The 57671-nt window shown below is 48.8% G+C and carries 52 protein-coding genes and 5 pseudogenes (1 of these 57 running past the window's edge); 20 read left to right on the top strand and 37 right to left on the bottom strand.

Features of this window, described 5'->3' with window-relative positions; all coding sequences use genetic code 11:
- Positions 1-727, bottom strand: the 5' portion of a protein-coding gene (cmoM, locus tag BZG75_RS11245) for a tRNA uridine 5-oxyacetic acid(34) methyltransferase CmoM (RefSeq protein ID WP_077577025.1). The gene continues 83 nt to the left of window position 1, outside the view; only the first 727 of its 810 coding nucleotides appear in the window; it begins with the start codon at positions 725-727; its stop codon lies beyond the left edge, outside the window.
- A 115-nt stretch (positions 728-842) separates the two neighbouring features.
- Between cmoM and elyC the strand changes: the two genes are divergently transcribed.
- A complete protein-coding gene (gene elyC, locus BZG75_RS11240; protein ID WP_021022808.1) occupies positions 843-1619 on the top strand; it encodes an envelope biogenesis factor ElyC in 777 nt (258 codons plus the stop codon).
- Between the two features lie 129 nt (positions 1620-1748).
- Here elyC and kdsB read toward each other — a convergent pair whose 3' ends face one another.
- From kdsB to BZG75_RS11215, 5 genes are read right to left on the bottom strand one after another with little or no spacing between them, the layout of a single operon-like run.
- A complete protein-coding gene (gene kdsB / locus BZG75_RS11235) occupies positions 1749-2519 on the bottom strand; it encodes a 3-deoxy-manno-octulosonate cytidylyltransferase (protein ID WP_077460624.1) in 771 nt (256 codons plus the stop codon).
- The gene (locus BZG75_RS11230) at positions 2516-2698 is read right to left on the bottom strand and encodes a Trm112 family protein (protein WP_077460625.1); all 183 of its coding nucleotides are present in this window, start codon (positions 2696-2698) and stop codon (positions 2516-2518) included. The genes kdsB and BZG75_RS11230 overlap by 4 nt, the downstream gene beginning before the upstream one ends.
- Before the next feature lie 12 nt (positions 2699-2710).
- Positions 2711-3703 carry a tetraacyldisaccharide 4'-kinase gene (gene lpxK, locus BZG75_RS11225; protein ID WP_077577017.1) on the bottom strand — a complete coding sequence of 331 codons (993 nt, stop codon included), beginning with the start codon at positions 3701-3703 and terminating at the stop codon, positions 2711-2713.
- 2 nt (positions 3704-3705) lie between these two features.
- Positions 3706-5460, bottom strand: a complete 1755-nt coding sequence (msbA, locus tag BZG75_RS11220) for a lipid A ABC transporter ATP-binding protein/permease MsbA (protein WP_077577016.1) — start codon at positions 5458-5460, stop codon at positions 3706-3708.
- A 43-nt stretch (positions 5461-5503) separates the two neighbouring features.
- The gene (locus BZG75_RS11215) at positions 5504-7801 is read right to left on the bottom strand and encodes a DNA internalization-related competence protein ComEC/Rec2 (RefSeq protein ID WP_077577014.1); all 2298 of its coding nucleotides are present in this window, start codon (positions 7799-7801) and stop codon (positions 5504-5506) included.
- Between the two features lie 29 nt (positions 7802-7830).
- Between BZG75_RS11215 and BZG75_RS11210 the strand changes: the two genes are divergently transcribed.
- Positions 7831-8391 carry a DUF2062 domain-containing protein gene (locus BZG75_RS11210; protein ID WP_021022813.1) on the top strand — a complete coding sequence of 187 codons (561 nt, stop codon included), beginning with the start codon at positions 7831-7833 and terminating at the stop codon, positions 8389-8391.
- A 250-nt stretch (positions 8392-8641) separates the two neighbouring features.
- Here the strand turns inward: BZG75_RS11210 and lolE are convergent, their stop codons facing one another.
- The 3 genes from lolE to BZG75_RS11195 are packed head-to-tail and all read right to left on the bottom strand — an operon-like array spanning position 8642 to position 11746.
- Positions 8642-9883 (bottom strand): lipoprotein-releasing ABC transporter permease subunit LolE, encoded by a 1242-nt coding sequence (gene lolE, locus BZG75_RS11205; protein ID WP_077577012.1) that lies wholly within the window; start codon positions 9881-9883, stop codon positions 8642-8644.
- On the bottom strand, positions 9877-10566 hold the full coding sequence (gene lolD, locus BZG75_RS11200) for a lipoprotein-releasing ABC transporter ATP-binding protein LolD (protein ID WP_021022815.1): 690 nt from the start codon (positions 10564-10566) through the stop codon (positions 9877-9879). Before lolD ends, lolE begins: the two co-directional genes overlap by 7 nt.
- Complete coding sequence (locus BZG75_RS11195) at positions 10559-11746, bottom strand: lipoprotein-releasing ABC transporter permease subunit (protein ID WP_077577010.1); 1188 nt, start codon at positions 11744-11746, stop codon at positions 10559-10561. Before BZG75_RS11195 ends, lolD begins: the two co-directional genes overlap by 8 nt.
- 194 nt (positions 11747-11940) lie before the next feature.
- Here BZG75_RS11195 and BZG75_RS11190 point away from each other — a divergent pair, with 194 nt between their 5' ends.
- The 3 genes from BZG75_RS11190 (at position 11941) to BZG75_RS11180 (ending at position 16940) form a co-directional block, all read left to right on the top strand.
- Complete coding sequence (locus tag BZG75_RS11190) at positions 11941-12534, top strand: hypothetical protein (protein ID WP_021022817.1); 594 nt, start codon at positions 11941-11943, stop codon at positions 12532-12534.
- A 4-nt stretch (positions 12535-12538) separates the two neighbouring features.
- Positions 12539-16003, top strand: a complete 3465-nt coding sequence (gene mfd / locus BZG75_RS11185) for a transcription-repair coupling factor (protein ID WP_077577008.1) — start codon at positions 12539-12541, stop codon at positions 16001-16003.
- Positions 16004-16067: 64 nt separating this feature from the next.
- On the top strand, positions 16068-16940 hold the full coding sequence (locus BZG75_RS11180; protein WP_077460632.1) for a peptidoglycan binding protein CsiV: 873 nt from the start codon (positions 16068-16070) through the stop codon (positions 16938-16940).
- Between the two features lie 128 nt (positions 16941-17068).
- Here BZG75_RS11180 and BZG75_RS11175 read toward each other — a convergent pair whose 3' ends face one another.
- The 7 genes from BZG75_RS11175 to hinT form a co-directional block, all read right to left on the bottom strand.
- Positions 17069-18373 carry a DEAD/DEAH box helicase gene (locus BZG75_RS11175; protein WP_021022820.1) on the bottom strand — a complete coding sequence of 435 codons (1305 nt, stop codon included), beginning with the start codon at positions 18371-18373 and terminating at the stop codon, positions 17069-17071.
- A gap of 256 nt (positions 18374-18629) precedes the next feature.
- Positions 18630-19919 (bottom strand): NAD(P)/FAD-dependent oxidoreductase, encoded by a 1290-nt coding sequence (locus tag BZG75_RS11170; RefSeq protein WP_077460634.1) that lies wholly within the window; start codon positions 19917-19919, stop codon positions 18630-18632.
- Positions 19920-20208: 289 nt separating this feature from the next.
- Entirely contained in the window at positions 20209-20751 is a 543-nt protein-coding gene (gene ycfP / locus BZG75_RS11165; protein ID WP_077577006.1) for an alpha/beta hydrolase YcfP, read from the bottom strand.
- A gap of 106 nt (positions 20752-20857) precedes the next feature.
- A complete protein-coding gene (locus BZG75_RS11160) occupies positions 20858-21712 on the bottom strand; it encodes a DUF6279 family lipoprotein (protein WP_077577004.1) in 855 nt (284 codons plus the stop codon).
- Positions 21713-21779: 67 nt separating this feature from the next.
- Positions 21780-22637 carry a phosphotransferase gene (locus BZG75_RS11155; protein WP_077577002.1) on the bottom strand — a complete coding sequence of 286 codons (858 nt, stop codon included), beginning with the start codon at positions 22635-22637 and terminating at the stop codon, positions 21780-21782.
- Complete coding sequence (locus BZG75_RS11150) at positions 22624-23214, bottom strand: hypothetical protein (protein WP_158009984.1); 591 nt, start codon at positions 23212-23214, stop codon at positions 22624-22626. Before BZG75_RS11150 ends, BZG75_RS11155 begins: the two co-directional genes overlap by 14 nt.
- A 22-nt stretch (positions 23215-23236) precedes the next feature.
- A complete protein-coding gene (hinT, locus tag BZG75_RS11145; protein WP_077460639.1) occupies positions 23237-23587 on the bottom strand; it encodes a purine nucleoside phosphoramidase in 351 nt (116 codons plus the stop codon).
- 201 nt (positions 23588-23788) lie between these two features.
- Here hinT and BZG75_RS11140 point away from each other — a divergent pair, with 201 nt between their 5' ends.
- Together BZG75_RS11140 and BZG75_RS11135 are read left to right on the top strand one after the other, a co-directional pair.
- Positions 23789-25144, top strand: a complete 1356-nt coding sequence (locus BZG75_RS11140) for a dihydroorotase (RefSeq protein WP_077577000.1) — start codon at positions 23789-23791, stop codon at positions 25142-25144.
- Positions 25145-25646: 502 nt separating this feature from the next.
- Positions 25647-27278, top strand: coding sequence for an ABC transporter ATP-binding protein (locus tag BZG75_RS11135; protein WP_077576998.1), 1632 nt, complete (start codon positions 25647-25649; stop codon positions 27276-27278).
- Between the two features lie 159 nt (positions 27279-27437).
- Here BZG75_RS11135 and BZG75_RS11130 read toward each other — a convergent pair whose 3' ends face one another.
- Positions 27438-28955 carry a fumarate hydratase gene (locus BZG75_RS11130; protein WP_025744813.1) on the bottom strand — a complete coding sequence of 506 codons (1518 nt, stop codon included), beginning with the start codon at positions 28953-28955 and terminating at the stop codon, positions 27438-27440.
- Positions 28956-29262: 307 nt separating this feature from the next.
- On the opposite strand from BZG75_RS11130, the gene pabB reads away from it, so the two are divergent.
- The 4 genes from pabB to BZG75_RS11110 all read left to right on the top strand — a co-directional run bounded on the left by pabB (position 29263) and on the right by BZG75_RS11110 (position 34520).
- Complete coding sequence (gene pabB / locus BZG75_RS11125) at positions 29263-30648, top strand: aminodeoxychorismate synthase component 1 (RefSeq protein ID WP_077577023.1); 1386 nt, start codon at positions 29263-29265, stop codon at positions 30646-30648.
- Between the two features lie 9 nt (positions 30649-30657).
- Positions 30658-31461, top strand: a complete 804-nt coding sequence (locus BZG75_RS11120) for an NUDIX hydrolase (protein ID WP_077460641.1) — start codon at positions 30658-30660, stop codon at positions 31459-31461.
- A 203-nt stretch (positions 31462-31664) separates the two neighbouring features.
- Positions 31665-32933 (top strand): serine/threonine transporter, encoded by a 1269-nt coding sequence (locus BZG75_RS11115; RefSeq protein ID WP_021022832.1) that lies wholly within the window; start codon positions 31665-31667, stop codon positions 32931-32933.
- Between the two features lie 225 nt (positions 32934-33158).
- Entirely contained in the window at positions 33159-34520 is a 1362-nt protein-coding gene (locus BZG75_RS11110; RefSeq protein WP_021022833.1) for an L-serine ammonia-lyase, read from the top strand.
- A 164-nt stretch (positions 34521-34684) separates the two neighbouring features.
- Here the strand turns inward: BZG75_RS11110 and BZG75_RS11105 are convergent, their stop codons facing one another.
- Together BZG75_RS11105 and nfsA are read right to left on the bottom strand one after the other, a co-directional pair.
- Positions 34685-35287: an acetate uptake transporter gene (locus BZG75_RS11105; protein WP_077460644.1), complete on the bottom strand. Its 603-nt coding sequence runs from the start codon at positions 35285-35287 to the stop codon at positions 34685-34687.
- Between the two features lie 255 nt (positions 35288-35542).
- Positions 35543-36265 (bottom strand): oxygen-insensitive NADPH nitroreductase, encoded by a 723-nt coding sequence (gene nfsA / locus BZG75_RS11100; protein ID WP_077576996.1) that lies wholly within the window; start codon positions 36263-36265, stop codon positions 35543-35545.
- A gap of 249 nt (positions 36266-36514) precedes the next feature.
- On the opposite strand from nfsA, the gene BZG75_RS11095 reads away from it, so the two are divergent.
- Positions 36515-36781, top strand: coding sequence for a GrxA family glutaredoxin (locus BZG75_RS11095; RefSeq protein WP_021022836.1), 267 nt, complete (start codon positions 36515-36517; stop codon positions 36779-36781).
- 107 nt (positions 36782-36888) lie between these two features.
- Here BZG75_RS11095 and BZG75_RS11090 read toward each other — a convergent pair whose 3' ends face one another.
- The 9 genes from BZG75_RS11090 to BZG75_RS11050 form a co-directional block, all read right to left on the bottom strand.
- Entirely contained in the window at positions 36889-40071 is a 3183-nt protein-coding gene (locus tag BZG75_RS11090) for a response regulator (RefSeq protein WP_077576994.1), read from the bottom strand.
- Positions 40068-42926, bottom strand: coding sequence for a PAS domain-containing protein (locus BZG75_RS11085; RefSeq protein WP_077576993.1), 2859 nt, complete (start codon positions 42924-42926; stop codon positions 40068-40070). Before BZG75_RS11085 ends, BZG75_RS11090 begins: the two co-directional genes overlap by 4 nt.
- 24 nt (positions 42927-42950) lie before the next feature.
- Positions 42951-44600 carry a diguanylate cyclase gene (locus BZG75_RS11080; protein ID WP_077460647.1) on the bottom strand — a complete coding sequence of 550 codons (1650 nt, stop codon included), beginning with the start codon at positions 44598-44600 and terminating at the stop codon, positions 42951-42953.
- Positions 44593-44982 (bottom strand): response regulator, encoded by a 390-nt coding sequence (locus BZG75_RS11075; RefSeq protein WP_077460670.1) that lies wholly within the window; start codon positions 44980-44982, stop codon positions 44593-44595. The genes BZG75_RS11080 and BZG75_RS11075 overlap by 8 nt, the downstream gene beginning before the upstream one ends.
- A 232-nt stretch (positions 44983-45214) precedes the next feature.
- Positions 45215-45478 (bottom strand): Txe/YoeB family addiction module toxin, encoded by a 264-nt coding sequence (locus tag BZG75_RS11070; protein ID WP_077460648.1) that lies wholly within the window; start codon positions 45476-45478, stop codon positions 45215-45217.
- Positions 45475-45717 carry a type II toxin-antitoxin system Phd/YefM family antitoxin gene (locus BZG75_RS11065; RefSeq protein ID WP_021022842.1) on the bottom strand — a complete coding sequence of 81 codons (243 nt, stop codon included), beginning with the start codon at positions 45715-45717 and terminating at the stop codon, positions 45475-45477. Before BZG75_RS11065 ends, BZG75_RS11070 begins: the two co-directional genes overlap by 4 nt.
- A 160-nt stretch (positions 45718-45877) precedes the next feature.
- Positions 45878-46120, bottom strand: coding sequence for a hypothetical protein (locus BZG75_RS11060; protein WP_198532306.1), 243 nt, complete (start codon positions 46118-46120; stop codon positions 45878-45880).
- 14 nt (positions 46121-46134) lie between these two features.
- Complete coding sequence (locus tag BZG75_RS11055) at positions 46135-46695, bottom strand: GNAT family N-acetyltransferase (protein ID WP_241824055.1); 561 nt, start codon at positions 46693-46695, stop codon at positions 46135-46137.
- A gap of 21 nt (positions 46696-46716) precedes the next feature.
- The gene (locus tag BZG75_RS11050) at positions 46717-47145 is read right to left on the bottom strand and encodes an N-acetyltransferase (RefSeq protein ID WP_077460651.1); all 429 of its coding nucleotides are present in this window, start codon (positions 47143-47145) and stop codon (positions 46717-46719) included.
- Between the two features lie 43 nt (positions 47146-47188).
- Between BZG75_RS11050 and BZG75_RS15585 the strand changes: the two are divergent.
- From BZG75_RS15585 to BZG75_RS15425, 8 genes and pseudogenes are all read left to right on the top strand, one after another.
- Positions 47189-47358: pseudogene (locus BZG75_RS15585) on the top strand (IS4 family transposase); the annotation flags it as partial.
- Positions 47359-47669: 311 nt separating this feature from the next.
- Positions 47670-47918: a type II toxin-antitoxin system Phd/YefM family antitoxin gene (locus tag BZG75_RS11040; protein ID WP_077460652.1), complete on the top strand. Its 249-nt coding sequence runs from the start codon at positions 47670-47672 to the stop codon at positions 47916-47918.
- Positions 47908-48198: pseudogene (locus BZG75_RS11035) on the top strand (type II toxin-antitoxin system RelE family toxin). The gene BZG75_RS11040 and the pseudogene BZG75_RS11035 overlap by 11 nt, the downstream one beginning before the upstream one ends.
- 140 nt (positions 48199-48338) lie before the next feature.
- Positions 48339-48533, top strand: a complete 195-nt coding sequence (locus BZG75_RS11030) for a type II toxin-antitoxin system VapB family antitoxin (RefSeq protein ID WP_077460653.1) — start codon at positions 48339-48341, stop codon at positions 48531-48533.
- Between the two features lie 5 nt (positions 48534-48538).
- Complete coding sequence (gene vapC, locus BZG75_RS11025; protein WP_242413600.1) at positions 48539-48931, top strand: type II toxin-antitoxin system VapC family toxin; 393 nt, start codon at positions 48539-48541, stop codon at positions 48929-48931.
- A 461-nt stretch (positions 48932-49392) separates the two neighbouring features.
- Positions 49393-49548, top strand: a pseudogene (locus BZG75_RS15700) (IS110 family transposase); the annotation flags it as partial.
- Between the two features lie 25 nt (positions 49549-49573).
- Positions 49574-50083 (top strand): annotated as a pseudogene (locus tag BZG75_RS11015) (transposase); the annotation flags it as partial.
- 10 nt (positions 50084-50093) lie between these two features.
- Positions 50094-50504 (top strand): annotated as a pseudogene (locus tag BZG75_RS15425) (transposase); the annotation flags it as partial.
- A gap of 21 nt (positions 50505-50525) precedes the next feature.
- On the opposite strand, the gene BZG75_RS11010 reads toward BZG75_RS15425, so the two are convergent.
- The 9 genes from BZG75_RS11010 to BZG75_RS15695 all read right to left on the bottom strand — a co-directional run bounded on the left by BZG75_RS11010 (position 50526) and on the right by BZG75_RS15695 (position 57641).
- Positions 50526-50966, bottom strand: coding sequence for a hypothetical protein (locus BZG75_RS11010; RefSeq protein ID WP_077460656.1), 441 nt, complete (start codon positions 50964-50966; stop codon positions 50526-50528).
- Positions 50967-51047: 81 nt separating this feature from the next.
- Positions 51048-51671 (bottom strand): Type 1 glutamine amidotransferase-like domain-containing protein, encoded by a 624-nt coding sequence (locus tag BZG75_RS11005; protein WP_077576989.1) that lies wholly within the window; start codon positions 51669-51671, stop codon positions 51048-51050.
- Positions 51672-51849: 178 nt separating this feature from the next.
- Positions 51850-52878, bottom strand: coding sequence for an AAA family ATPase (locus tag BZG75_RS11000; RefSeq protein ID WP_077460658.1), 1029 nt, complete (start codon positions 52876-52878; stop codon positions 51850-51852).
- Positions 52863-54431: an ATP-dependent nuclease gene (locus BZG75_RS10995; protein WP_077460659.1), complete on the bottom strand. Its 1569-nt coding sequence runs from the start codon at positions 54429-54431 to the stop codon at positions 52863-52865. The genes BZG75_RS11000 and BZG75_RS10995 overlap by 16 nt, the downstream gene beginning before the upstream one ends.
- A gap of 224 nt (positions 54432-54655) precedes the next feature.
- Positions 54656-55663: a hypothetical protein gene (locus BZG75_RS10990; protein ID WP_077460660.1), complete on the bottom strand. Its 1008-nt coding sequence runs from the start codon at positions 55661-55663 to the stop codon at positions 54656-54658.
- 87 nt (positions 55664-55750) lie between these two features.
- A complete protein-coding gene (locus BZG75_RS10985; RefSeq protein WP_077460234.1) occupies positions 55751-56314 on the bottom strand; it encodes a dihydrofolate reductase family protein in 564 nt (187 codons plus the stop codon).
- A gap of 153 nt (positions 56315-56467) precedes the next feature.
- Complete coding sequence (locus BZG75_RS10980; protein ID WP_077576987.1) at positions 56468-56782, bottom strand: Imm58 family immunity protein; 315 nt, start codon at positions 56780-56782, stop codon at positions 56468-56470.
- An 87-nt stretch (positions 56783-56869) separates the two neighbouring features.
- Complete coding sequence (locus BZG75_RS10975; protein WP_077461946.1) at positions 56870-57352, bottom strand: hypothetical protein; 483 nt, start codon at positions 57350-57352, stop codon at positions 56870-56872.
- Positions 57353-57506: 154 nt separating this feature from the next.
- Positions 57507-57641, bottom strand: coding sequence for an IS3 family transposase (locus BZG75_RS15695; RefSeq protein ID WP_077576985.1), 135 nt, complete (start codon positions 57639-57641; stop codon positions 57507-57509).
- Positions 57642-57671: the final 30 nt, after the last annotated feature.

The following is a 57671-nucleotide window of genomic DNA, read 5'->3' as shown; positions in this document are numbered from 1 at the left end:
ACGGCTCTTGGCGGCAAAGTTGTTGCTCCAACGCCAGCACCTGCTCAAAGGTAAAATCACCAATATTGGTATCGCGCATGTAGTCATGAAACGTGCGCACCCCGGTTTTACCTTTGAGGCTAATGCCACTGTCTTGCATCCATTGATAGACACTGTCTGGCTGCAACCCTTTGGGCGGTTGCAGTTTAAACCGTTTACGGTGCGGCATTCCCTGTTCAACATGGGTTAAGTTGCCACATACGAGGTTTTTAAACAGCAATCCGGTTTGGTTATAAAACATCACGGATGCGACGCCACCCGGCCGTAAATGGCTGAGCAAATCTTTTAGCACTTGCTCAGGAGCGGCGACCCACTCCAATACCGCGTGAAATAAAATCACATCCGGGGGTGACGCCAAATGCTCACCAATAGACTGCACCGAGGAGTGGACCAGCTGATACTGCGCAAGTAAGCCCTGTTGTTCAATCTCCTGACGCGCTAACTCGAGCATTTGTGAAGAAAGATCACACAAAGTGACCCTGTGACCTCGAGCGGCCAGCGGTTGTGAAATCGGTGCAACGCCGCCACCCGCATCCAAAATATGGAGTGGTTGATCCGGCGGAAAGCACTGCAACATCTGCTCGATGTCGTGCCAAATTACCGCTTGACGGATTTCGCCTTTGCCCGATCCATAAATGTTTTTAACAAATTTGTGGGCGATGTCGTCGAAATTTTTATCCTCAGTCACAATGGCATTCGTTATCATTGAGTGGTATGAAGGCTTATTCTGTCACAAGCCTTACGTTAATAAAGGTTTATGGCATTATTTGTGCCTCGTTTGACTATATTTCGGGCGACATTGCATGTTTGAATTAAAAAAACTTATCTCAACCTTGATAATGCCCTTGCCCGCGCTGTTGCTCTTGGGTCTTTTCGGGCTATGCCTGCTTTGGTTCTCTCAGCGTAAAAGGCTGGCATCTTTTGTTATTTTCATCGCGTTTGCTGGGATTTTTCTCACTGCGTTTCAACCGGTCGCCTCTGGGTTACTTCGCCCTCTTGAGCGTCAATACACCGCTTTTCTCCCGACAGAGAAACCGGTGGACTTTGTAATGGTACTTGGAAACAGTCATGTGGTAGATGACGCATTACCACCAACGTCTGAACTCTCGCGTGCAGCGCTCATGCGTCTGACCGAAGGGATCCGAATTCACCGGATGTATCCGACATCCAAACTAATATTATCGGGCTATGACCACGGCTATGAGGTGAGCCACGCCCGCATGTTGGCACGTGTCGCGATGGCGCTGGGTGTCAACAAAAACAGTATCTTGTTACTGGAAACAGCAAAAGATACCTGGGAGGAGGCGTATCAAGCAGCGTCTGTGGTGGGGAGTCGTAATCTGGTGTTAGTCACATCAGCCGCACATATGGAGCGTGCGGTGTATGAGTTTCAAAGCGCAGGCCTTAATCCCATCCCTGCACCGACCAACTTCATGGCGCAAAAAGAGATCAAACAGCCATGGATTAAATACAGCCCTCGCGCCCAATACTTGGAGCAATTTGAGCGCTATTGGCACGAGCGACTCGGTCAAGCCTGGCAACGCCTTCGTGATTTGATCGCACAGCCGGCATCCAAGTAACAGCGAGAGACAACGGATAACAAGAAAAGGTAACGGGTAAAAAAGAAAAAAGCCGCGATAACATTCGCGGCTTTTTTATCGTTTATTGCCATGACAAGCGAGGAGATTACGACCAGCTGGCCGTTAGCGTCATTCGCTTGCACCATTGGCGGCGATATGCGCACGTACCGCCTCGAGATCGGCTTGGGTATCGACCCCATGCGGTGGCGTTTCGGCGGCAACCGCAACATGAATTTTTTCACCATGCCAAAGCACTCTGAGCTGCTCAAGCGACTCAATCTTTTCCAACGGACTTGGCGTCCAATGAATGTAGCGACTAATGAACCCCGCACGGTAGCCATAAATGCCAACATGACGGAGTAAAGCGTCTGGAATATCGGGAGATTCAGCCTCGAAATGAGTGCGATCCCAGGGAATCGTGGCACGACTGAAATACAACGCAAACCCTTGCTGATCAGTGACGACTTTAACTACGTTGGGATTGAATACTTGCTCACTGTCATCAATCGCAACGGCTAAGGTCGCCATCGGGGCTTGCGGATACTGATTCAAATTCGCCGCCACTTGCCCAATCACTGCAGACGGAATTAAAGGCTCATCGCCTTGCACGTTGACAATGATGTCATCATCAGCAAAACCGTATTGTGCCACCACTTCCGCCAAGCGTTCAGTCCCTGACTCATGGTCAGCACGTGTTAGGCATACGTCGCCGCCAAAGTCACGTACCGCAGTCTCAATGCGTTTGTCGTCTGTTGCAACAATGACCTTACTGGCCCCTGCGGCTTGCGCGCGCTCATACACATGTTGGATCATCGGTTTGCCCGCGATCTCAGCCAATGGCTTTCCTGGCAGACGGCTTGAACCAAACCGTGCTGGGATCACCACATAAAACGGACTCATCCTTGCACCTCTTCCAAGGATAAATCGCGCGCTTCCGACGCGAGCAGTACCGGAATTCCATCGACAATAGGGTAAGCAACCCGATCGAATTTACAAATCAGCTCGTTATTATCTCGGTTATAAAACAATTTGCCCTGGCATGATGGGCAGGCCACGATTTCAAGCAGGCGGTGATCCATAGCGTTCCTTTTTTATTTGTTCGCGTTTTTGGTCAAACGTTCGATCTTGGCGAGTAAAGCTTGGGCCGCAGCCTCCGGCAAACTCGCTTCTACCGGCAAATACCACCAGTTATCTTGTGCGATGCCTTGGTATTTTACCGCGTCTTTTTCGGTCATGAGTAAATGTTGCCCCTTCTTTGCCAGCCTGTCCAGTTCCTCGGCGCTGAGGGTTTGGTGATCATTAATCCCTTGGCTGTACAGTGGCGTCACGCCCATTTGTTGCAACGTGACAAAAAAGCGCGGCGGATGACCAATCCCTGCCACGGCAACCACACCCGGTAACATAGATGCAGGGCAAGCCTGACCGGTTCGAAGGTTCGTGGCTTGCCCGGCCACCAAATGCATAGGCCACTCTTGCCCCTGGGTGGTGCCGCCGTTATTAATCAGCATGTCGACACTGTCGAGGCGATCGACCGATTCACGCAAGGGCCCAAGGGGTAAGTAGTGACCATTACCAAAGCGGCGCTGACCATCAATGATCACGATTTCAAGATCACGGTCTAAACGGTAATGCTGCATGCCATCGTCCGTCACCACGATATTGACGCCTTCTTGCAATAAGCGCTTCACTGCTTCACTGCGGTCAGGGTCAACGCACACTGGCACTTGGGTGCGGCGAGCGATTAACACCGGCTCATCACCGGCGGCTCTCGGCGATGTCGTTTGCGTCAACAGTAACGGGTATTGGTCTGACTTACCGCCATATCCACGGGAGACCACGCCTGGACGATAGCCTTGCGCTTTCAGTTGCTCCACTAGCCAGATCACGAAGGGCGTTTTACCGTTTCCCCCCACCATGATATTACCGACAACCACCACAGGAACGGGCGCACGATAACAAGGCGATCTTCCGCGCAAATATTGGCGGCGCCGATGACGAGCAATCAAACCAAATAAAGCACTAAACGGCCGTAATAGCGCCGTCCAAAGGGATCCTTGATGGCCAAACCAAAGTTGATCCAGCATACTTAGTCACCAAACTGAATACGATGGAGTTGGGCGTAGGCACCGTTGTGCGCGAGCAATGCTTGATGGCTACCTCGCTCAACAATCTCACCTTCATCTACCACCAAAATTTGATCGGCATCTTCAATGGTAGATAGACGGTGAGCAATCACCAGTACGGTGCGATCTTTTTGCAGCTCATCCAAAGCAGCTTGAATCGCGCGCTCTGACTCTGTATCCAGGGCTGAGGTGGCTTCATCCAGGATTAAAACAGGCGCATTACGTAACAGCGCGCGGGCAATGGCGATACGCTGGCGCTGTCCACCCGACAAGCTCACGCCATTTTCACCAATCATGGTGTCGTAGCCCTCATCCATACCGCGAATAAAGTCGTCTGCGTAGGCCAACTTAGCGGCATGCTCAATTTGCTCACGGCTATATTGATCGGCCGCAGCATAGGCTATATTGTTAGCCACCGTATCGTTGAACAGGTGGACATTCTGCGACACCACCGCAACCTGTTGACGCAGATTACTCAACGTATATTGCTCAATCGGCATCCCATCTAAGGTAATTGAGCCACTGTCTATCTCGTAAAAACGGGTCAAAAGGTTGGCAATGGTACTTTTCCCTGAACCTGACCGCCCCACCAGTGCCAGCGTTTTCCCCGCGGGCACCTCAAAACTCACATGATTCAGTGCCGGCGCTTCTCGTGATGGATAGGTAAAGACCACGTCTTCAACTTTAATGTCGCCGTTAATCTGCTCGGCCTCATGGGTGCCGGTATCTTTCTCGGTCTCAAGTTCCATTAAGTTAAACAAGCTATGACACGCTGCCATCCCGCGCTGAAATTGCGACGTCACGTTGGTTAACGATTTCAGTGGCCGCATCAAACCAAACATGGCACCGAATACCACCGCAAAGGTCCCTGCCGTTAGTTCTGACCGAATGGCTTCGGTGTTGGCGAGAATCAGCACCACCACCAGCGCCATTGACGCGATAAGCTGAATCACAGGGTTGGCAATCGCCTGGGCCGAAACCAGCTTCATGGTTTGCTGACGCATACGGTTACTGACTTTTTCAAACCGTTTTTTCTCGACGTCTTGGCCACCATAGCTTAAGACCACTTTATGGCCTTTGAGCATTTGCTCCGCGGAGCTTGTGACCGAGCCCATTGCATCTTGCATATTCGACGAAATACGGCGGAAACGTTTAGAGACCACTTGAATGGAAATCGCGACAACCGGCGCAATAACCAAAAGAATGGCGGATAACTGCCAACTTGACCAAAACATTAAGATCATCAAGCCAAGAATCGATGCGCCCTCTCTCACCAAGCTCACTAATGCGCCACTGGTTGCAGACGCCACTTGTTCGGAGTCATAGGTAATACGCGACAACAGCGCCCCTGACGACTCTTGGTCGAAAAAGCTCACGGGCATTTTCATAAAGTGATTAAACATGCGACGACGCATGGTCATTACCACATTACCCGACACCCAAGATAAGCAATAAGCAGAGACAAAGCTTGATAAGCCACGCACCAACATTAATATCACGAGGTAAAGTGGCATCCATTTAAGGAAATCGCCCTCAACGTCATCGTAAGAAAAGCCTTGATCAAGCAGTGGGCCGAGCATGGAAAGCATCAGGGTGTCACTGGCGGCGTTCATTACCAAGGCGACAATGGCAACGATTAACCCTAGTTTGTAATTAGCAATATAGGGCCAGAGTTGCTTAAACGTCTGCCAGGTCGTTTTATCTTGATATTCGCTCATTAAAATCGTTTTGATGGGTAAAACAGACCGGCATTCTACTCTTTTACCGGTCTGCGTCCAAATTTACTGGCCGACGTTTAAACATCTGACGATACCAAGCCGCACGACGATCTTGGCGCCAACGCGTTAACTGCCAACCCGTGTCGACACGCTGCCAACGAACTTGACCATTGGCTGCGGTATCTAACCACGTCACATCGGCGTGCTCATAGGCGGCCCGTACCTGTTGCGCGGGCAACCGCCAAGGATTGAATAACCCCGTGGATGCCACCGCCCAAGAAGGATTCACCGCACCAATAAAAGAAGGCGAAGAAGAAGAGCGACTGCCATGGTGCGGCACCAGCATAATATCGCTGTCCAGCTGCGTTTGATCGCCCAAGGATGCAAGCAAATTTGCTTCTCCCTTTATCTCAATGTCTCCGGTCAGTAACACGCTGTATTCCCCGTCAGAGATGCGTATGACGCAAGAGTCATTATTGTCTGCAGGTGCCGTTGCTTCTGGCGGCCATAAGGCGGCGAAGTCTAATCCTTGCCACTGCCAGCGCTGCCCTGCCACACACGTTTGATAGCCAGAGCGTACCTCACTGGCACGGCGCCAACGCGGTGAATATTGAGCGACGATAAAATCGGCACCGCCATCGTGATCACTGTCGCCATGGCTGAGAATAAGACCGTCCAGGCGCTCAATGTGTCGACTTTCTAAAATAGGCGCGATGACCGCCTGTGCAATGCCGCCCACTTGCCAACGATTGCCGGTATCATAAAGGATGGCCTTTCCATTTTTACTCACCAACACCGCAAGACCATGGCCAACATCCAACACATCCACTTGCCAGTTCACCGCTTTCGGCGCGCGCCAGGTGATTAACGCGACGATAAACACAATGACCAAGCCGCTGCATCGATGGCACCGCCAACCATACAATCCTATCGCTAACGCTATCACAGTAAACGCCCATCCGATTGATGCCACCGGTACAGTCAACCAACTCGCTGAGGCATTTTCAGCCAGTGCCATCACCGGGATCAGACTGATATTGGCCCACTGCCAACATAACACGCCCCCTAATCCAGTCGTTGACAAAAAAAGGGCCATAAAAACTAACGGTACCGTTATCATTCCCACCCACGGGACCGCAACCAGATTAATAGGCGTTGCCGCCGCACTCACTCCAGAAAAAAAACTGAGTTGCAGCGGTAACATACCAATCAGCAGTACAAGTTGGACGACCAACAGCTGCTTCAACGGCCGCAGCCAGTGCCAGCGCCGGGGCGCTTGTCCCCAACCGGATGAGCGCGAAAAGCCATAATGCGCAAGACATAAGGCACCGACCGCCGAAAATGATAACCAAAAGCTGACCGAGAAGCCGGCTAACGGATCACGCGCAAGTACCAATAACACGGTGAGTTGCAAAAGATTAAGCGGTGAGACGCTGGCACCAAGACGCTTTGCCACCGACACCAATAACAGCGCAATCAATGCCCGTTGGGTTGGCAGTGCAAATCCCGCTAGTGCGGCATAGACTATCGCGACACCGAGTGCCACATAGAGCGGCAACCATGTAAATAAACGCTGCTCTGGCAGCCAAACACGCGCCCAACGGCCAAGTTGCCACCCCATGCCATAAGCCAAGCCAATGTGTAACCCTGAAATCGCCATCAAGTGGGCCAAACCACTTTGTGTCAATGTGTCCCAATGGGCGGCAGTCAGCCACGATCGCTCGCCCAAACTCAATGCTAAAAGGTGAGGGCCAAACCGAAGTGGTGATAAAGTCGGTGTTAAGGTATCAAGCAGCTGCTGACGCCAAGTAATGGTATCGGTTAATTGTGTGGCCTGTTTTAAACTGGCTTTGGCGTGTATTCGCCGAGCCACATAATATTTTTCCGCATCAAAGCCGGTTTCATTGAGTCGGCCATACGGTGGTTTAAGCCGTACAGTCAGCTGCCAACGCTCGCCCTGCTTAGGAAAAGGTGCCGATTGCCAGTACACACGTACACGCGCTGAACGAAAAGGCGCCAATCTCGATTGATTAATTTTATCGACATCAAAAATAATCGCTTGCGCGCCGGCTTTATCGCTAAAAAGGGTGCCCACAGTGCCCGTGATTGTAGTATCCTTTTGGTTTGAAATGATGTGGATCACGTTGGCTTGATACAGGTTTGCGGATAATACAGCCCAAGTGAGCCCCAGCGCGCTCCCTGCAAGCCACCACCAACGTGTTTTCACCCCGAAAAAAAAGACAATACAGGTAATGGAGCAGACCCAAAACGGCGGTAATACCGGCCACCATGGTAGTGATAGCAAAGTCAGTGCCGCGGTTATCGTAAAGGTTAGCTTCATCGCGTAATTTCCAGGTAATGTAAACAGGTATGCCCAAGAAGTTTTTTCAACGCTATATGCCAAAGCGGGAGGCGTTGCGCGACAATAAGGCGCTACGCGTATTTGGTAGCCTGTTGCAGGATCCCAATCTGTGGTGCCTTAACCGGCGCTCGGCATCAGGGGCCTTTGCGGTGGGGCTGTTTATGGCATTTGTCCCGCTTCCTAGCCAAATGATCATGGCCGCTGGCCTGGCCATTATGTTCGGCGTGAATCTGCCACTGGCCGTGGCTTTGGTGTGGGTAAGCAATCCAATCACCATGCCGGTGATGTTTTATCTCGCTTACAAACTCGGGACCTGGATGCTGAATACGGCACCTATCCCCTTTCACTTTGAGCTTTCATGGCATTACCTTGCCGAGCAAATGAGCCATATTGGCCCACCTTTTTTATTAGGGTGTATCACTAGCGGGCTCGTCTTCGCGGTGATTGGTTATTTCAGTGTGCGCGGTATTTGGCGCTACTCGGTGGTGAGAAGCTGGCAAAAGCGCAAACTTCGCTTGCCTAAGAAAATCAAACAAGTACTCCCAAAGCCGACCAAACCGTCATCTTAGTGCGCACGTAGCGTAGCGCTCGGTGCATCTTGCGCAAGAGTGAGCCCGAGAAGGTGCGAGTGAGATGGAATAGCTGTTGGTCGTTATACAATCGTTAACACCCTTGAGCGAGACAGATCAAAAAGAGCCCGTCGTAACGGGCTCTTTTTGTCGCTGTCTTTTATGCAGGCTATCTTGTATCAAGGCTATTTTGTATTGAAAGCTATCTAGTTTTAGAGCTCTCTGGTATTAAAGCTATCTGGTATTCACGCTATTTGGCACTGAGCACTGCAGCGGGTTGAAGCTGGCAAGCACGACGTGCTGGGTACCAAGCCGCCAGCAAGCTCAGAAGTATCGCCGTGATACTAACAAGTACTACGTCTGTGGCATGTAACTCACTGGGGAGAAAGTTGACAAAATACACATCACCTGACAAAAAACGATGCCCGGCCCAAGCCTCAATCTGAGACAAGATCGCGGTGAGATGACTGGCAATCGCCACGCCCAACACACTGCCAATTGCGCTGCCTAACGCCCCAGAGAACAATCCGTACCAGATAAATATGCGTCGAATCAGGCGATCATTCGCGCCCATTGTGCGTAAAATCGCAATGTCCGCGGCTCTATCTTTTACCGACATCATCAAGGTTGACACCACATTAAAACACGCCACGCCAATCACCAGCACCATCACCAAATACATAATGGCTCTGACCAACTGGATATCGCGATATAAATATCCGAAATCGCCCGTCCAATCTTTTAAGTACACATAAGTAGATAAGGTTTGCCCTACTTCTTGTACGATTTTTCGCGCGTCGAGTACCGGCGAAACCTTAAGCGAGACGCCGGTCACCGCCTCATCCATTCCCATCAGAGCTTGGGCATCTTGGAGACGCATTAATGCCAGCGAATGGTCGATTTGTCCGCCTAACTGCAACAGGCCAGTAACCTGCATTCGCACCCGTTTCGGTGCCCGTAGGTTAAGGCTACTGTCTGTCGCCGGCACCATGACCGTGATCCAGTCACCCTTGCTAACACCGAGCTGAGAAGCAATGCCTTGCCCTAAGACAAGGCGAGACTGCCCCGCTGGCAAACTTTCCCATCCACCATCGATATAATCACCAATCCGGCTAACCGTGCGCTCTGAGGTGGGATCCACCGCGCGAATTTGTGCGGGCTGTAAGCGAGTGCCATGTTCCATCAATGCCGTAAGCTCGACATAAGGCGCCGCCGCTTCCACCTGTGGGTGCCGTTCACTTTGCGCTTGCACCTGTTGCCAGTTTTCAATCGGACCATTGACCCCAAACACCTGCCCATGAGGCACCACCGACAGCACGCGTTGATTCAACTCTCGCTCAAACCCGTTCATGGCCGATAAACCCACAATGATCACCATGACGCCCACCGCGATACCCATGACCGAGGAAAGAGAAATAAAGGAGACCAAGCGATTTCGCTGCCGAGCACGACTAAAGCGCCGGCCTATCGCCAAGGATAACGGTTTCATGATGCCTCCTGCACAACCAAGTGGCCATCTTGCATCATCACTTGGCGATCCAGTTTTGCTGCCAGCTCACTATCATGAGTGACCACTAAAAACGCCGTGCCATGTTTCGCATTCAGTTGTCGCATTAAATCGTAGATCTCTAACGCCGTGGCGTGATCCAAATTGCCTGTCGGTTCGTCGGCCAATACCAACTTCGGCTCATTGACTAAGGCGCGTGCAATCGCCACGCGTTGGCGCTCACCCCCCGATAACTCCGAGGGCCGATGCTTGAGTCGATGCCCAACCCCAACCGCGTTCAAAATCGCAGTGGCTTGTTTGGCTGCCGCTTTATGACTGACTTTGTTGATCAGCAAAGGCATCATCACGTTTTCGAGCGCGGTGAAGTCGGCCAACAAATGATGAAACTGATAAACAAATCCTAAGGTTTGATTGCGCAGTGTCGCCTGTTGTGACGCCGACATCGCACTCACCAATGCATCCTCAATCCAAACATCGCCCTCGCTCGGCGCATCAAGCGTGCCAAGCGTGTGCAATAGCGTACTTTTCCCCGAGCCGGATGACCCCACAATCGCCACCAGCTCGCCCGGGGCTATTGTCATTGACACCTGGTTTAACACACAGGTTGATTGCCCACCTTCTTGATAGGTTTTACTGACACGGTGGCAGGACAACAAAGATTTACTCATAACGCAGTGCCTCAGCAGGGTGAACAGATGCTGCTTTAAATGCAGGGAATAAGGTTGCCAACACGCTTAGCACAACGGCTAAGCCGAGTATCATGGCAACTTGAAACGGATTAACAACCACAGGCAACGCTAAGCCGTTACCCAATAGACTCACTCCGAATATCGCCATGATTTCGTTGATGTATGATGCAATCAATACACCAAGCACGCCCCCAATGGCAGCACCAACCAGACCACTTAAACTGCCTTGAGCGATAAAGACAGCCACAATGTCTCTATCTTTCATGCCCAGTGTTTTTAAAATCGCGACCTCGGATTGTTTTTCCATCACCACCATGATCAGCGCGGAAATGATGTTAAATGCCGCCACCACAATGATCAGACTCAGCATCAAACTCATCATGTTTTTTTCCATTTTCACCGCTTGAAAGAGCTCACCACGCCAACGTCGCCAATCGGTCCAGGTGGCAGGATCGGCCTTGGGTTTAAGCTGGGTAATCGCAAATGGATCATCTAAAAATAACCGTAAGTCGTTCGCTTGGTTTGGGGAAATACCACTCAGTTTTGCGACATCTTCAATGTTGGCCAGCATCAACTGGTTATCGACATCCGTGCCAGTATGAAAAATCCCACCCACGGTAAATAAACGTTGCGCTGGGATCCGACCGATGGGCGTAAAACGACTAGCACTGGTGACCATGACTCGGACCGAATCTCCGACCCGTAATTGCAACTCAGATGCCATCGCGCGCCCTATCATCACTTGATAGCGTCCCGGACGCAGTGCCGACATATCACCTTGCAAAAGGTGGGACGCCAGCGGCTCTGTCGCCTTCGGATCAATCCCTTCAAGTAAACCGGCACTGAGGCCATTACGGCTTTGAATCACCGCATCGGTGGTTTTTATCGGCGCGGTATCGACCACATGCGGCCACTGCTCTATGGTCGATGGTGTCGATCCTAACTGGCCATTGGCGATAATCGCATGGGGCAACACCCCTAAAATGCGGCCTTTGAGTTGGGCTTCAAATCCATTCATCACCGATGACACCGTAATCAACGCCAATACACCGATCGCGATCCCCGCGGTAGACATCGACGAGACAAAACGCCCAAAGCGGTCGGCTGAACGGCCACGCAAATAGCGCAGACCAATAAACACCGACAAAGGTTGATACATAGCACACCTAGCTTATTGTTTTGATTCGCTGCAAGCATACCTGTCCAAGCCAGGCTCGCCAAGTTAACCGCCGCATTTAACCCCTCTGGATAATACAAATCCATGCCTTTAGGGCGAGAAAGTATCGCTAACCTTTACCTCTCGGTAAGGGTGCGTGATAATCATGAATACAATAGCAATGTAAAGGCACAGTGATGAGCCAAGACGAATACTTCTCTGTGCGAGCGGCCATGCGGATAAATGTGGAGCCTCTCGCCGACAATCAACCGCAACCGGACGCGGATGGCTTCATCGCGGAGATCCCCGCGCCATTTCGCTTGGCGAGCCAATGCGGCCAGCTTGATGCTGACGTGGAAAAGGATTTACAGTCGATTGACCCTAATGACGCGTCAGCATTGTTCCGCATTTTGCAGACTCAAAACGAAAAGCTCACACTGATGATGGGCTACATGCTCAGCCATGAAGATCAGCCTTCTCACCGCTTTATCACCCATACCTTTGGGGCGAGTCGTTTTTCGTACCTGAGTCCATCGCCGTTAGCACTTGGAGTACATGCACGCGTCAAGCTGTTCCTTGATCATCCACCCACAGCCATTTATTGCTACGGCGTGGTGACCGATTGCGAGCATCACCAAGAAGACGATGGCAATCAGCCTCACTATTTGATCCAAATCCAGTACACCCGGTTATTGGAAGAAGACCAAGACACTCTCATTCGTGCCGCGTTGTATCATCAGCAAAAACTCTTAAAAAAACGCGCACGCGACCGAAAACAATCAAGCAGTTAAACTCATGACCCAACAACCGCTCTACGCTTTCACTCTGCCCACGGGCCCCGGCGACGTTAAACACCTTGGTAACCTAGCAGGGGCCGCGCTTCCGCTAGCGATTGCAACCTTAACCCAACAGCATGCGGGCCCGGTTTTTCTATTGGTCCCGGATAACCAAACCGCGATGCGATTACAGCCGGCCATTCGCCAGTTCACCCAAGGTGAGTGCGATATTTTTCCGGACTGGGAAACGCTGCCGTACGACAGTTTTTCGCCCCACCAAGACATTATCTCGGCACGCCTATCTTGCTTGTATCAACTGCCGCACCAGAAAACGGGCGTATTAATCGCACCGGCCAGTACGGCACTGCAACGCGTCACACCAAGACAGTTTTTGCACCAACATGCGTTGATGGTGAAAAAAGGCGATATTCTTTCGCTCGAAAAGCTACGTGATCAACTCACCGATGCCGGCTACCGCCATGTTGATCAGGTGATGGAACATGGTGAATTTGCCAGCCGCGGCTCCATTCTTGATTTATTCCCAATGGGCAGCGACGAACCCTATCGCATTGACTTTTTTGATGATGAAGTCGATACCATTCGTCAATTTGATCCGGAAAACCAGCGCTCAACCGGCGAACTGACGCAGATCCAATTACTGCCGGCTCATGAGTTTCCTACCGATGATGCCGCCGTTGAATACTTTCGCGGCCGTTTTCGTGAACACTTTGAAGCGCGCCGAGAGCCTGAGTCGATTTATCAGCAAGTCAGCAAAAAAACCTGGCCAGCGGGGATTGAATATTGGCTGCCGCTATTTTTCGAGCAAACCGAAACCTTGTTCGATTATTTGCCTGACAACACACTTATCTTATCGGTCGGCGATATCGATGCGGCGATCAGCCACTTTGAAGCAGATGTCGCCAACCGCTATGATCAACGCCGTGTTGATCCGCTGCGTCCACTGCTTCCTCCCGATGCACTATGGCTGAGCAAAGACACCCTGTTTGCGACACTCAAACAGTACCCTCGGCTTAAGCTTGAAAGTGACAGCGTCACAAAAAAAGCCGGACGCGAGAATCTGGACATCTCGCCACTGCCGTCACTGACCGTTAACCACCAAGCGAAAGAGCCGTTGGCCGCATTGCGTCAATTTAGCGAAGCGTACAGCGGTAAGGTGATTTTCTCGGTCGAATCGGAAGGTCGACGCGAAGCATTGTTGGATTTACTTAGCCAAGCGAAAATCCGCCCTATGGTCGCAGATGGCTTATCCGAAGCCCTATCACAACCCGGTCGTTTTGGTTTAATCATCGGTCCGGTGGATCAAGGCTTTATTGATAACCCGCGCCAATTTGCCCTGATCTGCGAAAGTGACATGTTCGGCGAGCGCGCCGTGCAACAACGCCGACGCGAAAAACGCAAACAAACCGTCAGTAATGATGCGGTAATCCGCAGCTTGGCAGAGCTCAAACCGGGACAAGCAGTGGTTCACCTTGAGCACGGTATTGGCCGCTATCAAGGTTTGCAGACCTTAGAGGCCGGCGGCTTAAAAACCGAATACATGACGCTCGAATACCAGCAAGGAGCCAAACTGTATGTGCCTGTTGGCGCATTGCATTTAATTAGCCGTTACTCTGGTGGAGCGGAAGACACCGCACCTATCCATAAATTAGGCGGCGAAGCGTGGGAAAAAGCCCGTCGCCGTGCGGCCGAAAAAGTCCGTGATGTCGCCGCAGAGCTTTTGGATGTCTATGCCAAACGCGAAACTAAGCCAGGCTTTACCTTTACTCACGACAAAGAGGCCTATCAAACATTTCGAGCCACCTTCCCGTTTGAAGAAACCGCAGATCAGTCCCAAGCGATTAATGCGGTGTTATCCAACATGTGCCGCCCAATCGCCATGGATCGCCTGGTCTGCGGCGATGTTGGCTTCGGCAAAACGGAAGTGGCAATGCGGGCGACGTTCCTCGCCGTAAACAACAGTAAGCAAGTTGCTGTATTAGTGCCAACCACCTTGCTCGCGCAACAACACTTTGAAAACTTCCGCGATCGATTCGCTAACCTGCCAGTGCGGGTTGAAGTGCTCTCACGTTTTAAATCTGCCAAAGAGCAAAAAGCGATCATGGCCGATTGCGAAGCCGGCAAAGTCGACATACTGATCGGCACCCATAAGTTACTGCAATCCGATGTCAAAGTACGGGATTTAGGCTTACTGATTGTCGACGAAGAACACCGCTTTGGGGTACGTCAAAAAGAGAAAATCAAAGCTATGCGTGCCAATGTTGATATTCTCACGCTCACTGCCACACCGATCCCCCGGACACTCAATATGGCCATGAGTGGCATGCGTGATCTGTCGATTATTGCGACCCCGCCCTCACGACGCTTAGCGGTGAAGACTTTTGTCCGCGAGCGCGAAGACAACTTGATCAAAGAATCGCTCTTGCGCGAAATCATGCGCGGGGGGCAAGTGTACTTTTTGCACAACGATATCGAGACAATAGAAAAAACCGCGAATGAAATCAGTGACATGATCCCTGAAGCTCGCGTGACCGTGGCGCATGGGCAAATGCGCGAGCGTGAGCTAGAAAAAATCATGAGTGATTTCTATCACCAAAAGTACAATGTATTGGTGTGTACCACCATCATCGAAACCGGCATCGATATTCCCTCAGCCAACACCATTATTATTGATCGCGCCGATCACTTTGGCTTGGCGCAGCTTCATCAGTTGCGTGGCCGTGTTGGACGCTCACACCACCAAGCCTATGCGTATCTGCTCACGCCACATCCAAAACGCATGACCAAAGATGCGGTCAAACGACTCGACGCCATTGCCGCGCTGGAAGATTTGGGGGCTGGTTTTACTCTCGCGACGCAAGATTTGGAAATTCGTGGGGCGGGCGAGTTATTGGGCGATGAGCAGAGCGGCCAAATTCAATCGATTGGCTTTACCCTCTACATGGATATGTTAGAGCAAGCGGTTGAAGCCTTAAAAGAGGGCAAAGAGCCAAGCCTAGATGCACTGCTCAATGAACAGACCGACATTGAATTGCGGCTACCTGCCCTATTACCGGATGACTATATTCCAGACATTAATATGCGCCTATCGATGTATAAACGCATTGCCAGCGCCAAGTCCAACGACGACATGAACGAGCTGCAAGTCGAGCTGATTGACCGCTTTGGATTACTGCCTGATGCGGCGAAGAACCTCCTCCACATTCAGCAACTGAAAATACGTGCCGCGAGCCTAGGCGTGAAGAAGATCGAGGCCAGTGAACGGGGTGGCTTAGTGGAGTTTCATGAAAACGCGCAAATTGATCCCGGATTTTTAGTGGGACTGTTACAATCGCGCCCAGATAAGTTTAAGTTTGACGGGCCAACTAAGATCAAGTTTGTCGAAACGCTCACCGACCGACGCGAGCGGATGAACTTTATTGATGAGCTGTTGACTCAATTTGCGAGCCATCAGTTAGTCGCCTAGTGCGTCAACAAACCCAATGAAAGGCGGCTGACAACGTCGCCTTTCATTACCAATGGAGTAACCAGTGAGAAATCATCAACGTCCCGCGAAAGATTGGCGCTCAGCCGCAGGCCTAAAAGGACTTGTGGTGTTATTACTGTTGTCATTAAGCCAGCCCGTCTGGGCTAAACGGCTTTATGATGTCGAATTAATTGTTTTTAAGCGCAACCAAGATCCTGCAAGCGTAGAAGAAAACTGGCCATCGCAAGACAGCGAGAGCAGTGTGAGCCGCGGCGTGCCAGTCACCAATCAACGCGCGTTACAAGACGCCGGGTTAACGCCATTGTCACCTAACCAATGGCAACTTAACGATGCCTACAACAAATTAAAAAACCATGCAGGCTTTACGCCCATGGTTCATGTGGCATGGCGCCAAGATGACAGTGGTCGAGCGGCACTGCCTTTACTGCGAGTGATGGCAGGAAAAGACTATCGCGCAAGTTTTAATCCCGACGGCACGCCGATCAAAGCAACACCTGAGCCGAAGACCGCTGACGACCCTACCGATGGCTTAAGCCGCAAAGACTGGGACGAACAAAGCGTCTCCGAGCCCGCGACACCGCAGGGATTGTATGAACTTGACGGCACACTACGTGTCTATGTTCAGCATTACTTATATGTCGAGGCCGATATGGTGTTACGCGAGCCGACTGAACGTCGCGCTTTAGTTGAAGACATCATTGATATGCCACTGCAACGCGCCGATGCTGCCGCGAATCAAAATAACGATGTGCAAGTGGCAGGGCTACAAAAAGTAGAAAAACAATACCATGTTGAACGCTACTTGCAGCCTTATGCGTTTACCCACAAACGCCGTATGCGCAGTGGTGAAACACATTATCTCGATAATCCAATGATGGGATTAATTATTCAGGTCCGCAAAGTCAATAACGGTTAATCGACAGTCGCTCATTGAAAGCCGTTTATTGAAAGCCGCTCATCAAAAAAATCGCATTAAAAAGCCGGCACATCAAGCCGGCACATCAAGCCGGCTTTTTTAGTTTCACGCTCACAGCCCCAGTCAGACTATGAGGATGACGGTTTCGCGCCCGGCTTGCCCGTATGGCGACGATTTTTACTCATCGGTTTATGCCCTCGTGCTTTTTCGCCCGAACGTTGGCCATCTTGATACTGCTTTGGCTTCTTCGGTTTTTTCGGCTTCAGTGGTCGCGTATCTAACCGGGACTCCGGCAGTGGATTCGCCACTGGGAAACCCTCAAGGCTAAGGCGCGGTAACACTTGCTTGGTTAGACGTTCAATCGCAAAGAGATCTTTAGCTTCGTCGGCACAGACGAGCGAAATCGCATGACCCACAGCGCCGGCCCGTCCGGTCCGTCCAATACGGTGAACATAATCTTCAGCGACATGGGGCAAATCAAAGTTAACCACTTGTGGTAATTGCGCAATATCGATGCCACGCGCGGCAATATCGGTCGCGACAAGCACACGGACATCACCGGTTTTGAATTGCTCCAGTGCTTTGGTACGTGCGCCTTGGCTTTTATTACCGTGAATCGCGGCAGCACTGACGCCATACTCATCTAAATAACGCGACAGACGATTGGCACCGTGCTTGGTTTTACTAAAGACCAACACTTGTTGCCAGTTGTTATCGGCAATTAACGATAAGAGCATCGGCGCTTTTTGCTTTTTATCAACAGGATAAATGCACTGTTCGACACTGGTCGCCGCTTGGTTAGCAGGGCTGACCGAAATCTCAACCGGATTGTTGACCATGCCTTTGGCAAGTTGACGGATCTCATCCGAGAAGGTGGCTGAGAACAATAGATTCTGACGTTTCGCAGGCAAAGCGGCCAAAATCTTACGGATATCACGAATAAAGCCCATATCCAGCATGCGATCGGCTTCATCCAGCACCAACACTTCAAGTTGCGAAAAGTTGACGGCATTTTGGTTATACAGATCCAATAAACGACCCGGCGTTGCCACGAGGACGTCGGCCCCTTTACGCAATTTCATCATTTGCGGGTTTATCTTCACCCCACCATACACCACCAGCGAGGTCAGCGGCGTGTACTGACTGTATTGTTCAACGTTTTTATGAACTTGTGCGGCGAGTTCACGCGTTGGCGTTAAAATCAAAGTGCGAACGTGATTCGGGCGTGCACGTTTACCGGCTTGCAAACGTTCTAAAATCGGTAACGTAAACCCAGCGGTTTTACCGGTGCCGGTTTGCGCCGCAGCCATCACATCTTGGCCTTCAATCACTGCCGGAATCGCTTTAGCCTGAATCGGTGATGGGATGGTATAGCCTTGCTCTTGCACGGCTTTAAGGAGTGGTGCAGATAGTCCTAAAGAGGAGAAACTCATCAATTGATCTCAATAAATAAAAAATGTCGCCACGTGTAGACACCCTACCCGTCGCTTAAGGGCATGAATATCAATATCGTTGTATGAGAAAAACTCGGCGTTCAGGAGGGTTGCTCTAGAAGTGATATCAATAATCTTGATTGCGGCGCCATTGTGACGACTTTCGCGCCATTGAGCAACAATTATCGCAAAAGCGCCATCTTCAAAAAGAAAACCGGAGACAGGCCCCGGTTTAGATTAGGCGTGTTATCTCACTTTAGTGCAGCTTCAAGCTTGGACGTAACACACGGTTAATGCGGCCGACTAACATCATCAAGCCGGTTTTTACATAGCCGTGCAACGCAATTTGATGCATGCGATACAAAGAAATATAAACCACACGCGCGATGCGTCCTTCGATCATCATTGAGCCTTTGGTCAGGTTCCCCATTAAGCTGCCAACCGTGGAAAAGCGGCTTAAGGAAACCAGCGAACCATGATCTTTAAACACATAAGGTTTAAGTTCACGCCCGTTCATTTTCGCAACAATATTGCTAAAGCACAGGCTCGCCATTTGATGAGCAGACTGCGCGCGCGGTGGCACTTTACTGCCATCTTCCTGCGTGCACGCCGCACAATCACCAATCACAAAAATATCGTCGTCACGGGTCGTTTGTAAGGTGTTTTTCACCTCAAGCTGATTAATGCGGTTGGTTTCTAAACCCGCAATATCTTTCAAGAAATCAGGCGCTTTAATCCCCGCAGCCCAAACCATAATGTCAGCATGGATACGTTCACCCGATTTGGTTTCTAGGCCATCTTCATCAGCTTTTACCACAAAGGTGTTGGTTTTTACTGTTACGCCGAGTTTTAATAACTCTTGATGCGCGGCACTAGAAATACGTGGCGGTAACGCAGGTAGGATTCGCTCGCCTGCTTCAACCAAGGTCACATTCAACTTAGAGTTCTCGAGGTCACGGAAACCATAGTTGCGCAGCTCTTTAATCGCATTATGCAGCTCAGCCGACAATTCAACGCCTGTCGCCCCCGCACCGACAATGGCAATATCAACACTGCCGTCACCGTGTTTCGCGTGCAGGCGCATAAACTCATTGTTCATTTCACGGCGGAAACGGTGTGCCTGTTTCGGGTTATCCAGGAAAATACAATTGTCACGCACGCCAGGGGTATTAAAGTCATTAGAGGTCGAGCCAATCGCCATCACTAAGGTGTCATATTCGAGCTCACGCTCGGGCATTAATAGCTCGTTATTCTCGTCATACATGGGCGCGAGGGTGATCACCTTACGTTCGCGATCAATATCCCACAATGTGCCCATTTGGAAATCAAACCCATGATTTTTAGCATGCGCGCGATAGCTTAATGCATCGACGCCTTCATCCATCGATCCCGTGGCCACCTCGTGCAGCAGGGGTTTCCATAAATGACTACTGTTTTTATCGACGAGGGTGATTTCAGCACGGCGTTTGCGGCCTAACGTGCGGCCTAGCTTGGTCGCGAGCTCAAGCCCGCCTGCACCACCGCCGACAACGATAATTTTGGTCACTTCTACATCCTTACCTTAATTAAAAAACACTCGCTAGCCGCACGTATGCCACTAGCTAAAATCGGTCTTAAGTACGCCACTTTCTATTTGTTAGTGACTAACGACATAATCTGTATCAGTGCGTGTGGTTTATTGCTGTGTAGTTGGTCAGCACGCCCGCTCATTTTGCCGTAAAATGGCGATCACTTCGACCCTTGTCTGTGCTTTATTTACGGATAAAATGTAGGAAAATAACACTAAGCGCGTATAACAATAGCCTAGCTATACGCTCGATACGGGAAAGTGATCATCAGGTAGACTTCTTAAAGTGCGCAATCGCTTGTAGATGCGTAGAAAGGTTTTTAAATTTATGGGTTTGCGCCTCATCCCAACGCACAGGATAGAAAGGTGAAAGCAGATGATAGCTACGTTGACTGTCTAGCACGTCGTCTTCACGTGATAGGATAACCAACGCCCGCTGCTGGTTGCGCTGACGAAAATCAGTGACACATTTAGTTGCAATATCTTCGTACTCTTCAGGACGGTCGATTTTGCCCGGCATATTTTCCTGAGGGTGCAAGTTAGGGTTGATCAGAACCTGCTTTATCCCGCACAAAAATCCAATTCGCTCTGACCAATACCCGCCTAGCCCAACACCACATATCAATGGGTTAGGATCCTGGCTGGCTTCGATCTGCGTTTGCACCTGTTTAAGTAAGTGCTGCATATCATGTTTGGGGTGCAGGGTGCTGTAATTAATGGTGCGAACATCGTCGTCAACAAATTGAAGTTGAAGCACTTTTTCGTGGTTGCCTGGACTGGTGGCATCAAAGCCATGCAGATAGATGATCATAAGCGGTCCTTGCTGATTGCGCTAAGAATGTAATGGCCTTTATCAATAGCATAGCTGCTTACACGCAAAAATGAGCAAGATCACCCTAGCGAGGATCAGGGTATTTTTATCCAGCCATGCCTTGCAAACGCGACGCCCATTGCTCAAGTTCTTCTCTCAAATGCGTGCGTTGATCATCATCCAAGCTTTTATCGAACCTGAGTAACCAGTCAAGGCGCCGAGAGCGATAGATCGCCATGTCTGTCTGCGTATCACTACCACCGCGCCAGGCGACGAGGTCATCCACCCATTGACGCAGTTGACTGTCCAAGTCATCGCGTTGGCGTGTCTCAATCAGGTTAAATAGCCGCGCTTGCAACTGCTCACGTACCGTAATGAAGGTCGGCATCGCGCGTTGCTGGTAGTCCGCCATCTCAGCGTAGAATGGCGCTTGGCTGTCTGTGGTGTGTCCGACCCAACCCTCAGTGCGCTCTTCAAGCTCTTCTTGTTGCTCGGCTAGCCGTTCTTGCGGTGATTGCTGGTCACGGCGCGCTTGTGCCTCAGCAATTTCGTCTTTTAAAAATTGGGTCAATCGCTCAGCCTGACGATCATCCAGGCTTTGCAATAAACGCGTCGTCGCCGGGATCAGTGCATTGAGCGTGGCTTGTATCCGAGTTTTAAACCCAGCTTGATGATCGCGCAACTGGTCCCATGTTTGCCGTTCCGTACTTTGCGCGGCGATCAAGGTGAGCCGATCCGCTAACCGAGGCAACTCTTCCACGCGATGCCATTGCTGAACTGCATCGAGGTCCGCTTTTACTTGGCGCGATTGGGTGGCGGTCAGGTCGACAATATCGTCCAGGTAATAGTGAATCCAAAACGGCAACGTATTGTACGCAAGCTCCGTGGTACATCCCGCAAGCACCAACAGACAGCCCACAAGCCAGCCTGTTCGACACCGCCGTTTGCAATCCTTGACCATATTGTCTCCTTATCCTTATTCGCCTAGGCGTCAGCTACGAGGGATTTATCCGAATGTAGCGGGCGGTCTACTCTGAAAGCTGTTGATACAGCAGCTCCGCTGCTTGATTGTACGCAGGTAACCCATACAGATTCGCCCCCACCTCATACCAACATAGTGCTAAATAGTCGCTAAACGGCAACCAAGCGATGACGCGTGCGAGGATAACATTCACCGATTTTAGTTGCCGCAGAGCGCAATAACGCGCCACCACAGTGTGTGGTAACCAGCCATTAGCACGACAAAAGAGCGCGATGTCAAGATAAGGATCACCGGCGCGGGCATACTCCCAATCAAGCACACACGGGTTACCATCCGGCTCGATCACCACATTGTAAGCGCCCAAGTCCATGTGGCACACCGCCGATGGCTCATACGTTGGGAGCGGGCTGTGTGCGAGCACCTTATGTTTGAGCCGGTGTAAACGCGCTACCACACCATCAGGCAGTTGCTTTTCATAATGAGCGCATTGTGCCTCGACGGACGCGGTTTCCAGATCCGTCGGCAGTTGGTGAATACGGGATAAAAGTGGAATAAGGATCGATGCCTGATCGGTTTTTAGATTACAAAGCGGTTCGCCATCCACCCAAGGCACCAATAATCCTTCGCCGTTGTGGACAATCGGCTGACGCGCCAGCCCATGCTCAGCGGCCAAAGATTGCGCCTGAGCTTCACGCGCACGGTCAATGGCAAAAGCATTCGCCGCTCGACCATAGGGACGCCAAACACTGCGCCCCCCCTGTGAGTCGGTGAGTCGTAAACAGCGATTTGTCAGGCCCGCTGCCAACGGCTCGACACCGGTAACCTCGGTAGGGACACCATAATAGCGCGTCAGTGCGGTAGATAAGGTCTGCGCCAGAGCAGGAGACCATTCAACGGCTGACAAAGCGTTCTACATCCTGCCAAGCGATCACTCCTGACTGTAAGTCCATTAACTGCAAACTCAGCTGATAAGGGGCCTGACCAGTGATTTTACCGCTCAGTTGATACTGCGCACCCAGCATGCGGCCATATTGCATAATGGTCGCGGGATCCACCAGCACCTGATTCGCTGCCAACCCTAACGAGGCGCGGACCGCCTGTACTCTCGCTTCAGGAACAGGCGTTATCCGACCGGATTCGATTAAGCCCGCTTGCAACTGCGTTGAATACCTTGGGGTAGGAAAATAATCGCCACTGCTATTTTGGATCGGTTGGACCAAGGTCACCGGCGATACCTTTAAAGGCTCACTCGCCAATAAGGCTTCCACCGCAGCACGCATGGCGCGATCAATGCCGTTATGCACCTGCGAATCTGATAAACGTGCTGCGCGGTTGGTTTCTGACGGCGGGTTAACCGGCTGGTAGCGAGGCGCACACCCTGCGAGTAACAGCACGAGCGCGCCCACCATTAGTTGAGGCAAGCGCAACTTGCCCCATTTTTTCGTCCATCGGCGTGACCACTCAAGGTTCGCGGTTTTCATGGTTTCATTCATATTTAATGTGTTAACCCACCACCATGGGCCCAAGCGCTCGCCCACCCACTAAATGCATGTGGATATGATAGACCTCTTGGCCACCATGTTGATTACAGTTCATGATCAAACGATAGCCGTTTTCGGCAACCCCTTCGTCCGCTGCAATTTTCTTGGCCACGGTAATCATACGCCCGAGCGCGAGCTCATCATCTGGCTCCACATCATTGGTCGTTGGGATCAATTTGTTGGGTACAATAAGCACATGAACCGGCGCGCGCGGATTAATATCACGGAAGGCAGTAACAAGTTCATCCTGATAGACAACATCCGCGGGGATTTCTTTGCGAATGATTTTGCTGAAAATAGTTTCTTCCGCCATGGTCGATTCCCTTTTATGATTGTGTGTCGGCCAAGTATGCGGCAGCCCCCAATGAAGGGCAATATGCTAACGGTACGAATGTGCAACAATTCGGTCAATGCGCGGTGAAATATCCGTCAATCCCCGGTAAAAACAGGGGCTGAATCAAGTAATCGATTGCGTTACCATAGCACCGATGCATTGACATGTAAGGATCACACCATGACCACCCTGCTTTTCAAAAACGCTTCTGTCGTCAACGAGGGACACGTTGTTGAGACCGATGTACTGATCGAAAATGGCCGCATTAGCCAGATTGCTCGCGACATCAGTGCCCCTGCGGCCGCCGATTGTCGCGTGATTGATGCAACCGGTAAACACCTATTACCCGGAATGATTGATGACCAAGTTCACTTTCGTGAACCTGGCTTCCCGAAAAAAGGCACCATTGCCACTGAATCGAAAGCCGCGGTTGCCGGCGGCATCACCACCTACATGGAAATGCCCAACGTTAACCCGCCGACCACTACGCGAGAGGCACTGGAAGAAAAGTATCAACGCGCATCACAATCCAGTCATGCCAATTACGCCTTTTATCTTGGCGCTACTAACGACAATATCGATGAGATCCGTCGTCTTGATCCCAACGCTGCGTGTGGCGTGAAGGTATTTATGGGCGCGTCAACCGGGAACATGTTGGTCAACGATCCTGAAACACTGAACGCGATTTTTGCCGACTGCCCAACGCTGATCGCAACCCATTGCGAAGACACGCCAATGATCAATGAACTGGAAGGCATATATCGGGAAAAATATGGCGACGACGTCCCCATTGATGCGCACGCCCATATTCGTTCCAAAGAAGCGTGCTTAAAATCGTCGCAACTGGCGGTTAACTTAGCCAAAAAACACGGGACACGCTTGCATGTATTGCATCTGACGACCGAAGACGAGCTGTACCAGTTTGAGCCTGCTAAAACCCTAGAAGCCTTGCAGCAAAAGCAAATCACTGCCGAAGCCTGTGTTCATCACCTGTTTTTTAATCGCGACGACTACGACAGCAAAGGGACACTGATCAAATGTAATCCTGCGATCAAAGAGGCGCACCACCAGCAAGCGCTCATTCAAGCGGTGAAAGACGGGGTTATCGATGTAATTGCCACCGATCATGCGCCGCACACCTTTGAAGAGAAGCAAAATACCTACTTCAGCGCCCCAGCCGGTCTGCCCTTAGTGCAACATGCCTTGCAAGTGGCGTTAGAATTTTATCATCGCGGGATTTTTGATTTGCCGTTGGTGGTACAAAAAGTGGCTCATGCGCCGGCTGTTCGCTATCAGGTGAAAGAGCGCGGTTTCGTTCGTGAAGGCTACTGGGCCGACTTAGTACTGGTGGATCTGAACCAAACTCAGACAGTCAGCCAAGAAAATCTCTTTTATCAGTGCCAGTGGTCACCGTTTGACGGCCACACCTTTGGGTCAAGCATTGAGATGACTCTCGTTAATGGCGAAGTCGCGTTTGAGCACGGTCAGCACAGTGAGAATCGTTACTCCACGCGTCTAGCGTTCGACCGCAGCTAAACGACGTAACCCTTAATCGATACGCGCGCGACACCAAAACGAATCCGTCGCGCGCTTTTCTTTTTGCCTGCTCGGTCAAACTCTCACATCACAAACCTTGCTTATAATAACGATTTGCTTTTATATCCGAATCGTTTATTGTGTTGTTGATATATGGATATTCACGCTGCTTGGTTTCAACACCGGATGATGTTGAAAAGCTGTGTTCGCAAGGAGAGGTAACCTTAAGCGTCTTTCGGTTATCGCGACACTCGTATCCTACCTCTTCCACTGGCGTAAGCCGTTCAAAGGCACCAGCTGGCTGATATCCGCATCAGGGCGTACATTGCAAAGCCATCGCAAGCAATGATGACCCCACATGAATGACTCACGTTTGCTCGGTAATCCAGCAGGCGTAACCCAAATCATCGAGCCATCGCCGCAGTCCATATTATGCACGTTATTGTCGTGCAGAAGGCACCGGCAAGCTCGGGACGTCGAATAATCAACCAGTGAGGTGATGATGTCTTCATCTGCTTCTAAGCCACTGCTCAGTGTCAAAAACTTGAGCGTGTCATTTACTACCAACGACGGTATGGTCGATGCCGTTAAAAACGTAAGCTTTGACATCATGCCCGGTGAAACCGTGGCTGTCGTTGGCGAATCAGGATCGGGTAAATCGGTCTCTAGCAGTGCCGTGATGGGCCTGCTGCCCAATAACGCTGTGGTAATACCTGAATCGCAAGTAAGCTTTAACGATACCAATGTTCTGACCTTGTCGACCAAGCAAATTCAGAAAATGCGCGGTGATCGTGTCGCGATGATTTTCCAAGAGCCAATGACTTCACTGAACCCGTATATGCGCGTTGGCGAGCAGTTAACCGAAGCCATTCAGTGTCACCACCGCACCACGTCAGACAAGGCCAAGCAGCGGATTATCGATCTCCTTAATTTAGTCCACCTTCCTAACCCCACTAGCGCATTGCAAAAATACCCGCATGAGTTTTCAGGCGGCCAATTGCAACGCATCATGATTGCTATGGCCCTAGTGAATGAGCCTGACTTGCTGATCGCCGATGAGCCAACAACGGCCCTGGATGTAACGGTACAAGCCGAAGTATTGAACTTGATTGGCGAACTGCAGCAAAAGATGGGCATGGCGATCATGTTTATCTCCCATGACTTGGCCGTGGTGAAACACTTAGCCGACCGCGTTGTGGTGATGTGTAAAGGTGAAGTGGTTGAAACCAACGACACCAAAGCCTTGTTCGATAATCCGCAAGAAGATTACACCAAAATGCTGATTGACGCGGTACCGCGTGGTCGCAAAGCGGCTGTCAACGAGGATTCAGAAAACTTGCTAACCGTGGATAATGTCACCATCAAGTATTTCCTTGGTGCTGACTTCTTTGGCGGCAACAAACGCTATTTTGAAGCGGTGAGCGACATTAGCTTATCGCTACGCCGTGGCGAGACCTTAGGTATCGTGGGCGAGTCTGGATCGGGTAAATCGACCCTGGGCCGCGCAATTATGCGCTTGTTGCCCGTTGCCGAAGGCCGAGTCTGTTTTCGAGGTCACGATATCCACGAAATAAAAAACAGTGAGAATAAAGCGCTATGCCGCGATATGCAGATGGTGTTCCAAGACCCATTTGGCTCACTGTCACCCCGCATGACGGTCGGTGAAATTGTGGCTGAGGGCTTGCGCACTCACTTTCCAGAGCTCGACAAAAAAGAGCGTCTCGATCGGGTAAAAGATGCCCTTTATGAAGTACGTCTCGATAGTTCCGCGATTAACCGTTATCCGCACGAGTTCTCAGGCGGTCAGCGTCAGCGAATTGCGATTGCACGCGCCTTGATCTTGAATCCTGCGTTTATCTTACTCGACGAACCAACCTCTGCATTGGACCGTTCAGTGCAGTTGACCGTGATTGATTTGTTGAAAGACATTCAACAGCGTCACAATATTGGCTATCTGTTTATCAGCCATGACTTGAGTGTGGTTCGTGCGCTATCAGACCGCGTCATGGTCATGCAAAACGGCAAAGTCATGGAGGCGGGCACACCAGAAGAAATCTTCCATCACCCGCAACACGAATACACGCGTAACCTGATTGCCGCGTCGTTCGATCTGGAAGAAGAGGAAGTGGCTTAGCCCACGCAGTGATGTCCAAACGGGCAACATCGATCGGTAGACAAAAAATGCGCCAAATTGGCGCATTTTTTATGACGTCTATCCGCTTAGGCTCCGCCCGACTCAACGTCTTCTCATTAACGCAAACTGGCGTTAAGCCGAACAGGTCCAATTGACGGATTAATCATCCATTTCAGCTATCTTCACCTTCCAGGTATCCGGGCCAATCTGGTGCGCGTTTTGCCCTTGCGCATCAACCGCTACGGTCACGGGCATGTCTTCCACTTCAAATTCGTAAATGGCCTCCATACCGAGATCTTCAAACGCGACCACGCGCGCTTTTTTGATCGCTTTTGATACCAAGTACGCGGCACCGCCGACCGCCATGAGGTACACCGCTTTGTGGTTTTTAATCGATTCCACCGCCGCAGGACCGCGCTCAGCCTTACCGATCATGCCGGTGAGTCCGGTTTCTGCCAGCATCATATCGGTAAATTTGTCCATGCGCGTTGAGGTGGTTGGGCCTGCTGGACCGACTACCTCATCCCCCACCGCATCGACAGGGCCAACGTAATAAATAAAGCGGCCGTTAAAGTCGACGCCCTCGGGAAGGCCTTCGCCATTGCGCAGCATTTCTTGTAAGCGTTTATGTGCGGCGTCGCGTCCGGTCAAGATCTTACCTGATAACAACACAGTTTCGCCGGTTTTCCAGCTCTGCACGTCTTCTTTGGTCACGGTATCTAAGTTAACACGGCGGACGTTATCCCCCACTTCCCAGGTGACCTGTGGCCAGTCGTCCAGTTTTGGTGGTGCCAATTCGGCTGGGCCTGAGCCATCAAGCGTAAAGTGAACATGGCGTGTGGCGGCACAGTTCGGGATCAAGCATACCGGCTTAGAAGCGGCATGGGTGGGCGCGGTTTTTACTTTCACATCCACTACCGTGGTCAGGCCGCCCAAGCCTTGGGCACCGATACCCAGCTTGTTCACCCGATCAAAAATATCTAACCGCAGTGCTTCATCCGCATTGCTTGGACCACGGTCGATAAGCGCTTGAATATCAATGTGCTCCATGAGCGATTCTTTGGCCAATACGGCGGCTTTCTCGGCCGTGCCACCAATTCCAATACCTAACATACCCGGTGGGCACCAACCCGCGCCCATGGTCGGCAATGTTTTCTCAACCCACTCAGCCACATCGTCAGATGGATTCAACATCACCATCTTAGTTTTGTTTTCCGAACCACCGCCTTTGGCTGCAATTTGAATGTCCACCGCGTCGCCCGGCACCATATCGATGTGCACCACCGCAGGGCTATTATCGCGGGTGTTTTGGCGTTTACCGGCCGGATCGGCAACCACGGAGGCACGTAGCGGATTGTCAGGGTTAGTGTAGGCACGTCGTACCCCTTCATCGACCATTTCTTGCACCGTCATATCATGACGATCCCACTGCACCGCCATGCCCACTTTGACAAAACAGGTGACAATACCTGTATCTTGGCAAATAGGACGCTTACCTTCCGCCGACATGCGGGAGTTAATCAGAATTTGCGCAATGGCGTCTTTTGCCGCCTGGCTTTGTTCCTTGTTGTACGCTTTTTCAAGGGCTTGTACAAAATCAAGGGGATGGTAGTAAGAGATATATTGCAGGGCATCTGCAACACTTTCGATCACGTCTTGCTGTTTAATTGTGGTCATCATTGCCTCTGGTGTCATTTGCAGGACCCAAAGCGGGTATCCAGTGTGGGGGAGCTTTCCCCTCGTTATTATCGGTTGGCGATCAATTTTCGAATAGCGCTCGATTGCCAGTTGACGCTAGATGTAAATCGCATGTAGCCAAGTTGCCTCATCGAATTATAGAAGGTGATAATGGCAACAACGTTGCTTGGTTATTTGTGTTGGCCCATGCCGGAAAAGGCCTAGCTATGATACGCTTAGCGCTATTCGCGCGCCACACAGCGCTTCAACCGTGATCACAAAAAGAACAATGCAGCGACAAAATGCCATGACACTGACAACGACGCCCATCGATTATACGCCGGATCTTGCGGTGACCCTCTTTGATCGGATTGCCCACCAGCCCTGGGCGATGCTGCTCCACTCGGCCACGCGAACCCACCCAGACAGTCGTTTCGATATCTTGGTCGCCGATCCGGTTGCCACCATTACTGCGCGTTATAACCAGGTGACAACCTATTACGCAGATGGCACAACCACCACCCACACGCAAGACCCTTTTCACTGGGTGGCCGATCTTCAGGCCAAGCTTTTACCCACCGCGGATCCGATAGCACCTTGGCCATTTATTGGTGGCGCCTTGGGGTACTTTGGCTATGATCTCGGTCGATGGGTGGAAGTGCTACCGGCATTGGCGAAAGACGAGCTCGAGGTGCCGGATATGGCGGTCGGGCTCTATGACTGGGCGGTGGTGATCGATCATCATCAGCGCCAAGCGGTGGTGATTGCACCCAATAGCCAACAACGATGGCAGTGGCTAACCGAGCAACACGCGCCAACCTCGCCGGTACCCTTTTCTCTCACCGGGCCTTGGCAGGCCAACATGACCGCGCAACAATACGGCCAAAAGTTCGACACCGTCCAAGCGTATTTACACGCGGGCGATTGCTATCAAATCAATCTTGCTCAACGCTTTTCCGCGCCCTATCAGGGCGACGAGTGGCACGCGTATCGCAAATTGGCCGCGAACAACGGCGCGCCGTTTTCGGGCTTTATTCGCCTGCAAGACAGCGCCCTGTTGTCGGTCTCGCCTGAGCGCTTTTTATCGGTGCACGACAAACAGATAGAAACCAAACCCATTAAAGGCACACGCCCGCGCGATCCCGATCCACAAAAAGACGCACAACGCGCCCAAGCATTGAAGTCGGCTGAAAAAGATCGCGCCGAAAATTTGATGATTGTAGACTTATTACGCAATGATATTGGTCGCATTGCCTCGCCAGGTTCCGTATCTGTGCCTAAACTCTTTGATATAGAAAGTTTTCCTGCTGTCCACCACATGGTCAGTACAGTGACTGGACGCTTACCCGACGACAAGACAGCACTCGATTTGCTGCGCGCCGCGTTTCCTGGCGGGTCAATTACCGGGGCACCAAAGGTGCGGGCAATGGAAATCATTGAAGAACTCGAGCCCCATCGTCGTCATGTTTATTGTGGCAGCTTTGCCTATATCAGCCGCTGTGGACGAATGGATACCAGCATTACCATTCGTACGTTGGTTGGTCATCAAGGACAGCTTCATGTTTGGGCAGGTGGCGGGTTGGTTGCTGACAGCCAAGCCGACGCCGAATATCAGGAGACGCTCGATAAAGTGAGCCGAATTTTACCCGTACTGGCAGAAGATGAGGCATTGGGCACACCTATTCAGGATTAAGGAGAGTGGATGCAGTTACTCACCGCTGACAAGGCGTATTTCTCACCCCTAAATGTCTCCCCCCTGGGCAATACAATACAGACAGTGCCTGGGTTTTGGCCGCGCTACGAAGGAGAGTGTTTCCTCGCTGATCACGGTGCGGCCACGCGACTATCACCGACCGACGTGGTCCGTGCATTTTCACTCACCCCTTTAGCGCGCCACGACAGCCGTATTCTCAATCGCGTGCGGCTATCTCCGCGCATTCTCGGTGGGGCGGATTTTCAACCCGCCGCAGTATTGATCGGGCTGGTGCCTAGGCCGTCAGGCATTCATTTGGTGTTAACCCAACGCGCCAGTCACCTAAAACATCACCCGGGACAAGTGAGCTTTCCGGGCGGAAAACGCGAGTCTATCGATCACGATAATATTGCCACCGCCACCCGTGAAATGTGGGAAGAAACCGGTATTCGCGTCACACGCGACGCTGTCATTGGCCACTTGTGTCCCTTGCCCACGGTGACGGGCTATTATATTCATCCGGTGCTTGCCTGGGTGGATCCCGATTATCAGCCTTGTCTGGATCCCAATGAAGTGGCCGCCTGCTTTGAAGTGCCCTTAGATACCTTGTGTTATCCCGGCCACATCCGAGAACAATCGTTTTTAATCGACGGACAATGGCACCCTGTGAGTGCGTTTTATCATCACGATCATCTTGTTTGGGGAGCCACTGCCCAGCTGTTACGCGCGTTGATCAGTCAACTCACGCTGTTTCACTTTCCGGTCAATCGCACCATAAACCCTACCAATACTATGGAATTTGGCGCAATTTGATGCATATTTATCCAATACAAAACCGTACACACCTGCCTACTTAATCGCACTAAAGCGCTTCTATTATTGATAGTTGTCACATTTTGGTGCAATAGTCCGGGCGCGCCTTTTCATATCGCGATCTAGCGCTTGGTTTTCTGCGTGGAAATCGCCAGAATTCGCCTTCCCTGATTCCTGTTCCCTACAATGTGAGTAGTATTGTTATGCAAACAACCTCGACGACTGGTACCCGCGCAACCACGCGCCCGCGCTGGACCAAACAAGACACAACCTGGGCGCTTTCCCTTTTTGGCACCGCTGTTGGAGCCGGCATCCTCTTTCTTCCCATCAATGCGGGGATGAGCGGTTTTTGGCCATTGGTTGTGATGACCTTATTAGTTGGCCCGATGACCTTTTTTGCTCACCGTGGTTTGTCTCGTTTTGTGCTCTCGTCCAAAAACGCAGGCAGCGATATCACAGAAGTGGTTGAAGAGCACTTTGGCGTCGGCGCGGGTAAAATCATCACCCTGTTGTACTTTTTCGCGATTTACCCGATTGTTCTGATCTACGGTGTCGGCATCACCAACACCGTTGATTCCTTCTTGGTTAACCAGCTTGGTATGGCATCACCACCGCGGGCAATTTTGTCACTGGCCCTGATTTTGGGAATGATGGCTATCATGCTTCTGGGCGAGAAAATGATGTTGCGTGTCACCCAGTTCTTGGTTTATCCGCTGGTTGCCATCTTAGTATTTATGTCGCTCTATCTTATCCCAGAGTGGAACACCGCCGCCCTGTCGCAAGTGCCCTCAGCTGGCGATTTTGCCATCACTCTTTGGATCTCGATTCCGGTGCTGGTATTTGCGTTTAACCACAGCCCAGCGATTTCATCTTTCTCATTGGCACAACGTCGCGATCATGGTGATGATGCAGAACAAAAGTCTGGCCAAATTCTAATGCGCGCAGCAGCGATGCTGGTTGGCTTTGTGATGTTGTTTGTATTCTCTTGCGTCCTGTCGCTGACACCAGCGGACCTGGAAGCGGCCAAAGCAGAGAACATTGCGATTTTGTCTTACCTTGCCAACAAGCATGAGAGCCCATTTATTTCCTTCTTGGGCCCATTGGTTGCCTTTGTCGCGATTGTGTCTTCATTCTTCGGCCATTATTTGGGCGCACGTGAAGGTCTAAATGGCTTAGTCGTGAAAACGCTGCGTGGTGCAGGTAAACCGATCAACCGCAAGAAAATTGACGTGTTTACCGTGGTCTTCATGATCCTCACCATTTGGTTGGTGGCGACCCTAAACCCAAGTATTTTGGGGATGATTGAATCACTTGGCGGCCCTATCATTGCCACCATCCTGTTTATTATGCCAATGTATGCTGTGAAAAACGTGCCAGCAATGCAGAAGTATTCAGGTACAATCAGTAACGCCTTTGTTCTTATCATGGGCTTGGTCGCGATTTCAGCGATTATGTACGGCATGCTTTTTTAATTAATCATGACCGTTAATCAGCGCGCGCAGCAGGTGCTATAGGACTGCTGTTACTGGGGCATTAATCCCAGCCGCATTCATCGATGTTTGCGGGATAACCAGGAGCAGTGAACGCTGCTCCTTTCATTATGGCAAGCCACCGGCATTGCCAGCACAGTCAATACCATGGACGGATGGCGTAAACACTAAATCCATTGCCCTTAGGGCATTGACTGAGGTAAACACATGATCAGTGTTTTTGACATTTTCAAGATTGGCGTTGGCCCGTCCAGCTCGCATACTGTTGGCCCAATGAAAGCCGGCCAGTGTTTTGTTGATGCGCTTATTGCTAACCAACGCCTGACCGACGTCGACCGCGTGACGGTTGACGTTTATGGCTCTTTGTCTTTAACAGGCAAAGGCCACCACACCGACATCGCGATCATTATGGGCCTCGCAGGCAACAGCCCTGAAACCGTTGATATCGACGCGATCCCTAGCTTTGTTAAACGTGTCGAAGACACAGAGCAATTGCCGTTGGGCGAACAGCAGCATGTCGTCACCTTTTTGCGTGATGGCGGCATGAACTTTCACCAAACTAACCTCTCCTTGCATGAAAACGGCATGCGTATTCATGCTTGGCAAGGCGATGAGTGCGTGCTGAGCAAAACCTACTACTCCATTGGTGGCGGCTTTATTGTTGAAGAAGCCGAGTTTGGTCAGCCTGCCATGCAAGCGGTGCAAGTCCCTTACGACTTTAATAGCGCAGACGGCTTGCTCGCACTGACGCAAGAAACCGGTTTTTCTATCAGCGGCTTAGTGATGGCCAACATGCGTAGCATGCATAGCCAAGCAGAAATTGACACCTATTTCGCCAATATCTGGAAAACCATGCAAGCGTGTATGTACCGTGGTATGGAAAACGAAGGCGTGTTGCCCGGTCCATTGCGTGTACCTCGTCGAGCCGCTGCGTTGCATCACCAGCTCAAAACCACCGAAAAATACAACATCGATCCCATGTCGGTAGTGGACTGGGTCAATATGTTTGCCTTTGCGGTAAACGAAGAAAACGCCGCCGGTGGTCGTGTTGTAACCGCGCCAACGAATGGGGCATGCGGAATTATTCCTGCCGTCCTCGCCTACTACGATAAATTTATTGAGCCGGTCGATAAGCAAACCTATACCCGCTACTTTGCTGCATCCGGTGCGATTGGCGGCTTATATAAACAAAACGCGTCTATTTCTGGGGCAGAAGTGGGTTGCCAAGGTGAAGTCGGGGTCGCGTGTTCAATGGCCGCCGCCGGTTTGGCTGAACTTATGGGCGGTAATCCGCACCAGGTGTGTATGGCAGCTGAAATCGCAATGGAGCACAACTTAGGCCTTACCTGCGATCCGGTCGCTGGACAGGTGCAAGTGCCGTGTATTGAGCGTAACGGCATTGCGGCGGTGAAGGCGATCAATGCATCACGCATGGCACTACAACGTTCTTCCGAGCCACGGGTGTCGTTAGATAAAGTGATCGAAACCATGATGGAAACCGGTAAAGACATGAACGCCAAATACCGTGAAACATCACAAGGTGGCCTAGCTGTCACCGTGATGTGCTAATCCCAGAGAATCACACCAGGTAGCCACACGCTATCGAAAAGTAACGCGTTATATTGCTGATCAAAACCATCAAAAAGGCCCGGGACATCACGTCACCGGGCCTTTTTATCTGCGTTTACACCGCAAACAGACAGTGTGTTTTCCACTGCCCTCACAGGTATGATTTAAGCCGCGTGGGTGGCCATCGCAGGCTTTTTCGCATCACGTGTTAGCTCACCAACCGGAAGTACGGTACGGCCATATTCCTCGTTAAGCACCTGCGCCATCGCAAAATACATCGCGCTTAAGCCACACACAATCCCTTCAAATCCGGCAATGGTGCCAATGAGTGTACTGCCGGTAAAATCACGCGCCGCGAGTAAGAAAAACAGGATAGTCAGGCTACCAAATACAAACTGTTTAGCACGGCAATAGCGCAATGAGCCAATAAACATAAATCCAGTGAACACACCCCACAACACCAAATACCAACCCATAAAGGCAGCAGGGCTTGCGTCAGCCAGACCCATTTTTGGCATCACAATCAGGCCAACAAGCGTCAACCAGAACAACCCATAAGAGGTAAACGCGGTTGTTCCGAACGTATTGCCTTTTTTGAATTCCATGATCCCCACAATCACCTGCGCTAAGCCGCCATAAAACAGCCCCATCGCCAAAATCATGCTATCAATCGGAAAAAACCCTGCATTATGAATGTTCAATAATACCGTGGTCATTCCAAAACCCATCAGCCCTAAAGGGGCAGGATTTGCCAGTTTGTTTTCCATCAGTGCCCTACTTATTAAAAAAACCTATCAATACTCAAAATAAGCGCCCAAAACCACGGATAGAAGTGATTATCACGCGCAAAAACGCGGCAATATTACGGGTTACAGACTAGATGTAAATAACTTTTAGCGCTTAGCGTTGCTTTCATAAACAAGAGAGCCAAAATAGCCAATAAAACTGGGCAATTCCGGTTTTTTGATAATAAAAAAGCAGCAAAATGCTGCTTTTTCACTCAATTGTTCAAGCATAGCGCGTTAGCGAGTACTAAAGCCTTTACTATGCAGAAATTCTTTCATAAACGGACGCGCTTCTTTTTCCAATGTGGCAGACACTTGTTCGCTCCAGCTCATGTCTTTATTGCCGCCTGTACGTGTTTGATAATACTCGCGCACTTGGTTGTCGTAGTCACTTAGCGCCGCTTCATCAATCGCCTGATAACGATTTTCGTGAACGATAAGACTGGCCGGTAGTTTCGGTTTGGTTTCAGGATCTTGTGCAGGTACGCCTAAGCACATACCGAATAATGGCAACACATGGTTAGGCATATCCAGCAACTCGGCGACTTTATTCGGTTGGTTACGCAACCCACCGATATACACACCGCCAAGACCCATGGACTCTGCTGCGACCATCGCATTTTGCGCCATGATTGCGCCGTCAATCGCGCCAATTAACGTTTGCTCAGTAAAGCCCAACTTGGCATTGGGATTGATTTGCTCATGACGATGAAAGTCCGCACACCACACCAAAAACTCGGCGCAGTCGGCTACATACGCTTGGTTGCCCGCGTATTCCGCCAGTAAACGTCGTTTGTCGCTATCGGTCACACGAATAATACTGGTGCATTGTAAAAAGCTTGAGCTCGACGCCGAGCGCGCGGCATCAATAATCTGGCTCAGTTGCTCTGACGAAATGGGTGCTTGACTAAATTTGCGAATAGAGCGGTGAGAAAGTAATGTCTCAATCGTTGGGTTCATTATGTTTCCTTATTAGACGTTGAGCCGTACAAGAGGGATGAGCTGGTTGTACACCTTTATGGGCCGACGCGCAATCAACACAATAGCGACGCTCTGCGGCCATACCACCCGTGATCTCCCGCCGGTCGTGCGATTCGGTATAGACGTTCACAGCAATCGGTTTTGCCTATCGGTGCAAAAGGGAAATTCGTCTTTTCTCTCCATCGCCTATCAGGCATAGTAACAACATTAATGCCAAAGGAGATGAATATGTTCGTCGTAATTTTCGGTCGCCCAGGGTGCCCTTTTTGTGTTCGCGCCAAAGACCTAGCGGAAGATCTTAAAACCAACCGTGATGACTTTAACTACCGTTATGTCGATATTCACGCGGAAGGCATCAGCAAAGCGGATTTGGAAAAAACCGTCGGCAAACCGGTTGAAACCGTGCCACAGATTTTCGTTGATCAAGCGCACGTTGGCGGCTTTACCGAATTTGAAGCCTACGCCAAAGAAAATCTCGGCCTGTTCCAAGACTAATCGGGTGAACCATCGATAAAAACCAGCCCATTGGCTGGTTTTTTTGTTTTTGGCGGTCGTTGATATATCGAGGTTGTCGTCTAGCGCCTCGATTAACGCTAGGAACGTTACCGCTCACGCGTAATACGCTTGCCGATAATATCCACAAGCCTGTCAGTTGTCAGTTGCCTTTTCATCAACACACCGTGAACCGTATCGTATCGTTCAGCACTAATCTCCTCACCGGTCAGTACGATAATCGCAGCCGTTGGCTGTGTTTCTTGAATCACTGGAATTAAGCGCCAACCCGATCCGTCGGGTAAACCAATATCCAACAAGACAGCATCATACGCGTGTTGCGTTAACAACGATTGAGCTTGGCTCAGTGTGAGAGCATGATCAAGCGTCATATAATCACTGACCATCGCCTGAACAATTCGATGTAAATCTATATCGTCTTCAACGTGCAAAATTTTTGCCTGTGTAGACGTTAGCAACTGTTGTTTTACTAGACTGATGAGTTGTTTGTGATCGATGGGTTTTGCTAACCATTCAATGTTTTCAGCGTCGCCATTAAGCTCTAACCGTCCTTGTTTCATCTTTGCAGACACCACAACAATGGGAATATTAGCGGTGTCGGCATGCTGTCTTATCCGACGAATAATATCGAGCCCACCGATATCGGGCAGCATTAAATCTAAGCTGATTAAATCATAATGCCTTGCTTGTAACGCTTTTAACGCCGCCATACCCTCTTGGCTAATATCGACTCGGTATCCAGCCTCTTCCAGCACTATTTTTAATAGACTAGCCACGTCGGGATCATCTTCAATCACTAGAATATTATATGAAGAGTTAATGTTTGGTTTGTCACCAATGTTCGAGTCAGTCGGCCTATGCTGATCGACCGATTTGGTCTTCACTGTTTCATGCAACGGCAGCTGAAAGTAAAAACGGGCGCCTTTTCCCGGGATCGACTCAAAACCTATCTTGCCATTCATTTTTTCAACGAGTTCACGGGTAATCGCAAGCCCTAACCCCGTGCCACCTTTTTGCCGTGTATCTGTGCTATCGGCTTGGGCAAACTTTTGGAAAATTTTGGGATAAAAGTCCGCAGCAATACCACAACCTTGGTCAGTAACACTCACGGTCACGTGCTGTTCATCCATCACGGTATCAATGGTGACCGTCGCCCCATCAGGCGAAAACTTGATCGCATTAGATAGCAGATTAGCCAATACTTGCTTCAGCCTTTGTTTGTCTACTCGAACCTCGGCATCAGCCGTTTCACTGTTCAAGATGATGTCGACGTGCCGCTCTGCACCGTATGCTTTATTTTCTTCTAAACATTGTTCAAGGATGGGATCAATAGATTGAACTTGCATATCAAAATACAACTGGCCGGCCGCTATTTTTTCAATATCGAGTAAATCGTTGATCAATAACGCTAACCGCTCGCTATTACGGTGTGCGGTGTTGAGTATTTTTTGGGCTTTATCAGGGATCTCACCCAAGCGTCCACCCAGCACTAAACTCAGTGCACCAGACACCGAAGTAAGCGGCGTACGCAACTCATGACTGACCGTAGAAATGAACTCATTCTTCATTTGCTCATGGCGTTTGCGTTCGGTGATATTTTGGGCAATCCCGAGGAAACCGGTAATCTCTTGACTGTCGTCGTATATCGCCGTCACTGTCAACGTAACCGGAATATGCTGACCTTGCTTATGGACATAACACCATTCACGCGTTTCTGCGCCCTCTAACACCGGAATGGTCACAAAGGTATCAAACCCAGTTATCGCCCGATTAAACTGACCTGATAGCGCCTGAGATCGTTCTTCCACCTCGTCGGGCACATGAAACAAGGCAGGGCTGTGTTTATCCACGACCTCGGCAGAATGGTAACCAAGCAGTCGCTCAGCGCCGGTGTTGAATAAAGTAATTATGCCTCTCGTATCCGTCGCGATAATCGCAACCTCAGTCGAGGCGGCCAATATATTACTGAGCAGATCGGAAGTGCTTGCCAATTCACGGGTACGATCCTGTACCTCTTGCTTCAAGTTTGCCCGTGCCTTTTCCAATTCACGGAAGTTATCGCTAAGCGCATGGCTCATATCTTGCAGCGATGTCGACAAAACAGCATATTCCGCTACTCGGCTTTGAGGCAGCACAACACTCAATTGATAGCGTATTTTTTCAGGTAGATGACGACTTGCCCTATCGAGTCGTGATAGAGGCTGAATCAGGATTCGGCTCAACGAAAAGGCCGCGAGTATACTCAAAAAAGCAATGCCTGAAAGCATAATAAAGCTTTGATTACGACTCCTTTCAATAGCGTCTATCAATGGCGCTGCCGGCCGCTCTGCAAGCAAGACCATAGCGTCGAACCGGTCTGTTAATGGCAATTGGTAACGATAAAAGCCCGATTGCCAGCGATTAACCAAATTACCCCCCGACGCCGGCAACCAAATAGACAGGTTATCGGCACTGGTTAGCGGCCGGACTCCCCCTGGTAAAACAGAGTGTAAATCACCGACCTGCACTGTCGGTGTTCCCTCGCGATTTAATATCGCCACACCAGACGCACCTTGAGACAGTGACGGCCGTAATGATCTCTCTTGACTATCAAGCGAACGATCGGGTTGCTGGTTGAGCCGAGCCACGGCACCCTCGGCAACCCGCTTAAGTTCGTCAGCGACCCGTTGCTCGTTTTTTATTATATTATCTTGATTGTTGATAATGATGGGTGTCATTCCCGCGATAAGGGTCAGGCACAACAGGGCATCAAAAAGCAGCTCCTGGAGCCGCACCTTTGCCGGTAACCATTTGATAGTGCCATTCTGGAAATACCAAATCAGCAGTTTTACCAATAGTCCTGCAATAAGCGCGTTGAACACACCGTTCAACGCTTGCTTCAGAGCAATCATGATAGCGGAACTGGCATCCATCCCGATGACCATGACGTCGAGTGGTATTAGCACTATCGGACTCACCACTACCCAAAAAGCGAGATCCGCGAGTACCAAGTTTTTTACGCCGCGGCGATACAATAAGCTGACCGCAAACGCTTCCAATGCCAGTGTCAGCATCGCGTATGGGTGACCCCAAAGTATCCAGGTATAAGAACCGCCAGCTAACGCCACGAACACGGCTGGCCATAGCCCGATCAATCTTATGGCCAGCATGACAGCCACCGAGCCAAAGATAAAATGCACGCCGAAAAACAAAGGCAAGTTAACCATGTTACCAACGACGGCAATAAGGGCCAGTAACAGCGTTGCCATCACCTGTTTAGCAACGACGCTCATTGTGCAACCTGCAACTGAATAAAAAACAACGCTCCACCGCCCTCAGCATCGCGGTACCCCACATCACCGTCCATTTGCTGACATATCTCCCGCGTAATCGCTAGCCCCAGTCCTGTACCAGCAACCTTGCGATTATCACTGCTGTCAGCTTGGCTAAAACGCTGAAACAGTCGATCCTGAAACGCCAGGTCAACCCCAGGTCCACGATCTCTGATAGCAATTTCAACCAGCGTTTTATCAACAATTACCGAAACGTCTACCCACTCACCTTCTGGTGAGAATTTGATCGCATTAGATAAAAGATTGGTCAGTGCTTGAATCAATCTTGGTCCATCAACATTGACCGTCACAGCCGGCCAGTTATTTGGGGGGCGTATTTGTGTCTGGGTTTGATACTGGTAGGATTTAACAGACTCTATCGCGTCATCCAATAGCGAGCCAAGATCTTGCTTTTGTCTCTGAATTGGCATTTTTCCTGCCACGAGCTTTTCCATATCTAACAAGTCGTTAATCAGCAAGGTTAAACGTGTTGCGTTACGCTCGGCAGTATGCAGCAACTTGTTAGCCTTTGGTGGTAACTCCCCAGTTGCGCCGCCATTCAAGAGTCCTAACGCCCCCTTGATCGACGTTAAGGGTGTGCGCAGTTCATGGCTGACGGTGGCAATAAATTCATCTTTCATTTTGTCGAGTTTTTTACGCTCAGTAATGTCTTCGACAAGGGACCAGATCACCTTTCTTCCGTCCAACTCTGTGCTCAGCATGCCTTGCAGACGGACCGGATAACGACTGCCATCTTTGCGGATGTACTCTTTTTCAAACGGCCCATAGCGACCCGTGCTTTGCATACTTGCCAGCGCTTTTTGCTCCTCTTGCTCATATTCTTTAGGCGTGACATCCCAATAACTGAGGGAAACAAATTCTTCGCGGGTGTAACCCGTGGGTGCAATCAAAGCATCATTGAGATCAAGAAACTGTCCGGTGACAAAATCGTTCAAAGCGATGCCGATAGGAGAAAAGTCAAACAAGCTACGCAACCTCGCCTCGCTCTGCTCCAAAGCTAAACGCGCCTGATGCTGTTCGTGAACATCTTGCAAATAACCGTGCCACAATATACTACCGTCGATCATTTTCTCCGGCCTCGCCTCGCCAGATATCCAACGATACCCTTTTCCTGGGCAATTGCTCTGATATGTCGCTTGCCAATGTTCTAACGTGTCTGCCGAATGCTCAATGGATTGCTGGATAGCCTCGATATCACCAGGATGGATACGTTCAAACGCCGGCGTGGCGTCTTCAGCGGCCTGCTCTGGTGTAATGCCGTACAAAGATTCTATTTGAGGAGAACTATAAGGAAAAACCATACGCCCATCGGGAAAACGACGGAATTGATAAAGCGTTCCCGGTAGTAATGCCGCTAACTTGATCAGCCGTTGTTGACTCAAATTCTGAGTCAATACATCGGACAGCCAGTTGCCCAATAGACGCAGAAATAGCTTTTCACCATCGTTGTAGTCTTCTGAACGCACACGAGAAGATGACACATTCAATGTGCCCCAGGGGCGACCATAGACATTGATGACAACGCCAGCATAGCTGCCTACCGGTGCAGTTTTATAACACGGATGTTGCTGAAACTCTGGGCGATCGGTATCGGCAATAAACTGTTCCTGCGTGGTGCTGCTGGGGTTCTCTGCCATCAAAAACTGACACCAGGTGTCTTCTAATGCAAACTGCTGCCCTGCAACAATCGTTGTGTCTGACGGCCCAGCTATCCAGTTAACCGTATACACCTCGCCTTTTATTTCACTGACAATGGCCAATTCAGCCCTCAAGTAGAGCTTGGCCTCTTGCAAGGCATGATTGATTCTCTCATCCAAGCTCCCATGACTGGAAAAGGCAATGTCAGTCAGCACCGTTAATGCCTGATGATGCCGCTCCAGCTGCGTCAGGGCATTGCGCTCTCGAGTAATATCGATAATAAACCCTTCAAGCACCTGTGGATGCCTAGGATCTGTTTCAATACATTTACCTCGTTCCTCCACCCAGCGAAAGCCCAGCGTACGATGCCGAACACGATACTCAATATGCCATTCCTCATTGTTGGCCATGGCGTTGGTAACGGCGTCATCAACAACGGACACATCATCAGGGTGAATGAGATCCGCATAACAAACGCGTTTATTGTTTATCAGATCGTCGGCGGCATAACCACTGATGGTGTCAACTTGGTTACTGATGTAAAGCATGGTCCAGCTTTTATCTGGCAAACAACGAAACGTGATGCCTGGTATGTTATTAATCAGCGATGCCATTTCATCGTGGCTAGTTTGCAGTTGTTGCTGCAACGCTGTTGACTCACGTCGCTGATAGATATCGGTCCAAATCAGATCCTCCACCATGCCAGCAAGGTTCTTTAGTTGCGCCACGTTATGTTCACTAAACTGCCTTGGTTGGTTATCAATTAGGCATAGCGTGCCCAGTCGATAACCCTCGCTGCTGTGAATCGGCATACCCGCATAAAACCGAATATCCGGCGCCCCACAGACAAGTGGATTGTCACAAAAACGCATATCGTCTAGCACGTTTTCAATAATCAATGGTTCACTACCCAGAATGGCGTGCCCACAAAAAGAGATATCCCTTGGGGTTTCAGAGGCATCTAACCCCTGACGAGACTTAAAGTATTGTCGCTCACGATCGATCAGTGACACCAGCGCGATATGCACAGAAAACAAGTCAAGGCATAAGCGAGTAATGCGATCAAAGCGAGAGTCGGCACCACTGTTAAGCAGCTCGGTTTCGTCTAGTGCCTGTTGACGCTCGGCTTCGTTATCAGGGATAGGTGGCGTTCGCATACAAAGGCTCCAGAGAATTAGCGATTAAGGGGTATTCATTGCTTGTACGACACAATTTCGTCCGTCATGCTTGGCGCGATACAAGGCTTTGTCCGCGAGCGCCAATAAAGACTCACTCGGTTCTGTCGGAAAGCGCTGATTGTCGGCAATGCCGGCGGACAGCGTGCAAGAAAATGTGGTGTCATTCGCCTTGAACGTGATCGCTCCGAAATCTTCTCGTAACTGATTAACCAAATGCTCGGCTTGGTCAGCATCACAATCTGCCAATACCAGCGCAAACTCTTCTCCGCCGTATCGGCCAAGCTTATCTGTATTCCTAAAATGCTGACGTAAAAGCGTACCGATTGCCGCGATCACCTGATCGCCAATAGCGTGACCATAGGTGTCATTCACGCCTTTAAAGTGATCAATATCCAACATGACCACGCTGAATACTTGCGACCGACGCTGCGCCAATTGCCATTGCTTTTGCAACGCGTCTTTGATGCTAGCGTGTTTCAATAAGCCGGTCAGCCCGTCTTGATGTTGCGTGCGGTTAAACGCTCGAAATCGCTGTATTCTGCTTTGACACAGGCGCACCAAAAGATCCGTGTCCACCGGCACCTCAAGAATGGCATCGCCGTCTAGCAACAATGATTGGCGACGCAAATCTGCGTTAGGGTCGCGAGAGAGGAAAATAATCGGCAAATGTGACCAATGCTCTGTCTGCGCGAGCAAGGCCACTAATTCAGCGCCCGTCACCTGCGGTAACCAGACACTGACAAGGATAATTTCAGGATTAAACTCGCTGATACACTCAAACAGTCGTTCTGGCTTATCCAGTGTCACGACGTTCATGTCTGCATCTTCTAAGACAGATTGGCATTGAGAGACGAGGGCTGGGTCTTGATCAATCATCATAACCCGACCAGGTTCCGCGTCTATGTGACCAAGCATATGCGCAAACTTTGAGGCAAGTTTGGCCATGTCCAACGGCTTGGGATAATAACCCGCGCCTCCCGCGCGCAATGCCATCAGCCTTGCGTGATAACTTTCCTCAGCACCAATGAAAAAGACGGGACATTGAAAGTGCTGTAACTTGGTCTTCCATAAAGTTGCTAAATCGGAATCAGACACGTCGTCCTGAATAGCATGATGGTCAATAAGCAGTAAGTCAGGTGCGTGTTTAGTCAATTGTTTTAGTTGTTTCGCATCCTTTATCCAGTACACCTGAAAACCAAAACGAGCAAACTGGGATTGGGCGTATTTAGCCAAAATATTATCGCGCTCGACCAAGCCGATAATAGGCGCCCCTTCCATAACCGGTTGCTGGATTGTTGTGGTACTTTGCGTCGCTGACACGCTATCTTTATGGTGCGCAGACTCAAGCGCTTCCATCCAATCAGTTGGCAGGCTGGTGGGCGGTTCTGTTTGGGATAAGCGCTTGGCAACCTGTTGCTCAAATTGACGGGCCGCTTCGCCGAGACTAGCAAAACCAAATGTTCCCGCCGCGCCCGCAATGGTGTGCAACCCAGAGTGCAACGCCTTTAACGTTTCCTGGTCATCATGGCCTGATAACAACTTATCATTGATGGCATGAAGCCGTTTAAACTCCGAGGTCAGCCGTTTAGCGTACGCTTCCTTGAGCCTTTCAAGACGCTTTTCGGTGTCATTAGTCTTTTTGTTATCATCCATTGAATTCGTCCCAAAACGCACGCACATCATCAGCTAATGTCATAGGATCGAAAGGTTTAGAAATAACATGACTCGCCCCTAACGCTTTATAGCGCGCCACTTCTTCTGGATGAACTTTCGCCGTCATAAAAAGAATGAGCACCGAGTCATCAACGAGTCCTCGTTCCCGCATCGCGGTGAGTGTTTCTGGGCCATCCATATTTGGCATCATGACATCGAGCAGTATGATTTGCGGCTTAAATCCGTCCACTTCCTGCAAGGCCCGCTCTCCCGATTCACAGGTTTTAAGAGTGAAGCCGCCCACATCCTCGAGTGCTAGGGTAGCAATTTCTCGTATATCAGGATCGTCCTCTACATATAAAACTTTATTTAAAACAGCCATATACATTCCTTGCTCATTCGCCTAACGGTGTACAACAAATACGGCGACCCGTTTACTGCTACCAACTGACTAGCGTTTTGTCTTTGAATTTTAGTCAGTTGTGTCTTTTAGCGTAGTGCATAACGTCAGCTTCTGGTGGGACAGACGGATAATTTTTGCGCTCCAAACATGGTGCCCAGCCCAGAGAACAACGCAATTAACAACAGCAACCAATAAAGGCCGATGACAGCCACTACTCATAATGGCTCCAGAGCCTGAGCACTTTCACCACCTGTTCATCCTCGAGGACTTGATAGACCAAGCGATGCTGAATATTAATACGGCGTGAATAGGCACCGGTGAGATCGCCGACAAGCTTTTCGAACGGAGGAGGTTTACGGTAGGAATCGTCTTTAATCAGTGCTAGCAGTTCTTGCGCTTTTGGTTTAAGGCCACTGGAGGCCAGCTTTTTTGCATCTTTCTGGGCTTGTTTGGTGTAAACCAACTTCCATGTCACCAGTCCAACTCCTCATCGCATTCATCCGTCGGCGTGGCGATGCCTTCACGAATCGACTCGCGCATCCCTGGCACAGAAAGCAGATAAAGTGTTTCCTGAATCGCTGACCAATCTTCTTCTGAAATCAGCACCGCTTTGTTACGTTTGCCCGCAATAACAATGGGCTGATGAGATTCGGCGGTTTCATCAATGAGCCGATACAATTTGCTACGCGCTTCAGTGGCAGTGATCCCCGTCATAGCGCTTCTCCAGTGTGATTAACTTTTAATCAATTGTACGGTATCAAGTACGTACGTCAAGACGAACGTTTTCGTTAACATCCGCTCACTCAAACCGCCGCGTTGGCCGCCACCTGGTTTCCAACACTGTTTTAGGTGGTTGCAATAAGAACACTTATCATTAGGCCAGCTCAGAATGACAGTGTTTGCATAACTTAGCCTCAGCTCTCACCATTTCGGCACACATCGGACATTTTTTCATTTCTCCTATTTCAACAGAGCGCTCTTCAACAACCAAAGCGATAATAAAGCCAATCAATGGAGAAAGAATCAATGAGATTAAGAAAAAGCCAAGCCCTGATCGCCCCTTTGATGATGCATAAAAAGCGACAAAAATAGCCAAAATAAACCAGATAATAATCATCATTTTTCCTTATGTTAGTCGCTTACGTCGAGCATAGAGCAAATGTCAGTGTAATCAAACACTTCCCACTGCGCTTTGCTGATTTTGTATAAAACATGTTCGCTAAGCGGATCAGACGCGTCGAGATCAGGATGCGCGAAATGATACGCATAGGACATGCCAAGCTTTTTCATCACTGCCTGAGAGCCAATGTTATTCACTGTAGTAAAAGAGACGACTTCCTCTACGCCCAAGTGCATAAACGCATAGTGTAGCGACGCATTAGCCGCTTCTGTGGCATAGCCCCTACCCCAATGTTGTGGCGCAAGTCGCCAGCCAATCTCAACACAAGGTGAGAACGGCATCGTATCTTTCGGTATGTGCAAACCGACAAAGCCAATAAACGCGTGTTGGTCGGGGATCTCGACAGCCCAGAATCCCCAACCACGCTCGGCGATTAACGACTGGATTTTTCTTGCCATCTTGTCGCTTTCTTCCTGGCTCAGACACTTTGGGAAGTGCGCCATGACACGGCTATCGCGGCTCATCTGCGCAAAGGGTTGTTGATCGGCGTCATCCCATTGCCGAAGTATCAATCTTTTCGTTGTTATCATACGTTAGGTTGTGCCCATACTCATTGTGTACTCAGGATGCCCCGTATGCTGATCTCGCTGTTCACTTATCACGCTAAAACCTTGAGATAAGTAAAACCGATAACTCGCCTGATTTTCCTTGTATACCGACAAGTTTAACACTGCTCTTTGAGACTTCGCATGACTCAATAATTGCTTACCAACACCTTGGCCCTGAAAGGCAGGAGACACAAAGATGGCAGCCAAATTATTTTCATACAGTGCATAAAAGCCAACGACTTTTGACTCGGTTTCATAAACGTAGACCTCTGACGCTGGGATGTAGATCTCACGCATATTCTCAACTTGCGAAGCCCAATAGTCGGCCGAGACGAAATCATGCGCTTTAACAGACGCTTCAAGCCAGATTTCAAGAACCGAATCTAAGTCATTTGAATTGTACTTTCTAATCATTTTCGAACTCTAGATTGTCAAATTTATCGGGGTAGCATAACACTGGCATGCGCACCTGATTATACGCGCGAATCCTTGTCCGTTATCTTGGTTGATTGGTCGGATGTGCGTGATCAATTGCGCTATATAACACTGCGTGCTTCTATTGCCGTGGATGGACGTGCCGTCACTTTGTATGAGCAAGCTTTTAAATATGGCGACTATAACTCGCCTCCCAATACCATCAAGCATCGTCGCGCTCTCTCGATACCTCGTCTTGGTCGCAAGGTAAGAAATCATCGACGATATCTGATTAAGCTGACCCAATATCAGAGGGCCATCAGGGAATATCAACGGCTAACGCATACGCTGGGGCCCGGTCAATTATGAGAGGATCCGCCAGCGCCGCATTAAGGTGAGCGATGCTTGGCTATACTTGAGCGAAGCGAAACTGCCACGCGTTACAAATCCCTCTTACATGCCTTGTCATACGCTTGGTTGAGGCTAAAATGACCAACATAAAGACCACTTAAGAGACCGATTATATGACCACTAGAATTTTAGCCGATGTTGCTGCAAGCATTACTGAGTTGAAGGCTAATCCTATGAAAGTTGCAACTAGTGCTAACGGTGAACCTGTTGCTGTATTGAACCGAAATGAGCCAGCATTTTATTGCGTACCTGCCGAAGCGTACGAAATGATGATGGACAGACTGGAAGATCTTGAACTACTCGCTATTGCAAAAGAGCGTGAATCTGAAGATACCATTTCGGTAAACATTGATGACCTATAAACTCAACTTTAAAAAGAGCGCACTCAAAGAGTGGAAAAAGCTTGGCTCAACGCTGCAACAACAATTTAAGAAATAGCTAATCGAGCGCTTAGATAACCCGCATGTTCCGGCTTCAAAGCTCTCTGGAACCGACACTATGTATAAAATTAAGCTGCGTCAATCGGGCTACCGTCTTGTCTACAAAGTTGAAGACGATGTCATCATTGTAACCGTCTTAGCAGTCGGAAAACGCGAACATAGCGACGTTTACCGTAAAGCTATGAAAAGGTTAGATGATTGATTGCGGTATAACGCCCGGCTCACGCGCCGGTTTGGAGCCGCGAAGCGGCGGAAAATCGGTCGCTGTGCAGCCGATTGTTATGTTCTTCCTGACGTGCTAGATTGTGTATGGAAACCGAAATCTATACACATAGGTGCGACATGAGAACGAACATCGTCATAGACGACCAGTTGATGGCAGAAGCTCTCAAAGCCTCCGGCTACGAAACCAAAAAAGAGGCTGTTGAGCAAGGTCTGAAACTTCTAGTTCAGCTTAGCAAGCAGCAGGAAATTCGAAAACTGCGAGGCAAAATCAAGTGGGAAGGCGACCTGGATGAAATGCGGGGCGCCGGATGATATTGGTGGATACCAGTGTATGGATCGACTATTTCAACGGAGTCAAGAACCCGCACACTGACCTGCTGGATGCCTCAATAGTCCACGGATCCGTCGCTATCGGCGACCTCATATTTCTGGAAATCCTTCAAGGCATCCGCAACGACAAACACTATCGTCAGACCAAACAGAGCCTGCTCTCGCTGGAGCAGTATGAAATGTTTGACAAAGACATGGCACTTGTTTGCGCTGACAATTATAGGGCACTTCGCAAAAAGGGCATCACAATCCGAAAAACTGCCGACGTGATCATCGCGACTTTCTGCATAGAGAAAAAGCTACCTTTGCTGTTTTTGGATCGCGACTTTATCCCCTTTGTTGATCATCTTGGGCTTGAGCCTGCCCTCAGAGAAACATAACGCCCGGTTAAGGGGCAACCAACGCTACTACCAACTTTCCGCATAACACCGTAACCACAAAAAGCAACGCATAGTGAAAATGCCAAGCGTTGACAGTCCCTCTTGAGCCGTTTGTATGGATAATCTCACCCGTATTTGGGTAAAGTGAGACCCAGGCTTTAGCTGCAACCAAAGCTTTCTAATGTGCAGTTCGATTGAACGCTGACTCCTCTGTCGAGAGACCGATAACAAACATGAACGCACCTTAGAACTCCAAGTACCAAACTCGAATACTCGACTGGGTCTAGAACCCGTATTACGCAAACAAGAGTTAGCTTATTATGAATACTGCATCCAATCAAAACATCTACATCGGCGTCGATACCGGCGCAAAATGGCGATGAGCAACGGTAGTTAAAAATCGGTATCAACCGGCCAGGATAATTGTCGGAAAACCGGCCAAGATAATTGACGCTACATAGCGCATCATCATTGAAGCCACTGGCCGATTAGAAATGCCCTTTGTGCTCGCGTGTATTGAAGCCAATTTACCCATCGTACGCGCCAACCCTGTGCACATTAAACGCTTCGCCGGCGCCATTGGCCGCAGAGCGAAAAATGACCGCTTAGATGCTGAGTTAATCGCACATTATGGCGACGCCATTAAGCCTGAAATTCGCCAACCCTGTGCACATTAAACGCTTCGCCGGCGCCATTGGCCGCAGAGCGAAAAATGACCGCTTAGATGCTGAGTTAATCGCACATTATGGCGACGCCATTAAGCCTGAAATCACCATTATCAAGGCGGAAAATATACGTTTAATGAGTGATTTAGTCATCAGGAGAAACCAGCTACTATCTATGCAAACGATGGAAAAGAACCGCTTGCAGATACTGCCCAAAACCTTGCATTCAACCATCAAACCCATGCTCACTGCGATGAAAAATTAAATCACCAACATCGAACAAAAACTCGTGAAGTTGATTGAAGCATGCCCTGAATATCAGACTAAAAATACGCTCTTACAAAGCGTGCCTGGCATTGGCAGCATTGCGGCAGCATCTATCATCAGTAACGTCCCTGAGCTGGGCTATATAACTAACAAACAAGCGGCATCTCTCATTGGTGTTGCACCCGTGACAAAAGAAAGTGGGCGATATAAAGGCAAACGGGGNTGAAGTTATTGAAGCATGCCCTGAATATCAGACTAAAAATACGCTCTTACAAAGCGTGCCTGGCATTGGCAGCATTGCGGCAGCATCTATCATCAGTAACGTCCCTGAGCTGGGCTATATAACTAACAAACAAGCGGCATCTCTCATTGGTGTTGCACCCGTGACAAAAGAAAGTGGGCGATATAAAGGCAAACGGGTGATCCAAGGTGGACGTGCTCAAGTTCGTACCGTGTTGTATATGGCGATGATGTCTGCGATGCAATGTAATCCTGTTTTTAAAGCGACGTATACCCGATTAGTCGCCGCTGGAAAGCCGAAAAAAGTGGCCATTATTGCCTGTGTGCGCAAGATGGTAGTGATCTTAAATTCGATGCTCAGAGACGGCGTGATGTGGGATAAAAATCTCGCTAAAATTTAGGATTGACGACATACTCGTTTGTTATACATTTGACCAAACTTTGGGATCGGACTTGAAGCCTTCTTGCTCTAGTTTTTCCAAAAAACTAAATATTCCTGGAGCAGATTCTTTAATCTCGGACCAAATTTCAGAGAACAAAGCTCTATTAATATTTTCTTCAATTCCACTCGCCCAGTCCTTCCAGCGGCGCTCACTTATACGCTTACTGTGCCTATGAGCAATTTGCTCGTTACACAAGTCGAGATAGTTAAACACGGTTTCGCGTGCTTTTAACTTTTCAGGATCAGACAGGTTTTTGCCAAGAAGCGCATCAACCGGGATTTCGTAAATCAGATCTCTATATTGTTGGTTAAATGAATCTTCAAACGTTACTTGAGCGAGCTTTTTGCTTTCGCGTATCTGCCAAGTTGCAACACCAACGCCAATTGCTGTCGCAATTGAAGCAATATTCTCTAAATCCATAGTTTCCTCGAAAATGTATAACGCTTTACTCACTGGAAAATGACGAGCGTCAGCGAGTTATTTTTCCAATGCAGTAACTTGTTAAGTTTTGGCATCCCAGACTTCAAATTTATCGCCATGTATGGCAATCGCTTGTGTGTTGCTAATGGGGCAAAGATCTATTTTCTCTTCAAAAATAGAGATGATTTTCTCGACTGACTCTTTAAATGGGAAGTTTGTATGGTGAGGAACCGGATAAAAATCAATCATTCCTAACGATAAAAACGTGCCAATGTTCGGCGCGGCAGTGAAATCATCCATTTCTTTTACATACTCAATATTGCGTGAAAGCACAATGGAACCAGCAGACTCACCAATATACATTTTCCCTGAATTTACTTGTTCAGATATAACTGTGTCCGCGCCTGTTCTTTTCAGCTCTTGAAGGAGAAAGAAGGTATTACCACCAGTAACATAGATATAGTCATTCTTTTTGAGCGTACTATTTATTTTTTCTTTGGTTGCCGTTGAAATTTCAAGTTCGTCAACAATTAGCCCGCGTTCTTCAAGGGCCTTTTTGCCAGCATCCACATAAAATGTAATATCTTCGACAAGACTCGCCGTAGGTATGAATGTAACAGTTTTTCCTGCACATTTTTCCTCGGCGAACTCCACGAATAAATCTGCCACATCCACGAAAGATGAAGTTAAAAACATCTTTTTCATTACATCTCCTTTCTTCCCGAACACTTTTCTAGAAACTTAACGCTCGCAACACCGGACAATTTGGAGCGAAGCGTAAAATTGTTCCGAGTGCTTGCGCTTGTTATACGTGATATACATCATCATTTCCATTTTCAATTTCGGCCAAAAGCGGACACTCAGACTTTAAAATAGTCCAATATCATTTAAATTTATTTAGATGTTTCTGCTCTACAAAATAAATGTGTCTGTTTGCTCGTGTGCATGCAACATAGAGCTTATTTCGACTAGATGCAGGCAAAGCATTGAAATTGTTATCTTTGAAAGCTTTCATAGCAGCAGGATATAGTGCTACGCACACATCTATATAGTGATCTTGCCCTTTCGATTTCCCCCAATTCTGAGAAAAACAGTCGAACTCATAATACTTTTGAAAAAATAATTTTACTGTATGCTCACACCTGTAAATTTCTTCTATTCTCTGATTGTCGTTAATTAATTTCACTTCGGAATCTTCTTCCTTGTGCGATTCTATATCGATACCTAGATTATTTTTGATAAATCCGCACACCTGTGGTGTGCAACGATAGCTATGAGATAGTGAAGAAATATCTATTTCCAGCCCCACACTTTCAAAGTGTTTCTTGTAGCTATCAAAGTCATCATACAGATTTGAGTTTGTCCTTCCATCTGTGCTGGTATCAAATGTATGTTGAAAAAAGTCACCTACAAAATTAATGTCCAAATTAGACGAACAGAGCCGTTTTAATAAATTAAAATCGTTTCCACCGAAGTCCTGCACCTCATCGACAAAAAACTGGTCATAATATTTTTCAATTCGAGAAGTCACATGCTCTACAACATCCTTCTGTTCAATAAGCTTTGCAATCCTATTGCTGTAAAGTCTTCCGCTGGGATCTTGATAAAAAGCCATGCGATTTCTCGGAAACTTAAAAGTAGCCGGTGGTGGTGTTTTCCAATTAATCCCTTTTGATTTTATCTTGTCATGGAGAAATGGCTTGTAGCAGAAAGAATAGAGGAAGGTGAAATAGGTAATGACTGTAATGTTTTCTGGCAGCTCACCAAACTTCCTCATTACGCGCTGTCGTAGGTGGTTGTAATTATTTTCAGTATAAGTAACGATTAACGCTCGCTTGCCACGAGAAAGGCTATTAATTATGTGGGTTGTTTTGCCTGCACCTGCAACTGCAAAGATTACTCTTTTATCCATGTCAGTGCCTGCGCAATATAATCTGGAGCTTTAATCTTGTTGCCACCTTCTTCTAAAAGCTTTAGTGCCGCATCTGCTTTATTAGCGAGCATATACTCTAGTACTGTTAACGTTTTTCTCCCTTCGGAGAATAGCTGACCACAAAGTTCCTCATTATCCTGAAATATGCATAGCTCCAGAGTGGATCGGTTATCGTCGTCCTCATCGTAGAACACTCTGATTTTCTCCGTGACATAATCTTCATAATTTTCTACGCATTTTCTCTGAAAGTCGCCGTCATTGTCTCGGATAACTGCCGTCTTAATGTTCAATAGCTTCGCCAAATCCATATAACGTTTAAAGCTCGTTCCACCTACTGAAATGACATGCACCTCGGAATCATCTAGCTTTTCGTTGAAAAAATTCTCAAACATAGCTTCAATCAGTATGTACTCGGCATCACCCTCAACAAGCACTACCTTTTGAGCCAATACAAATTCTAAAATCTTATTGTCTGGAGCTTTAACAAAGAAGTTGGCAGTTTCATCAGGAAGGTCCTTCAAGGAAATGGGGTTAGTGCTTTCAGGGCTTAATATTGAAGCATTGTGTAAGTCCAGTCGTGAGCAAATACTATTGCTGTGAGTGGCAATCATTATTTGCGTTGTTGACGCTTCTTCCAGGCTGGATAGAAGCTGTTTCATCTTCACATGGCTAAGGTGGTTTTCAGGTTCTTCAATTAAGATAAGGTCTATAGGTTCTGCATCTTCCTTTTTCCTCAGTGCAAATTCGGTTTTGATAAAACACTGATTGCCTTTTCCCATTTGAGAAATAGGTATGCCCTTGTCCGTTATCATGAGATCTTGATCGATATTGGATTTGCTATCGTTTTTAATCTCGAACTTCGTGTCAGTCAGATTTTTGTTTAGCTCTGCCAGATTATTGTGAGTGAACTCTGACTTAGCCTGTCTGTAGGAATGATGGTTTTTGTGCCGATGCACAACATCTGTATTCGCTTCGTAAAGTGATTTTGTATAATGCCGAGTTGCGTATTCCGTTCCGATTAATGAACTATCAATAAAAATATGTCTCAGAAACCTGCGGTTTTGCGTGTATGGCACGCCTGCGAAAGTAGAGAATTGGATGCTGTAATATTCAAATGGAAAGAGCGGGTTTTCAGCTTCAAGAGCTGAATTAATTTCAGCACCATATTCATCCATTGGCTTACATTCCAATTTTAATCCATGGCGTATGCCATGTTCCGTATGATTTAGGCCTTCGAGATCTTGATTTCCAAAGTCTTTTAGGAAAACTTCAATCTTTAGCTCCGGTAAATCTTCGATGCGTTTAGCGCCTTCTAGAAACTCGTTAACTGCACCCTTATAGAACAGGGATTCTAATCCAAGGGTTTCAATACGGTTTCTGCTTCCATTCAATACGAGGTCTATTGCCTGAAGAATAGTGCTTTTACCTGATTCATTATCACCGATAAAAATATTTCGTTCAGAGTTTGCCTTGTACTCAAATGAGGGGAATCTTCTAAAATTAAGAAGCTTCACTTGTTCAATTTCTTTCATGCCATCTATCCTGTTTTTATTGGCATTCTTCAACGAAGAAATACGCTAATGGCTATTCAACCTGTGTCCGCTTTGGGTCAAAAGCGGACGTACTATGTTCGCCGTATAACGCCAAATTAAGGTGTGAACAACGCTAACCACCTACCTAAAGCAATGTGCCATAAACACTAAACCTGCTTGAAGTAAGAGCGTCGTGCGTTGTGAATCACCCTTAAATTTTATTGTTATGTAACTTTTCCCGACTTTTCTAACGCACTTTTTATCTCAGTTTCATGTAAACGCTCTACGGACAAATAATCATTCACTTTAGCGTAACGACCACCTGTATCGATATACTTTCTGTATTCAGGAGTATCTATGCTAGGCGTGAGACAAGCAAAGTCACACAGATTTAGATAAAAAGATCTTGCGATGCGATATGCTGCCACCAATTCATCCGTAGTTGTGCCGACAGTTAATAGTGATTCCAATTCAGGTTGTTTTTCAATTTTTGCTGGTACGAGCACACCCTTTTCAGCTAATTCAATGTAAATTTCCGGGATACCAAGCTTCTCAGACAGCCTAAATATTGTACTGCAAGCATCAAGGTAAAAAGAAAGCGTCTTTGGCTTGTTTACATCTTTCAACGTTGCATCAATTCCCCACTGAGCAGTAGATAACTCAGACTCAATGTCCTTAAATGCGGCTACATTGGGGGATGGCAGCCCTTCCGTTGGAGAGCCTAAGAAGAAATTTGTATGCAGACGAGGATGAACCTTAAAGTTGACTTCAATACATGAAAGATATTCTGTCTTGCCTATTTGCTCAAAGTACGAGAACAATTCCTGCCGATGTGAGCGATAAGTATCTAGATTGTTTTTGTGCGACACAATTTCAATCTGCTTGGCAGATTGCTCAGTAGAATGTAGTCGGCTAATCAAAACGGACAAAGGAATAGCTAATGAAAGTAAAGCCAAGGGCAATACTGAAATCTGCAAAAACATTTGAAAGCCTTCAGCATTCAAAAGAACGTCATAGTCTTGCCATGCTAAAAATCCTGTTCCGAGAAAATATAGAATCGGAGCTAGAATTACCAACCAAAGTAATCCTTGTTTCATTAGCCCTAGCTCAGGATGAAGAGTCAAAACAAATCGAGTACGCTCTACAAAATTTCTTCCCTTCGATACAAAAACAAAAGTCAGGCCAAAAGCCAAGACCAGTGGTAATAAAATTAGGGCGATAAGTTGCGCCATAGTTTAAATATCCTCCTGCTGCATAACGCCGCGCTTTGCGGTTGCGTTGTAGCGCTAGCGGAAATGCAATCCGGCAACAGCACCTTGTTATAAGTAATTTACTTCGTACTTTACTTGAACAAAGTCGTTTGCAAAAGCAATCGCCTCTGAGTTTTCCAGTTTTATTTGATCGTTTAGTTGACCAAAAAGCGGGATGCCGCCGCCCAACAAAATAGGTGCTCTAGTGATTGTCATTTCATCGATGAGCTTATGATTTAGGAATGATGTAATTGTGCTTCCACCATCAATATAAGCATGGTTGAAACCTTTTCCCTCTAGCTCTTTTATTAAGTCAGTAATATCACCTGAAAACATTTCTACCTTGCTCTTCAAGTTTTCCGGTGGTGTTGTAATCGTGTTACTCAACACGACAATATGAATATCACCATAGGGCCATTGCTCAGCAGACAAATTCATATCCGAAATCGTTTCCATACACTTCCGCCCCATGATCATGCAATCAACTGAGGCTATAAACGCTCCAAATCCCATATCTGGATTTTCTGCGATGTCAGCTTTTGAATTGCCAGCATTGTGAAGCCAATCGACAGATCCCTCAGTAGTGGCGATGTAGCCATCTACGCTCGTGGCGATATATACAGAGCATTTCATTTTATATCCCTTTAGCTTGGTGCTTAAGATTACTTATAACGCCGCAAGCAACTGCAGATGTAATGGAGTTTGTTTCTATGCGATGCTTTTCCCGCATAAAAACAAACGGAGTGTAAGCTGTCAGGTTGACTTGCCTTGTTAAAAGTTTCCACGCTAGTACACCTTGCTAAGTTTGCCGCCTTCAAAGGTGAACGTGACATTGTTTACGATAATTTTGTTGCCATCTTCGACAATGAATGCATTTGGATAGGACTGCCGCACCAAATGCAGAATATCTTTTTGGGAATAATCCTTGCCACCTTTTACAACAAGATCACCCAGAAAGCTATGGGCATCATTTAGATCATCTAGGCTTACTTGCTGATATGTATATGTAATGCCAGCATCAATTGCGGAATACAGCCAAAACAGATTACTACCGACCAGAAGTGTAAGAGTGACGAAAAATGATGCTTTCCAATTATTCATGCGATACTCGATGACTTTTAACGCCGCCAGCAGGGGAGGCAAAACCAAAGCGAAGCGGCGGTTTTGACTTCCCTCTGGCTGGCCTTGTTAAAAGTTGCTGCCAAGTTGCGTCCAGTTTTTTGAAAAGTACGTTTCAATCCCTTTACCCGGATTGTATCTTGGATAGAGTTTTTCAAACTCAGATCTAGCCACTTCATATGATGTATCAGGTATAGCAAAAACACCTTTCGCCAAAAACAACATTGCTAGTGAGGGGGCTCTCGATTCTCCCTGATTACAATGAATTAGCAGTTTTCTGCCTTGAGACCAGTGTTTATTGGCAAACGCTAAAAATTCCGTAAATAGCGGAGGCATGAACAACGGAACAGGTGGGTCAATGATATTGAGAAATAAATCATACTCTTGCTCTAGCACTAGGTAGTTTGGATGAGTACTTGGTAATTTTCCTCGGTAGCCCACTGCGCCTTGATGGCATGGACTCTTGCAGGCGTGAACAACAGAAACCTCTTCATTGCCTCTAGTGCACGATAGGTCATTTGTTACGATTACCCTTTCATGGATCTCTTGCATAGTAGCTCCTTGTGACTTTTAACGCCGCATTAAGGTGTGAGCAACGCTACCACAATACCTGACCATACCACCTTAAACACAAAAACCAACAATGGAATGAAAAATACCAAGCGTTGGGAATGATGTTGATCCACTTTAACGGACACGTCTTTCGTTAAGTACATTGTTTTTCAAACGCTATCGGCGACATATAGCCAATGCTACTGTGTAACCGTGTTCGATTATAAAAGTACTGAATATATTTTCTGAGCTTCTCTCGTAAGTGCCTTAAGTTAGCAATCGGTGGCATCTTTGATTAACTCGCCCTTAAGCGATTTAA

The sequence above is a fragment of the Salinivibrio sp. AR640 genome (assembly GCF_001995405.1).
GTDB classification, from domain to species: domain Bacteria; phylum Pseudomonadota; class Gammaproteobacteria; order Enterobacterales; family Vibrionaceae; genus Salinivibrio; species Salinivibrio costicola.
Note: the sequence above shows the minus strand (reverse complement) of the source record. Positions and strands in the feature narration are given on the sequence as shown.

Coding starts and splice junctions, on each gene's coding strand:
- BZG75_RS11065 (WP_021022842.1), bottom strand. CDS start 45,717: ATGACGGGGATCACTGCCACTGAAGCGCGTAGCAAATTGTATCGGCTC.
- BZG75_RS11000 (WP_077460658.1), bottom strand. CDS start 52,878: ATGGATAAAAGAGTAATCTTTGCAGTTGCAGGTGCAGGCAAAACAACC.
- BZG75_RS10990 (WP_077460660.1), bottom strand. CDS start 55,663: ATGGCGCAACTTATCGCCCTAATTTTATTACCACTGGTCTTGGCTTTT.
- BZG75_RS11230 (WP_077460625.1), bottom strand. CDS start 2,698: ATGGATCACCGCCTGCTTGAAATCGTGGCCTGCCCATCATGCCAGGGC.
- BZG75_RS11210 (WP_021022813.1), top strand. CDS start 7,831: ATGCCCAAGAAGTTTTTTCAACGCTATATGCCAAAGCGGGAGGCGTTG.
- BZG75_RS11150 (WP_158009984.1), bottom strand. CDS start 23,214: ATGAAAACCGCGAACCTTGAGTGGTCACGCCGATGGACGAAAAAATGG.
- BZG75_RS11115 (WP_021022832.1), top strand. CDS start 31,665: ATGCAAACAACCTCGACGACTGGTACCCGCGCAACCACGCGCCCGCGC.
- nfsA (WP_077576996.1), bottom strand. CDS start 36,265: ATGAACCCAACGATTGAGACATTACTTTCTCACCGCTCTATTCGCAAA.
- BZG75_RS11110 (WP_021022833.1), top strand. CDS start 33,159: ATGATCAGTGTTTTTGACATTTTCAAGATTGGCGTTGGCCCGTCCAGC.
- elyC (WP_021022808.1), top strand. CDS start 843: ATGTTTGAATTAAAAAAACTTATCTCAACCTTGATAATGCCCTTGCCC.
- BZG75_RS11095 (WP_021022836.1), top strand. CDS start 36,515: ATGTTCGTCGTAATTTTCGGTCGCCCAGGGTGCCCTTTTTGTGTTCGC.
- BZG75_RS11140 (WP_077577000.1), top strand. CDS start 23,789: ATGACCACCCTGCTTTTCAAAAACGCTTCTGTCGTCAACGAGGGACAC.
- BZG75_RS11195 (WP_077577010.1), bottom strand. CDS start 11,746: ATGTATCAACCTTTGTCGGTGTTTATTGGTCTGCGCTATTTGCGTGGC.
- BZG75_RS11040 (WP_077460652.1), top strand. CDS start 47,670: ATGACCACTAGAATTTTAGCCGATGTTGCTGCAAGCATTACTGAGTTG.
- BZG75_RS15695 (WP_077576985.1), bottom strand. CDS start 57,641: ATGCCACCGATTGCTAACTTAAGGCACTTACGAGAGAAGCTCAGAAAA.
- BZG75_RS11060 (WP_198532306.1), bottom strand. CDS start 46,120: ATGATTATTATCTGGTTTATTTTGGCTATTTTTGTCGCTTTTTATGCA.
- BZG75_RS11080 (WP_077460647.1), bottom strand. CDS start 44,600: ATGGATGATAACAAAAAGACTAATGACACCGAAAAGCGTCTTGAAAGG.
- ycfP (WP_077577006.1), bottom strand. CDS start 20,751: ATGATCATCTATCTGCATGGCTTTGATGCCACCAGTCCAGGCAACCAC.
- lpxK (WP_077577017.1), bottom strand. CDS start 3,703: ATGCTGGATCAACTTTGGTTTGGCCATCAAGGATCCCTTTGGACGGCG.
- hinT (WP_077460639.1), bottom strand. CDS start 23,587: ATGGCGGAAGAAACTATTTTCAGCAAAATCATTCGCAAAGAAATCCCC.
- BZG75_RS11005 (WP_077576989.1), bottom strand. CDS start 51,671: ATGAAAAAGATGTTTTTAACTTCATCTTTCGTGGATGTGGCAGATTTA.
- msbA (WP_077577016.1), bottom strand. CDS start 5,460: ATGAGCGAATATCAAGATAAAACGACCTGGCAGACGTTTAAGCAACTC.
- BZG75_RS11010 (WP_077460656.1), bottom strand. CDS start 50,966: ATGGATTTAGAGAATATTGCTTCAATTGCGACAGCAATTGGCGTTGGT.
- BZG75_RS11050 (WP_077460651.1), bottom strand. CDS start 47,145: ATGATTAGAAAGTACAATTCAAATGACTTAGATTCGGTTCTTGAAATC.
- BZG75_RS10980 (WP_077576987.1), bottom strand. CDS start 56,782: ATGAATAATTGGAAAGCATCATTTTTCGTCACTCTTACACTTCTGGTC.
- BZG75_RS11135 (WP_077576998.1), top strand. CDS start 25,647: ATGTCTTCATCTGCTTCTAAGCCACTGCTCAGTGTCAAAAACTTGAGC.
- BZG75_RS11130 (WP_025744813.1), bottom strand. CDS start 28,955: ATGACCACAATTAAACAGCAAGACGTGATCGAAAGTGTTGCAGATGCC.
- BZG75_RS11190 (WP_021022817.1), top strand. CDS start 11,941: ATGAGCCAAGACGAATACTTCTCTGTGCGAGCGGCCATGCGGATAAAT.
- mfd (WP_077577008.1), top strand. CDS start 12,539: ATGACCCAACAACCGCTCTACGCTTTCACTCTGCCCACGGGCCCCGGC.
- BZG75_RS10975 (WP_077461946.1), bottom strand. CDS start 57,352: ATGCAAGAGATCCATGAAAGGGTAATCGTAACAAATGACCTATCGTGC.
- lolD (WP_021022815.1), bottom strand. CDS start 10,566: ATGAGTAAATCTTTGTTGTCCTGCCACCGTGTCAGTAAAACCTATCAA.
- pabB (WP_077577023.1), top strand. CDS start 29,263: ATGACACTGACAACGACGCCCATCGATTATACGCCGGATCTTGCGGTG.
- BZG75_RS11090 (WP_077576994.1), bottom strand. CDS start 40,071: ATGAGCGTCGTTGCTAAACAGGTGATGGCAACGCTGTTACTGGCCCTT.
- kdsB (WP_077460624.1), bottom strand. CDS start 2,519: ATGAGTCCGTTTTATGTGGTGATCCCAGCACGGTTTGGTTCAAGCCGT.
- BZG75_RS11085 (WP_077576993.1), bottom strand. CDS start 42,926: ATGCGAACGCCACCTATCCCTGATAACGAAGCCGAGCGTCAACAGGCA.
- BZG75_RS11075 (WP_077460670.1), bottom strand. CDS start 44,982: ATGGCTGTTTTAAATAAAGTTTTATATGTAGAGGACGATCCTGATATA.
- BZG75_RS11175 (WP_021022820.1), bottom strand. CDS start 18,373: ATGAGTTTCTCCTCTTTAGGACTATCTGCACCACTCCTTAAAGCCGTG.
- BZG75_RS11215 (WP_077577014.1), bottom strand. CDS start 7,801: ATGAAGCTAACCTTTACGATAACCGCGGCACTGACTTTGCTATCACTA.
- BZG75_RS10985 (WP_077460234.1), bottom strand. CDS start 56,314: ATGAAATGCTCTGTATATATCGCCACGAGCGTAGATGGCTACATCGCC.
- BZG75_RS10995 (WP_077460659.1), bottom strand. CDS start 54,431: ATGAAAGAAATTGAACAAGTGAAGCTTCTTAATTTTAGAAGATTCCCC.
- BZG75_RS11030 (WP_077460653.1), top strand. CDS start 48,339: ATGAGAACGAACATCGTCATAGACGACCAGTTGATGGCAGAAGCTCTC.
- BZG75_RS11160 (WP_077577004.1), bottom strand. CDS start 21,712: ATGGTCAAGGATTGCAAACGGCGGTGTCGAACAGGCTGGCTTGTGGGC.
- BZG75_RS11105 (WP_077460644.1), bottom strand. CDS start 35,287: ATGGAAAACAAACTGGCAAATCCTGCCCCTTTAGGGCTGATGGGTTTT.
- BZG75_RS11120 (WP_077460641.1), top strand. CDS start 30,658: ATGCAGTTACTCACCGCTGACAAGGCGTATTTCTCACCCCTAAATGTC.